At 45.1% G+C, this 57,671-nt stretch carries 47 protein-coding genes (1 of these 47 running past the window's edge); 16 read left to right on the plus strand and 31 right to left on the minus strand.

Annotation, left to right across the window (positions count from 1 at the left end; all coding sequences use genetic code 11):
- Window positions 1-996: TRAP transporter large permease subunit (locus IBX48_RS00515; RefSeq protein ID WP_296829443.1), on the plus strand; the 996-nt coding region annotated here is incomplete at its 5' end.
- Window positions 997-1,017: 21 nt separating this feature from the next.
- Complete coding sequence (gene chrA, locus IBX48_RS00520; RefSeq protein ID WP_296829447.1) at window positions 1,018-2,178, plus strand: chromate efflux transporter; 1,161 nt, start codon at window positions 1,018-1,020, stop codon at window positions 2,176-2,178.
- Window positions 2,179-2,255: 77 nt separating this feature from the next.
- On the opposite strand, the gene IBX48_RS00525 is transcribed toward chrA, so the two are convergent.
- Window positions 2,256-2,516: a DUF4282 domain-containing protein gene (locus tag IBX48_RS00525; RefSeq protein ID WP_296829450.1), complete on the minus strand. Its 261-nt coding sequence runs from the start codon at window positions 2,514-2,516 to the stop codon at window positions 2,256-2,258.
- 123 nt (window positions 2,517-2,639) lie between these two features.
- Window positions 2,640-3,557 carry a DMT family transporter gene (locus tag IBX48_RS00530; RefSeq protein ID WP_296829453.1) on the minus strand — a complete coding sequence of 306 codons (918 nt, stop codon included), beginning with the start codon at window positions 3,555-3,557 and terminating at the stop codon, window positions 2,640-2,642.
- A 155-nt stretch (window positions 3,558-3,712) separates the two neighbouring features.
- On the opposite strand from IBX48_RS00530, the gene IBX48_RS00535 reads away from it, so the two are divergent.
- The 3 genes from IBX48_RS00535 to IBX48_RS00545 all read left to right on the plus strand — a co-directional run bounded on the left by IBX48_RS00535 (window position 3,713) and on the right by IBX48_RS00545 (window position 8,252).
- Window positions 3,713-5,956 (plus strand): Orn/Lys/Arg decarboxylase N-terminal domain-containing protein, encoded by a 2,244-nt coding sequence (locus IBX48_RS00535; RefSeq protein ID WP_296829456.1) that lies wholly within the window; start codon window positions 3,713-3,715, stop codon window positions 5,954-5,956.
- 185 nt (window positions 5,957-6,141) lie between these two features.
- Window positions 6,142-7,563, plus strand: a complete 1,422-nt coding sequence (locus tag IBX48_RS00540; protein ID WP_296829460.1) for an ATP-binding protein — start codon at window positions 6,142-6,144, stop codon at window positions 7,561-7,563.
- Window positions 7,560-8,252: a response regulator gene (locus IBX48_RS00545; RefSeq protein ID WP_296829464.1), complete on the plus strand. Its 693-nt coding sequence runs from the start codon at window positions 7,560-7,562 to the stop codon at window positions 8,250-8,252. The genes IBX48_RS00540 and IBX48_RS00545 overlap by 4 nt, the downstream gene beginning before the upstream one ends.
- 25 nt (window positions 8,253-8,277) lie before the next feature.
- Here the strand turns inward: IBX48_RS00545 and IBX48_RS00550 are convergent, their stop codons facing one another.
- The 3 genes from IBX48_RS00550 to IBX48_RS00560 all read right to left on the minus strand — a co-directional run bounded on the left by IBX48_RS00550 (window position 8,278) and on the right by IBX48_RS00560 (window position 11,236).
- Window positions 8,278-9,489, minus strand: a complete 1,212-nt coding sequence (locus tag IBX48_RS00550) for a TIGR03862 family flavoprotein (protein ID WP_296829467.1) — start codon at window positions 9,487-9,489, stop codon at window positions 8,278-8,280.
- Between the two features lie 95 nt (window positions 9,490-9,584).
- A complete protein-coding gene (locus IBX48_RS00555) occupies window positions 9,585-10,607 on the minus strand; it encodes an MBL fold metallo-hydrolase (protein ID WP_296829470.1) in 1,023 nt (340 codons plus the stop codon).
- A 14-nt stretch (window positions 10,608-10,621) separates the two neighbouring features.
- Entirely contained in the window at window positions 10,622-11,236 is a 615-nt protein-coding gene (locus tag IBX48_RS00560; protein WP_296829473.1) for a TetR/AcrR family transcriptional regulator, read from the minus strand.
- 444 nt (window positions 11,237-11,680) lie between these two features.
- On the opposite strand from IBX48_RS00560, the gene IBX48_RS00565 reads away from it, so the two are divergent.
- A complete protein-coding gene (locus IBX48_RS00565; RefSeq protein WP_296829476.1) occupies window positions 11,681-13,489 on the plus strand; it encodes a DEAD/DEAH box helicase in 1,809 nt (602 codons plus the stop codon).
- A 101-nt stretch (window positions 13,490-13,590) separates the two neighbouring features.
- Here IBX48_RS00565 and IBX48_RS00570 read toward each other — a convergent pair whose 3' ends face one another.
- The 7 genes from IBX48_RS00570 to IBX48_RS00600 form a co-directional block, all read right to left on the minus strand.
- Entirely contained in the window at window positions 13,591-14,607 is a 1,017-nt protein-coding gene (locus tag IBX48_RS00570) for an LPP20 family lipoprotein (protein ID WP_296829480.1), read from the minus strand.
- A 68-nt stretch (window positions 14,608-14,675) separates the two neighbouring features.
- On the minus strand, window positions 14,676-15,914 hold the full coding sequence (locus tag IBX48_RS00575; protein ID WP_296829483.1) for a hypothetical protein: 1,239 nt from the start codon (window positions 15,912-15,914) through the stop codon (window positions 14,676-14,678).
- A 29-nt stretch (window positions 15,915-15,943) separates the two neighbouring features.
- Window positions 15,944-16,888 (minus strand): hypothetical protein, encoded by a 945-nt coding sequence (locus IBX48_RS00580; protein WP_296829486.1) that lies wholly within the window; start codon window positions 16,886-16,888, stop codon window positions 15,944-15,946.
- Window positions 16,889-17,209: 321 nt separating this feature from the next.
- On the minus strand, window positions 17,210-17,380 hold the full coding sequence (locus IBX48_RS00585; protein ID WP_296829490.1) for a hypothetical protein: 171 nt from the start codon (window positions 17,378-17,380) through the stop codon (window positions 17,210-17,212).
- An 85-nt stretch (window positions 17,381-17,465) separates the two neighbouring features.
- A complete protein-coding gene (locus tag IBX48_RS00590; RefSeq protein ID WP_296829494.1) occupies window positions 17,466-18,059 on the minus strand; it encodes an LPP20 family lipoprotein in 594 nt (197 codons plus the stop codon).
- Window positions 18,060-18,234: 175 nt separating this feature from the next.
- Window positions 18,235-19,236, minus strand: a complete 1,002-nt coding sequence (locus tag IBX48_RS00595; protein ID WP_296829497.1) for a 2-hydroxyacid dehydrogenase — start codon at window positions 19,234-19,236, stop codon at window positions 18,235-18,237.
- A 24-nt stretch (window positions 19,237-19,260) separates the two neighbouring features.
- On the minus strand, window positions 19,261-20,364 hold the full coding sequence (locus tag IBX48_RS00600; protein WP_296829500.1) for a TRAP transporter substrate-binding protein: 1,104 nt from the start codon (window positions 20,362-20,364) through the stop codon (window positions 19,261-19,263).
- A gap of 320 nt (window positions 20,365-20,684) precedes the next feature.
- Between IBX48_RS00600 and IBX48_RS00605 the strand changes: the two genes are divergently transcribed.
- The 10 genes from IBX48_RS00605 (at window position 20,685) to hisI (ending at window position 30,897) form a co-directional block, all read left to right on the plus strand.
- On the plus strand, window positions 20,685-22,373 hold the full coding sequence (locus IBX48_RS00605; protein WP_296829503.1) for an EAL domain-containing protein: 1,689 nt from the start codon (window positions 20,685-20,687) through the stop codon (window positions 22,371-22,373).
- A gap of 97 nt (window positions 22,374-22,470) precedes the next feature.
- Window positions 22,471-23,175 carry a DUF3581 domain-containing protein gene (locus IBX48_RS00610; protein WP_296829506.1) on the plus strand — a complete coding sequence of 235 codons (705 nt, stop codon included), beginning with the start codon at window positions 22,471-22,473 and terminating at the stop codon, window positions 23,173-23,175.
- A 219-nt stretch (window positions 23,176-23,394) separates the two neighbouring features.
- Window positions 23,395-26,226, plus strand: a complete 2,832-nt coding sequence (locus IBX48_RS00615; protein ID WP_296829509.1) for a monovalent cation/H+ antiporter subunit A — start codon at window positions 23,395-23,397, stop codon at window positions 26,224-26,226.
- Window positions 26,226-26,612, plus strand: a complete 387-nt coding sequence (locus IBX48_RS00620) for a Na+/H+ antiporter subunit C (protein WP_296829512.1) — start codon at window positions 26,226-26,228, stop codon at window positions 26,610-26,612. The genes IBX48_RS00615 and IBX48_RS00620 overlap by 1 nt, the downstream gene beginning before the upstream one ends.
- The gene (locus IBX48_RS00625; RefSeq protein WP_296829515.1) at window positions 26,609-28,132 is read left to right on the plus strand and encodes a monovalent cation/H+ antiporter subunit D; all 1,524 of its coding nucleotides are present in this window, start codon (window positions 26,609-26,611) and stop codon (window positions 28,130-28,132) included. The genes IBX48_RS00620 and IBX48_RS00625 overlap by 4 nt, the downstream gene beginning before the upstream one ends.
- Window positions 28,132-28,626, plus strand: coding sequence for a Na+/H+ antiporter subunit E (locus tag IBX48_RS00630; protein WP_296829670.1), 495 nt, complete (start codon window positions 28,132-28,134; stop codon window positions 28,624-28,626). Before IBX48_RS00625 ends, IBX48_RS00630 begins: the two co-directional genes overlap by 1 nt.
- On the plus strand, window positions 28,620-28,889 hold the full coding sequence (locus tag IBX48_RS00635) for a K+/H+ antiporter subunit F (protein ID WP_296829518.1): 270 nt from the start codon (window positions 28,620-28,622) through the stop codon (window positions 28,887-28,889). The genes IBX48_RS00630 and IBX48_RS00635 overlap by 7 nt, the downstream gene beginning before the upstream one ends.
- A 10-nt stretch (window positions 28,890-28,899) precedes the next feature.
- Window positions 28,900-29,229 carry a Na+/H+ antiporter subunit G gene (locus tag IBX48_RS00640; protein ID WP_296829520.1) on the plus strand — a complete coding sequence of 110 codons (330 nt, stop codon included), beginning with the start codon at window positions 28,900-28,902 and terminating at the stop codon, window positions 29,227-29,229.
- Window positions 29,230-29,348: 119 nt separating this feature from the next.
- Complete coding sequence (locus IBX48_RS00645; protein ID WP_296829522.1) at window positions 29,349-30,431, plus strand: 3'-5' exonuclease; 1,083 nt, start codon at window positions 29,349-29,351, stop codon at window positions 30,429-30,431.
- 16 nt (window positions 30,432-30,447) lie between these two features.
- Window positions 30,448-30,897, plus strand: a complete 450-nt coding sequence (gene hisI / locus IBX48_RS00650; RefSeq protein WP_296829525.1) for a phosphoribosyl-AMP cyclohydrolase — start codon at window positions 30,448-30,450, stop codon at window positions 30,895-30,897.
- 31 nt (window positions 30,898-30,928) lie between these two features.
- Here the strand turns inward: hisI and IBX48_RS00655 are convergent, their stop codons facing one another.
- From IBX48_RS00655 to IBX48_RS00745, 19 genes are all read right to left on the minus strand, one after another.
- Window positions 30,929-31,489 (minus strand): Hsp20/alpha crystallin family protein, encoded by a 561-nt coding sequence (locus tag IBX48_RS00655; RefSeq protein WP_296829528.1) that lies wholly within the window; start codon window positions 31,487-31,489, stop codon window positions 30,929-30,931.
- A gap of 114 nt (window positions 31,490-31,603) precedes the next feature.
- A complete protein-coding gene (locus tag IBX48_RS00660) occupies window positions 31,604-31,861 on the minus strand; it encodes a hypothetical protein (RefSeq protein ID WP_296829532.1) in 258 nt (85 codons plus the stop codon).
- A gap of 5 nt (window positions 31,862-31,866) precedes the next feature.
- The gene (locus IBX48_RS00665; protein WP_296829535.1) at window positions 31,867-33,162 is read right to left on the minus strand and encodes an McrC family protein; all 1,296 of its coding nucleotides are present in this window, start codon (window positions 33,160-33,162) and stop codon (window positions 31,867-31,869) included.
- Complete coding sequence (locus IBX48_RS00670; protein ID WP_296829538.1) at window positions 33,163-34,950, minus strand: AAA family ATPase; 1,788 nt, start codon at window positions 34,948-34,950, stop codon at window positions 33,163-33,165. It lies immediately after the preceding gene.
- A gap of 142 nt (window positions 34,951-35,092) precedes the next feature.
- Window positions 35,093-37,357 (minus strand): VWA domain-containing protein, encoded by a 2,265-nt coding sequence (locus tag IBX48_RS00675; protein ID WP_296829541.1) that lies wholly within the window; start codon window positions 37,355-37,357, stop codon window positions 35,093-35,095.
- A 13-nt stretch (window positions 37,358-37,370) separates the two neighbouring features.
- Complete coding sequence (locus tag IBX48_RS00680) at window positions 37,371-38,171, minus strand: CbbQ/NirQ/NorQ/GpvN family protein (protein ID WP_296829544.1); 801 nt, start codon at window positions 38,169-38,171, stop codon at window positions 37,371-37,373.
- Window positions 38,172-38,328: 157 nt separating this feature from the next.
- Window positions 38,329-39,708, minus strand: coding sequence for a ribulose-bisphosphate carboxylase (locus tag IBX48_RS00685; RefSeq protein WP_296829547.1), 1,380 nt, complete (start codon window positions 39,706-39,708; stop codon window positions 38,329-38,331).
- Between the two features lie 154 nt (window positions 39,709-39,862).
- Entirely contained in the window at window positions 39,863-40,810 is a 948-nt protein-coding gene (locus tag IBX48_RS00690) for a LysR family transcriptional regulator (RefSeq protein WP_296829550.1), read from the minus strand.
- A 97-nt stretch (window positions 40,811-40,907) separates the two neighbouring features.
- A complete protein-coding gene (gene fba / locus IBX48_RS00695) occupies window positions 40,908-41,972 on the minus strand; it encodes a class II fructose-bisphosphate aldolase (RefSeq protein WP_296829553.1) in 1,065 nt (354 codons plus the stop codon).
- A 114-nt stretch (window positions 41,973-42,086) separates the two neighbouring features.
- On the minus strand, window positions 42,087-43,526 hold the full coding sequence (gene pyk / locus IBX48_RS00700) for a pyruvate kinase (protein WP_296829556.1): 1,440 nt from the start codon (window positions 43,524-43,526) through the stop codon (window positions 42,087-42,089).
- 202 nt (window positions 43,527-43,728) lie between these two features.
- Entirely contained in the window at window positions 43,729-44,910 is a 1,182-nt protein-coding gene (locus IBX48_RS00705) for a phosphoglycerate kinase (protein ID WP_296829559.1), read from the minus strand.
- Between the two features lie 10 nt (window positions 44,911-44,920).
- Window positions 44,921-45,919: a type I glyceraldehyde-3-phosphate dehydrogenase gene (gene gap / locus IBX48_RS00710; RefSeq protein ID WP_296829562.1), complete on the minus strand. Its 999-nt coding sequence runs from the start codon at window positions 45,917-45,919 to the stop codon at window positions 44,921-44,923.
- Between the two features lie 99 nt (window positions 45,920-46,018).
- On the minus strand, window positions 46,019-48,010 hold the full coding sequence (gene tkt / locus IBX48_RS00715; protein ID WP_296829565.1) for a transketolase: 1,992 nt from the start codon (window positions 48,008-48,010) through the stop codon (window positions 46,019-46,021).
- 209 nt (window positions 48,011-48,219) lie between these two features.
- Window positions 48,220-51,336 (minus strand): efflux RND transporter permease subunit, encoded by a 3,117-nt coding sequence (locus tag IBX48_RS00720; RefSeq protein WP_296829569.1) that lies wholly within the window; start codon window positions 51,334-51,336, stop codon window positions 48,220-48,222.
- On the minus strand, window positions 51,333-52,592 hold the full coding sequence (locus IBX48_RS00725) for a secretion protein HlyD (protein ID WP_296829572.1): 1,260 nt from the start codon (window positions 52,590-52,592) through the stop codon (window positions 51,333-51,335). The genes IBX48_RS00720 and IBX48_RS00725 overlap by 4 nt, the downstream gene beginning before the upstream one ends.
- An 84-nt stretch (window positions 52,593-52,676) precedes the next feature.
- Window positions 52,677-53,576 (minus strand): cation diffusion facilitator family transporter, encoded by a 900-nt coding sequence (locus IBX48_RS00730; RefSeq protein ID WP_296829574.1) that lies wholly within the window; start codon window positions 53,574-53,576, stop codon window positions 52,677-52,679.
- Window positions 53,569-54,828 carry a multifunctional CCA addition/repair protein gene (locus IBX48_RS00735; RefSeq protein ID WP_296829577.1) on the minus strand — a complete coding sequence of 420 codons (1,260 nt, stop codon included), beginning with the start codon at window positions 54,826-54,828 and terminating at the stop codon, window positions 53,569-53,571. Before IBX48_RS00735 ends, IBX48_RS00730 begins: the two co-directional genes overlap by 8 nt.
- 2 nt (window positions 54,829-54,830) lie before the next feature.
- Complete coding sequence (locus IBX48_RS00740) at window positions 54,831-55,805, minus strand: NAD(P)H-binding protein (protein ID WP_296829582.1); 975 nt, start codon at window positions 55,803-55,805, stop codon at window positions 54,831-54,833.
- A 124-nt stretch (window positions 55,806-55,929) separates the two neighbouring features.
- Window positions 55,930-57,671: the 3' portion of an EAL domain-containing protein gene (locus IBX48_RS00745; protein ID WP_296829587.1), read on the minus strand. 793 nt of this gene lie beyond the right edge of the window; the window shows 1,742 of its 2,535 coding nt (coding positions 794-2,535); its start codon lies off the right edge, out of view; the stop codon is at window positions 55,930-55,932.

Raw genomic sequence — 57,671 nt, forward strand, 5'->3', positions numbered from 1 at the left:
TTGTTAGCGCTGCCCACTTTACTCAAACAAGGTTATTGCCCACGCCTTGCCAGCGGCACGATTTGCGCCTCAGGCACACTTGGCCAAATCATCCCACCGTCGATTGTTTTGATTTTATTGGCGGATGTGCTGTCCAACGCCTATCAACAAGCCCAGTTACAGCAAGGCAATTTTGCCCCCGAAACCCTATCGGTGGGGGATTTATTTGCCGGTGCCATCCTACCAGGCCTGGTGCTGGTCGGGCTTTATATCCTTTACATGATTGGCGTGGCGATTTTTCAACCGCATCGTGTGCCGGCGTTTAAAACCGAACATACCGGTTTAAACAGCGGCTTAATTGGACGAGTTATACAAAGTTTATTGCCGCCGATTGGTCTGATTGTTTTGGTGCTGGGTTCAATCATTGGTGGCATTGCGACCCCAACCGAAGCGGGGGCGTTAGGTGCATTAGGTGCGTTACTGTTGGCTTTGGCAAAAGGTCAACTCAGCCTAAACACCTTAAAATCGGTGATGCTCAGCAGTTTAAAAATCACCAGTATGATCTTTTTAATCTTTATTGGCGCCGCCTTCTTTTCGCTAGTATTCCGTGGTTTGGGTGGCGATGATTTAGTACACGATTTACTCGGCGAGTTACCCGGGGGGTTATTCACCGCGATGCTGATTGTGATGGTGATGTTATTTGTGCTGGGTTTCTTTTTAGACTTTATCGAAATCACCTATGTGGTGGTGCCGATTGTCGCACCGATTTTATTTATCCTAGGGGCTGACCCCATTTGGCTGGGCATTATGATTGCGATTAACCTACAGACCGCGTTTTTAACGCCGCCGTTTGGGTTTGCGTTATTTTATTTACGCGGTGTCGCCAGCCAGGCCAGTCTGAAAACCATTGATATGTATCGCGGTGTTTGGCCTTATATATTAATTCAACTCTTTTTGCTTGGCCTGCTGGCGTTTTGGCCGAGTTTAAGCACCTGGCTGCCGAGCTTGTTATCTTAAAATTTCACCCAAGGAAAGCCGATGTTTTGGATATTTTTACGCTTAGGTCTAACCTCGTTTGGCGGGCCGATGGCCCATATTGGTTTTTTCCGCCAGGAGTTTGTCGAAAAACGCGCTTGGTTTAGCGACAGCCAATTTGCCCAGTGGATCGCGTTATGCCACGCCTTGCCCGGGCCTTCGAGCTCACAACTGGGTTTTCTAATCGGTTATCAACGTGGTGGCTGGCCGGGTGCTTTGGCGGCCTTTTTGGGTTTTACCTTGCCGTCAGCTTTAATCATGAGTGGTCTGGCCTATGGTTGGTTTGCCTACCACCAGGCCTGGTCGGCATTAATTCCGGCCTTATTAATTGTCGCGGCTGCGGTGATTATTCAGGCCACTTGGGGCATGGCGAAACAGTTTTGTAGACGTGCCGAATGGGTATTAACCGCGATCAGTAGCGCATTCGTATTACTGGCCTTTCCCAGCGTCTGGACACCGATTTTATTATTGCTTGGTTTGGCGTTACTCGGCCAATGGCTAAAAACAGACGCCCCCGCATCCACACTGAGTTTGCAACGCTCGCCCAGTCGTCGACTCGCGTTAACCCTACTGGTCGCACCCTTGGGTTTATTAATCCTACTACCAGGCCTGGTGCTTTTTCTGCCAGAACTGGCCTTGTTTGATAGTCTGTATCGCGCCGGGGCACTGGTATTTGGCGGCGGTCATGTTGTGTTGCCTTATTTACAAATCGAACTGGTACAACCAGGCCTGGTGACGGAGTCGGCTTTTTTAAGCGGTTATGCATTTGCACAAACCTTACCCGGGCCCATGTTTAGTTTTGCAACCTATTTAGGCACACTTACGCAAGGCTGGCTGGGCGCCATTATCGCCACAATAGCGATTTTTTTAGCCGGTTTGGCTTGGATTATTGGCGTATTGCCGTTTTATCAACAGCTCATTACTCGCTCAAGTTTTCAGGCGGGATTAGTTGCGATTCAAGCTGGGGTGGTGGGGTTTCTCATCGCGGCCTTAATTAACCCGATTTTACCGCACGCAATTGTGAGTTTGCCAAGCTTGGGGTTATTAGGTTTAAACCTGTTATTACTCTGGCGATTTAAGGTTTCGGCGATTGTATTGATCTTATTGAATTTGAGTGTGGTGGTTTTCGCCGAATGGCTAGCACCAGGCCTGGTGATTGGTTAAGAGGTTGTGTTTTAGCCACATTTAGCCGCCGGTTTTTGATAACCAGAGCGGCCAGGCTCAGACTTAATTTAGTCCTTTTAATCGCCTTTTTCTGCAATTTTTTTCAAGTTTTCGTGAATTTTAAACAACACAATTAATAACTCACACCAAATTCTTGCAAATACCCCACCAAACACAATAATCGCCAAACCGGTAAAAAAGCTGCCTAAGGTCACGCCGTAATAACCCGACATTGCACCTAAACCAGACACCAGTGCAATCGCAAGTAATAGCCAATACACAAACGTAATGATCTTTGGGGTTAACATCGAATCAAACATTAAAATCGGCTTTAACATGGTCTCTATCCTTTCATTATTTAATAAAATTCACCTAGGTGAATTAGCCCCCCATTGTTTGGCAAAACGCGGATTAAGTACAATCAAATTGTTTTATCAATGGATTGGGCGCCTCGATTGTGTTTAAGGCTGTTTCGATGAAGTTTTGCGCTTGATGGTGAGCACCCCCACACCGATCATAACTAAGGTAAAACCGATTAGGTGCGACAGGGTAAAAGGTTCGGCCAGAATCCAGACGGCTAATGCAATCGTAAACACCGGCCCTAAACTGCCGATGATGCCAGTTTGTGCTGGGCCTAAGCGGGCGATAGCTTCAGAAATCATAAAGCTGGGGATAACCGTACTGAAAATCGCCAGCAAAAAAGTCCAAAGTAGAATCTGTGGATTCAGCTCAAATTCTGTCCAATTCATGGTTACACCAAAAAATACCACCACCCAAACACAAGCCGCCAACATCGCCCAACTGGTAAACCATAAACTGCCGACTTGAGCGATGATCGCGCGGCTAAACAACACATAAAACGCGAAACTAAAGGCCGCTAACGCTACTAATAACGTGCCTTTGGCTACGCCATCCCCCGCCAAACTGGCTTCTTGCGCGTAAATCAGCCATATGCCGATATAAGACAAGGTTAAAGCTAAAATGATTTTACGCGTTAAAGGTTGCTTAAAAAACAACGCCCCTAAAATCGCCACCATAATCGGATAGGTGAATAACGTCAGGCGTTCAAGCTGTGCCGAAATCAACTCCAACCCCATCAAATCCAGCCATGACGACACAAAATAGCCCATAAACCCTAGCCCGATCAACGCCAACCAAGTACGCGCTGGAATTTGCGCACCTTTTTGCGGGTAACGTTGCCACAAAGCCCAGGCGATCAGTGCATACACCGGTATCGCCATGAGCATTCTGAGCAGCATCACGCCATCCGCATCCGAACCGGCTTGGTAAGCGAGTTTGATCAAAATGGATTTAACTGAAAACAGTAAAGTGCCGACCACCGCTAAGCCAAATCCGATCCAAAAATAGCCTCGTGTCACAGTGTCTAATCCTGCTGCCAAAAAGCCCATTATAGTAACAAGCCAACACAATGCATGACAGATGCAAAACTTTCGTTTTATTTAGACGCGGGTTTTGTATAATGCAGGGTCAAAGTTGGTTTATTTTAGATGCTGTAACAAGGACATTATCCCTTATGAAATTTCGTTTCCCGGTCGTCATTATTGATGAAGATTTTCGCTCAGAAAATGCCTCGGGCACAGGCGTGCGTGCGCTGGCTGAAGCCATTGAAAAAGAAGGCATGGAAACCTTAGGGGTCACCAGTTTTAATGACACGGCGATGATTGCCCAACAGCAAAACCGTGCTTCTTGTTTTATTCTATCGATCGACGACGACGAGTTTGCCGATGAAGCGCATAAAGATGACGCGATTGAAAAGCTGCGTTTATTCGTCGGCGAAATTCGCCATCGCAACGCCGACATTCCAATCTTTTTATATGGCGAAACTCGCACTTCTCGCCACATACCGAATGATGTATTGAAAGAACTACACGGCTTTATTCACATGTTTGAAGATACGCCTGAGTTTGTCGCGCGCCATATTATTCGCGAAGCACGTGTGTATCTGAAAGGTTTAGCACCGCCCTTTTTCCGTGCGCTCACCGCTTATGCCGCTGATGGCTCCTATTCTTGGCATTGCCCAGGACACTCCGGCGGTGTGGCTTTCTTGAAAAGCCCAGTCGGGCAAATGTTTCATCAGTTTTTTGGCGAAAACATGTTGCGCGCCGACGTGTGTAACGCGGTAGATGAACTGGGTCAGCTATTAGACCATACCGGTGCGGTCGCCGACTCAGAACAAAACGCGGCGCGTATTTTTGGCGCCGACCACTTGTTTTTTGTAACAAATGGTACCTCAACCTCAAACAAAATTGTTTGGCACGCCAACGTCGCGGATGACGATATTGTGGTGGTCGATCGTAACTGTCATAAATCAGTTTTACACTCCATTATTATGACCGGTGCCGTGCCGGTTTTCTTAATGCCAACCCGCAACCATTACGGCATCATTGGCCCAATCCCGGAATCGGAGTTCCATCCTGAGACCATTAAAAAGAAAATTCAAGCCAATCCTTTGGTGGTCGATCCAACCGCAAAACCACAAATGTTGACGCTGACTCAAAGCACCTATGATGGCATCTTGTATAACGTAGACACTATCAAGAAAACGCTGGGTGAATACGTTGAAAACCTGCATTTCGATGAAGCTTGGTTGCCGCATGCAACATTCCACCGCTTCTATGAAGGCATGCATGCCATTGGTCGCGACACCAACCGCTCTGAAGGTCCGATGGTTTATGCTTGCCAATCCACGCATAAATTATTGGCGGGCTTAAGCCAGGCCAGTCAAATTTTGGTTCAGGAATCACCAAAACGTTTATTGGATCGTGGGCGTTTTAATGAAGCTTATTTAATGCACGTTTCCACCAGCCCGCAATATTCGATTATTGCCAGCTGCGATGTGGCCGCCGCTATGATGGAACCACCGGGCGGTACCGCTCTGGTGGAAGAGTCAATTGCCGAAGCGCTGGATTTCCGTCGTGCAATGCGCAAAGTTGACGAAGAATTTGGCGATTCATGGTGGTTTAAAGTTTGGGGGCCAGACGAACTCGCCGAAGAAGGCATGGGCGAACGTGATGCCTGGATTTTGCGAGCCAACGAACCTTGGCATGGTTTTGGTAACCTAGCCAAAAATTTCAACATGCTTGATCCAATTAAAGCGACGATTATTACACCAGGCCTGGCGGTAAATGGTGACTTCTCTGAAACCGGGATTCCAGCAGCGATTGTCACGCGTTATTTGTCGGAGCATGGTGTGATCATCGAAAAAACTGGCTTGTATTCGTTCTTTATCATGTTCACCATCGGTATTACTAAAGGCCGCTGGAACACCATGGTAACCGCCTTGCAACAGTTTAAAGATGATTATGATCGTAACGTGCCTTTGTGGCGTGTATTGCCCACTTTTATCGCCAAATACCCACGTTATGAACGCATTGGTTTAAAAGACCTGTCGGATGCAATCCACAATATGTACAAAGAAAACGATGTGGCGCGCTTAACCACCGAAATGTACACTTCGCACATGGAACCGGCGATGAAACCGGCCGATGCTTACGCGAAAATGGTACATAACAAAATTGAGCGCGTTGAAGTTGATGATTTAGAAGGACGCATTACCGCGATTCTACTAACGCCTTACCCACCGGGAATCCCATTGTTAATTCCGGGGGAACGCGTCAACCAAAAAATCATGGACTATTTGAAATTTGCACGTAACTTTAATGAAAAATTCCCTGGGTTCGAAACCGATATCCACGGACTGGTAAAAGAAGAAGTAGACGGCAAAATGGTCTATTCAATGGATTGCGTGAAAATTTAATTTCGCTTAAATCTAATCTTTTTGAGCCCGCTTTAGCGGGCTTTTTGCGCCTAAGTTCGTGGTTTTTTCATAATCTAATTGGCTGGCTTCTTTATAATACCTACTCGTAACTTGGTAGCCAGCTGAACAATAGCCGCCGACTTTAATCCTGTTTGCCTCAAACATCCTTACATGGAATCGCTTTAATGATTGTGAGCTTCAAAGTCAAACTCATCGCCCTGCTGCTTATTTTTGGGCTTTTTTTGATCGTCGGCACGATTGTCACGAATCACGCCATGCTCAAAAACAGCTTAATTGAGTATGTGGATAAGCGTGACCAACAGCATCTTGAGCGTATCAAAAAGAATATTCAATTTGTGATTGAGGAAAAATTTGAGTACGACCTAAGTATTATTGATGAAGTCACCTGGCGTAAAATTGTCAGCATTTCCAGCCGAGTCGACTTTACCGAAACTTTTGTGCCGGTTGATTTGTTTTTAAACTATCCCTATTCGGACTTTAAACAACGCCACCCGGACTTTACCGAAAAACGCCTTAGCTTAGTCGATACCAATAAAGACTGTCTATATGGCTTTCCGACCGAAGAAAACCGTAAATTCATTCCAATCGAAATTAATCAACAGATAGTGGGTTACATTGGCTACAGCCATCGCGCCGAACTGACCGAAGCCTTAGATATCCAGCTAGCGGAACGCCAACGGTCATTGCTAACTTACGGCGTATTCTTTCTGGTGTTATTGTCTGGCATATTATTAATGCCGTTTGGTCACTACTTCCTGCAACCGATTTTATCGGTCACCCAGGGTATGCGCGCGCTCACGGCAGGTAAGTTTAATACCCGTTTAAAAGTCAATCGGCGTGATGAGCTTGGGCAACTACAACAGGATTTTAACCACCTCGCGATCAGCCTAGAAAAAAACCAACAAAGTCGTAACCAATGGATTGCCGATATTTCACATGAGTTACGCACACCTCTAACCATTATTCGCGGCGACATTGAGGCCTTAAAAGATGGCATTCGCCCCCTTAATGCTGACAGTTTAGATAACTTATACAGCGAAGCCATCCACCTAAATCGTTTAGTCGAGGATCTTTATCAAATTACGTTAAATGACGTGGGTGGCTTACGTTATCAAATGCAGCCGCTTGAATTTGGCTTACTGGTTAAACAATCAATTGAACCCTTCATCAGCCTGGCACGCGAAAAAGGCATTAAGCTTGAGACCTACCTGCCAGTTTCCGAGATAAAATTCCGTGGTGATGCCGACCGTTTACAGCAAATGCTGACCAACTTAATCAGTAACAGCCTGGCTTATACCGATGCACCAGGCCTGGTAAAACTCCGTTTAAAAACCAATAAAAACAATTTAAATTTGGATATTGAAGATTCGGCACCAGGTGTACCGGATGACGCGCTGCCGCATTTATTTGACCGATTCTTCCGAGGCGAAGCCTCACGCAATCGTCGTTATGGCGGCGCTGGCATCGGCTTGGCCTTGGTGGAACAAATTGTACAAGCGCATCAAGGTACAATAGACTGTCAACACAGCCCGCTAGGCGGCTTACTTATTTCTATCCAACTACCCTTGGAGGCGTTTCCTAAATGAACATCCTAATTGTTGAAGACGAACAACGTATTGCCGATTTGTTAATGGATTATGCTAAGGCCGCAGGTTACCAAGCCTCGCACTTAAACACCGGGGTTAACGCGGTCGAAACTATTCGCAACACCCAACCCGACTTAGTCTTGTTAGATATTATGTTGCCGGGCGTAGATGGCTTGGATATTTGTAAAGGGGTGCGCAAAACCTCGCAAGTGCCGATCATTATGGTGAGTGCGCGGGTGGAAGAATTGGATCGTATTTTAGGCTTAGAAATCGGTGCCGATGATTACATTTGCAAACCTTTCAGCCCGCGTGAAGTCATGGCGCGCGTTAAAGCCGTTTTACGCCGCCACTACGAGACACAAACACCGACCGAATGGGTTTTGGATGAATCTCGCTCACAAGTTCAGTTTCAGCAAAAAAGTGTGGCGCTAACCTCGGTTGAGTTTGCTTTATTTCAAGTATTATTTGAACACCCGGGTCAGATTTTTTCGCGTTCCCAGTTGATGAATCGAATTTATCAAGATGGCCGTGTGGTATCGGATCGCACCGTCGACAGCCATATCAAAAAACTACGCCAAAAACTGCACCAGGCCTGGCCGGATACCGAAGTGATTCACTCGGTATATGGCATTGGCTATAAGTTTGAAATACTTGATGAACCCGAAACAGAGGTCGAGTTGGCTGAATGAAACGTCAGCACAAGCGCCATATTCCTTAAGCTAATTGCTTCACAATATGTTGTGCGACATAACGTGCTTGTGCCAACACGGCGGTGAGTAAATAACCACCGGTCGGTGCTTCCCAATCCAGCATTTCACCAATCGCATAACCACCAGGCCTGGTGGTTAGTTCACTAAACTCACTTAAGCTCTCAAACGTTAACCCACCCGCGCTGCTAATCGCTTCACTGATCGGGCGGGCGGCGGTCAATTTTAATTCAAAATGCTTTAGGGTATGGGCAACTTTTTGCATATCTTGCGCTGCGTTAGCATCCAACCTTTCGCGCAATAAATTAATCCGCATTGCATCCAAACCGGCCCGTTTTAACTGGTTAGACCAAGACATTTTGGCGCGCGGTTTATTTAGGCGCTGCCTAAGCTTATCTAGCGACACATCTGGCATTAAATCCAAATAAGCTTCGACTTGCCCCTGCTTCAATAAACTATCTCGCATTGGCGCTGATAAGGCATAAATCAAACTGCCTTCAATACCGGCTTGCGTAATCAAACACTCGCCTTTTTGATGCCAAACACGCCCCTGATAATCGGTTAGATTTAATGCCACCGACTTTAAAGGTTGACCGGCAAATTTATCTTGAAATATCGCCGACCAAGCTAAATCAAAGCCACAGTTGGCGGGTAATAGTGGTGTTATATGATCCGGTTCAAAATACTTAACCCACTGCCCGTCCGACCCCAAATGCGGCCAACTTGCACCCCCTAACGCGAGGATGACTTGATCTGCTTCAATGTTTTTTTGGCCTTCAAGGGTTTGAAACACAAGCGCGCCATCATTTGACCAGCCTTGCCAATGGTGACGCATGGCAAACTGCACACCTTGCTCGCGCAAACGCTGCAACCATTTACGTAACAAAGGTGCGGCCTTCATATCCTGTGGATAAACCCGACCAGAGCTGCCCACAAAGGTATCTATACCAAAACTTTGCACCCAATTACGAATATCATTCGGGCCAAAATTTTTAATCCAAGGTTCAATTTGCGCTCGCCGAGTCCCATAAGCCGCCATAAATTCATTCATAGGTTTGGTATGGGTAATATTCAGTCCACCCCGACCGGCCTGCAAAAACTTACGCCCGACCGACGGCATCGCATCATAAACCGTGACCACCAGGCCTGGTTGTTTCGACAAGACTTCGGCGGCCATCAAGCCGCCCGGTCCGGCACCGATAATGGCGATCTGTTTCATCTAAATAATTCCAGCTATTGATTAGAGGCATTATAACGAAAAAGCCCCAGACTTAAGCTGGGGCTTTTTGAATCAAGCAAATACTTAACTTAGGTTTAGCGCGTCAATTCATTATAAATATGACGCGAATTGGCCTGCCAAGTCTGATCAAATACTGGACGATCCTTGTAAGCCGACTGATCGATTCTTTCGGCATCGACCAGATCACCACCAGATTCAATTACCTTTTTAACTTCGGTTTGCAACCAAACCAAGTAATCGTAAGTATCGCGTTTAACTGTCGCCATATCGGTTGGGCCACCATGGCCCGGAACAATAATGGTGCCTTCTGGTGTAAAGTCCATAAAGGTTTCAAACGACTTCACCCACTTAAAGGTGTCGGTGTAATTAAACAGCGCCAACATACGGGTGTTGTAGGCCAAATCACCCGGGAAAATGACATTGCGTGATGGAACGTAAACCGCAGTCGAACCTGGAGTATGGCCCGGACCAAAGTAATGTAACGAGACTTTCTCGCCACCGCCGACATCAATTTCCATCTCCTCATCAAAGATTGTGTATTCTTCAGAAATATTGTGTGCACCTTGAGTGTACTGAAACCCAACCGCATCCGACCAACGCTGTTTGATAATATCCCAACTTGCACTAAAGTCAGCATAAGCTTGTCGGTTAGAGTAGAAGTTGCGCACCCCCATGTCATACCAATAACTCGCCCCTAAATGTGCATGACCTTGGTGGTTTTCAACTGCCACCCATTTCACCGGCTTATTGGTGTGTTTTTTAATTTGCTCATGCAAGGCTTTCGCTAAAGCGGGGTTAGCACCACCATTAAACACAAATACGCCATCTTCAAAAATCATAAAGCTCAGGTTGTTGTTCAAACCATAGTTGGATGGGTTATGCCAAATCAAGCTGCCTACCACCGTATATACACCTTCGGTGACTTTAACCGCTTCTGGTATATAAGCTCTTGGCCCCAAATAACCCGCCGCTTTTTCGGCACGCGTTAACTGTTCACGATAATGATCCATCCCTTTGGTTAACGGGTCTTGAGATGCATTAGCCCAACGGCTGCCCAGTAGTGCCGCGGCACCAAATATAAAATGACGTCTATTCATGGTATCTTCCTTTTTTATTTTTTAACGTTAAGTTTTGTCGGATTTTCAATCGCTCGCCAAGCCGAGTCGGTCAACTCGTCCAAATAAGCCATCAATGGTCTTTCCAGCAACCCATCCAGATGGAGTTGCACCATCCTTAACACACCGCCAAACGCCAGTGACGCGGCCACCATGCCATCCATTTTGCGCAGTTCCTGTGAGTCGATGCCTTGCTGAACAATATCCCTTAAAATCATAAAGGGTTTAGATGAGCAGATGTGGGAAGAATTCGGCAAATAATCTTTATGGCGTGCATAGAGTATAAAGCTCATCACCTCAGGATAGTCAAGGCTAAATTGCATCATCCAAACCACTAAAGCACGATAACGGGCTTGTGCGCTAGAATGGGGCTCTATAATGGCAATCTCTTGCTGGTAAAGCTCTTCAATCAAACGCTCCATCAAACTATTTGCCAAGCCCTGCTTGTCACCAAAGTGTTTATAAATCGTGCCTGTGCTCACACCCGAGTGTTTAACTAAGTCAGGAATACTTGTATTGAAATAGCCTTTTTCTACGAACAGATACAACGCACTGGTTAAAACCTTGGTTTTAAGCGGTGACGACGCATCGACATGGAAAAAGTTTTGCATATTCTGCACCAACCCAAACAACTAGAATGAACTTTCATTCTAGTTGTTCCGATCTAACAATAACAGTCCTATTTAATGCAAAAATTATGAATAATGTTTTTATTCTCAGCCTTCAGGCGAATCCTACTTAGTCAAATAAATTAAAAGAGGATTTGTATAAAATTTACTAATGGCATATAATTGCCTGGCTTTACCTCATGCTCTCTCATTAGTGACGACTTATTTTCACTGTCTTGTTTTGTACAAGCGGTTTGATTTCGCTAGACCTGAGAGCCGTACGGAGCTCGGGATCATTTTTTTGGCACTTTCGCCATCTTCGTGACTTATTACCTGTTAAGCAATATATTGGCTATTCGCTTTTTATTCGACAGGATTTTTATCGCCCATCATCTCCGTGGAATTGAGTGTTAGCGTATTTAATTAACGCACATTAAGGAATCCACTATGAGCGACACATCTAGCACAGACATCACTTTTGAGAGTTTTAATCTCGACCCAATGGTTTTAAAAGGCCTAAAAGACATCGGTTATGAGGTTCCCTCTCCGATTCAGGCTCAAGCCATACCACCGATTTTAGAAGGCCGCGACATTTTGGGCATGGCGCAAACCGGTACCGGTAAAACCGCCGCGTTTGCTTTGCCTTTATTGTCACGAGTTGACGTAAAAAACACCAACCCACAAATTTTAGTTTTAGCGCCGACGCGCGAATTGGCGATCCAGGTGGCTGAAGCCTTTCAAGGTTTTGCACATCACATCAAAGGCTTTCACGTATTGCCTATTTATGGCGGTCAAGAATATGGCGGTCAAATCCGCGCCTTAAAACGCGGTGCGCAAGTCGTAGTTGGTACGCCAGGTCGCGTTATGGACCACATGCGTAAAGGCACCTTAAAGCTTGATCAACTTCAAGCGATGGTACTAGATGAAGCCGACGAAATGCTACGTATGGGCTTTATTGATGACGTGGAATGGGTGTTAGAACAAACGCCACAAGATCGTCAGATTGCGCTGTTCTCAGCGACCATGCCAAAAGAAGTTCACAAAATTGCGTCAAAGCATTTGAACAACCCGGTAGAAGTTATTATTAAGCAGAAAGCCAATACGGCTTCACTGATTACCCAGTCTTATTGGTTAGTTAGTGGTTTACATAAATTAGATGCGTTAACTCGTATTCTTGAAGCGACCACGTTCGATGGCATGATTATTTTCGTGCGTACCAAAACGGCGACGGTTGAGTTGGCGGAAAAATTAGAAGCACGTGGTTATTCAGCGGCCGCTTTGAATGGCGACATCGCTCAGAACCAACGTGAACGTATTGTTGATCAGTTGAAAAAAGGCAAAATCGATATCTTAATCGCCACCGATGTGGTCGCACGTGGTTTGGATGTTGAACGTATTACCCACGTTATTAACTACGACATTCCTTATGACACCGAAAGTTATGTTCACCGTATCGGTCGTACCGGTCGTGCGGGTCGTGAAGGTAATGCCATTTTATTTGTGGCACCACGCGAACGTCGTTTGTTGCAGCAAATTGAGCGCGCCACCAATAAAAAAATCGACATGCTGGAATTACCAAGCACCGAAACGATCAACGATCAACGCGTTGAAAAATTCAAATCTCGCATTACTGACGCCTTGGAGCAAGAAGGCTTGGAGTTCTATCACAAAATGATCGAAGACATGCAGCAAGCGTCAAATGTGCCGGCCTTAGAGATTGCCGCTGCCTTGGCTAAACTGTTGCAGGGCGACACGCCTTTCTTCTTAGACGACAAGCCTGTGCGTCAAAACTTCCGTGATGATGACCGTGGCTCGCGTGACTTTGGCCGTGATCGTCCAAGTCGTGGTAGAAACGACCGTGGTTCAGAACGCGGTTCGGATCGTCCAGAACGTGCGCCACGTCGCCCACGTACCGATGGTCCACCGGAGTCTGGCATGAAACGTTACCGCTTAGACGTTGGGTTTGCGAACGGCGTTAAGCCAGGCAATATTATTGGCGCGATTGCGAACGAAGGCGGAATTGAAGGTTCATCGATTCGTCAATTGAATATTCAGGACACTTTCAGTTTGGTCGATTTGCCAAGCAACTTATCAAAAGAGCAGTTAGCGACCTTGAAGAAAACCTGGATTTGCGGTCAGCCAAGTGGCTTATCAGAAGTTAACGAAAGTGGTGGTTCAGCATCGGCTGGTGCACCACGTCCAAAACTAAGTCGTAAACCTGGCACAAGCGCACCACGTAAACCACGTCGTACTTAATCGTCTAGCTTAACCAGATAGATTAAATTTGGCATAAAAAAAGCCCAACCACCAGGCCTGGTGGTTGGGCTTTTTTTATGGGTTCGATAAATATCTTGAGCTTACTGGCCGCTTAAAAACTCAATAATGCTTTTACCTTGCATCAAACGGCTATAAGCCGTGGTGTCACGAATCGCCGCTTGTTCACTTTCTGATGACACGCCGCGGGCTTTCATATTGACGGTCGAAACGGTTCGATTGTTAACGTCTGTGACCGTAATCTGGCTATCACGATTCACCATTTTTAAACTCGCAATACGCGCATCAGTGGTTCTGACCGACATAGGGCTAGTTTGCGTACTGAGCTGTATCCGTACATTCGCCCCCGTATTAGATAATTTATAATTTTCCGTCGTTAATTGCTGTTCAATCAACTGAGCTAAGGCCTGCGAATTTTGGTCGGCTTGAATCGAAAACACCGCCGCTTGTTGTTGCTGGCTCATATGCACATACAAGGTTTGATTTAAGCTAATGACGGCATCCGGCTTATAAGTTGGCTGCAAAACCTGCATCACACTTAATGTTGACATAAGTTCCGCTGACTGTTGCATGATCGTGGGTTTATTCTTTAACTGTTCAAACAAACTGGTTTGTTTATAAAGCTCAAAGTCATGGCGTAACTGAGATTGCGCTTGATTCAATTTGTTTTGATAGCTCTGAATCAAGGCTTGACGATTAACGCTCACCACTACTTCAACTTGACCGGCATTTCGCTGTTGATCCAACAAACTCACACCGACAAAATCAATGGCTTTGGTCTGGGTTAACACTCGGTTTCTAAAGTCTTGCTCAACCTGCTCATCGCCGTCACGCATAGTGACAGATAAGTTGGTTTCGGTTTGGGATTGAACCGAAACCGAAATCCGTGTTGCAATCCGCGCTAACGCATCTTGTTGCGCGGATTGCTCCGATTCACCAAAACCTTGCGCATAAAAATGCGCTTGGTTGTCCGGCGGCACCATCAGCTCGGGCTTGGGTTGCGCAGTTTGACTTGCTGAACTGGGTGGTTTGCTTGGACTCGACGCACAGCCGACCAACCCGAATAACACAACCAAACTTATTAAACTATTTTTAACCATAAGACGTCTTTCTCACTTAATTTATTCAACGCTTTTAAAAAAAGCAATGGCTCAGAAACCACACGCTGTTATTTTGTAGCCTGCATTTTTTTCTGACTGGCATCCGCTTCAATAATCACATCTACCACTTTGGCATATTTATTGGCTAACGAATATTGTTTCACTATGTAATAACTGCCCATACCGATGGAAGGTAACAAATAAATTACGTTTTCAGTTAAACGCACAATCCGCTCCCCCATTAAATCCCGCTTATCGACTGGCACCAAAGCGGTTGAAACCGCCAAACTCACCAGTTCTTTGTCAAAGTTTTGAAAACTATTACGGCCGATTAATGAAGCCACCGATAAGCTATAAAGCACACCCGCTTGCATAGCGCTGGACTTTATATCATCCAACACCCGTTTAATATTTTGCGCTAACATCACACGATCTTCGGACAAGTTAATGTCACTTTTAAGCGCAACTAACGCCGAATCCAATAACAGAAAATGAATTTCTTGCTTTTGATCGGCTTGCTGTTCGGCCTGTTTAATTTGCACATCCAATACCGCGATTTGCTCATTTATTTGCTGAACGTCACTCACGCTCAAAGGGCGTAAAGAACCGGTATAGTTGGGTTTGTTTGTGGCTTTATTGTCTTCGAGGCGTTTTTCGAGATAGGCTTTATCTTTTTTTAAGTACGCCGCCTCATCAATTGCGGTTTGCATTTGCTGGTGCGAGTCGACTAAGTCTTTTTGATAGTTAACAGGCATCAACGAGGTGAGGCCTGCAAATAGGTTCGGATGCATTGTTGCTTGCGCCGCTTCTATTTGAATCGGGGTTTTGTCTTCGGCATCGACAAACTCAAGAAATTGATCCAGCCTAGGCGAATACTTAAGTACATTTGGCCAATTTTGCGCATCAGCGCCATAAAGTACCTGGATTTTTTGGTAAACCTCATAGGTCAGCGGCGAAATACCCGGTGCCATATAACCGCCCAACACGCGCATTTGATAGGGATCGGAATAATGCCGGGTGGCATACCAAGGGTCATTCGCGAGTGCTTGTCGGATGGCTTTGTAGTCTTGATCACTCATCTCATCCGTAATCGCTTGTGGCCATTTGGCGTCAGCTGAAATCGGCATGTTATTTAGAATATGATGATTGACTCGTAATACACCAGTGCCAACCGCAACTCGATTCGCGCTGGCTTCAACCGTTGGTACTTCGAGCAAGGCGGTCGCTCCCTCACCCAAAGTAGCACAACCGGCAGTCAACAACACGCCCACCACAAGTCCGCTTAAGCCCAAGTAACGTTTAATCATAAGCTCTCTTATTATTTTTTGGTTTGAGCTTAACGCATGAAAAACTGTTCATCGAGCTCTTGGTTAAGTTGTAAGTTACGTGTTCTTTGATCCTGGGTTAACACCAACAAACGGTAAAAATTATCAAACCGCGCTTTCGCCGAGGCAATAATGTCATTCTGGTTGCCACCTAATCGGAACGCTTGTTCGTATGCTTGTTTGGCATTGGCGCTAATATTTAAGTTTTCAGACCGACTGCCTTGGGCTTCATACAGCACCGCTAAGTTATAATAAAAATTCACGTCGCGCTTACCTTGATACTTAAGCATATCGTCAATCGCCGATTGAAAATTACCCTTCTCCGCAAAGCCGATCACATGCGATAAATCCGACGGCAGGCTAAGAAACTCTCTAAGTTGATTGGTTCGGGTAGGTGAAATATCCGTCACAAATTTTTTAACCGCCGTTTGGGTTAAGCTAGCCAATACCGTTTGCTTGCTTGGCAAACGATTGGGGTCACTTGAAAAGCGGAACTCTTGAGCATCGTAAACCTTAGCCAATACCGCATTCGAACCTTTTGACAGGGTAAAAGTGACGCTTAGGTTGGCTTTGCGTTCGCCACCTTGTTCGCTATATTGGAAATCCATCACCTCCATATCCAACACCACGCTGGCCATATCGTAAATCGGGTGGATGCTGATAAAACGGGTTTCGGTAATCTGAACTTGGAGCTGATTTACCAAGTTGCGTGTCAGCAGATCCACCTCGTCATTAGCTGGTGGCTGAGTCGAAAAAGCTAAGTCGGGATTAATCGCAAAACTCAAATACACGCCTTCGGCGGTTTCACTGCCACTTTTAAGCTCTTCAATTTTACTCAGCTCAACCGGTGCAGTATAGGATGGCACCACAATCTTGGTATTTTGGGCACAGCCCGACATCAACAAAATCAAGCTTAATCCGATCAGACGTTGCATCGTTAAGTTGTTTCGTAACATTCTATTCTTCCCTTTTTCTGTTAGTTTAGGGCAAATACGGCTTACGGGCACCTCGATTAACCCAAGTCCGTTTTTAAAAATTTACGTCTACTTATGCTGACTCATTTTATTGTGTTGAGAGTAAGTTTAAGGGCTGCGAAACCCGTCATTCGCGGATCGCATCACGCCCTTTGGTATGAAAGGAGCCAAAACAAACAAAGCTTTGATTAAATTAAAACTGGCTTGTGTCCAAACCGAATGACTGAGTTCCGTTATCATCTGTTTCGGGGATATCGAACCCACGTTTAACAACCGCCAATCCTGCCAACATAAAATGATTGCCTATTCTTTAGTAACACGGTCCAGCTCTTTAAACGACTTATCCGATTCCGCTTTTTGCGCATCGGCTTTGGCCCGTTCAAGCTGCATACGTTCGGCTTCCGTCATCGCCATGTTGGCACAACCGCCAAGTACCAAAGCACTCAGCGTTAAAATTACAAGTTTAAACTTCATGTTTATTCTCACTTAAAAGTCAATTATTAAGGGATCGTATGATGAAAAAAGCCTCGATTTTTCGAGGCTTTTTGTAGATCCCTAATTACATAGGTTCTTTTGCAATTTCGGCTGACATTTCATCAAACGACTTTTGCGCTTGGAACTGCTGCCACAAGGCTTGATCGTTTTTCATGCTGGTGTTAACCGATTGTTGAATGATTTTCTGCGCATTTTCTTTATCAATCCCCATCAACACAAAATAACGCCCATCTGGCGCTTGCAGTGAACGGTAGATTTTTGAACCATATAATTCTTGGTTCGCCACCGTACGCAAAGTAGAACTCGCGGCTGCATCGACGGTTTCCGCATCGCCTACGCCAGTTGTGCCTAAATAGCTTTTCACCATTTTTTGCGCGCTGACTTGCACCTGCTCAGCTAACCGACCACGTGCATCGGCGGCGGCTTGATCACGCATAAACGAAATACCGGCTCTAGAAGGTTCGGTTACGCCGACAGCTGAGATTTCAACACCCGGTACGGGTTCATCACAAATCCAGCCAGGTGCGGGGGTTGAGGTTCCAGGGAAGGTGCAATCCGGCACAGCCGTTTGAACTGGCTCAGGTTTAACATCCTTGCCACCACAGGCCGCCAATAAGCCAACCATCGATAAAACCGGGATTAATTTAATTAAATTCATTCACTCTCTCCTTTAACAAGATTTGCATACAGCCAAGCATTCGACTGCTTTAATTTCCAGATTATATTAATTCAACCATCAAAAAAACGTAAGTACTTATTTGGTCACCTCGATTAAGTAAGCCCTGCCCGAACCGACTTAATTGAGGTGCCCAAGTTTTATAAGCGCGCTAGGCTTACTTGATATTGTGAAGACTTACTTCATTCTTAAGGGCTTCGGAGCGCTTAAAGGCTAATAAGTTTTCAATCGTAGTTTTAGCGATTTCTGCCAAAGCTTCTTGAGTAAAGTAGGCTTGGTGGCCGGTAACGAGTACATTTGGAAAGGTCATCAGGCGTTCAAAGTTATCGTCCAAAATAATATCATTCGAGTGATCTTCAAAAAACAGCGGCCCTTCTTCCTCATACACATCCAGCCCAACATACCCGATTTTGCGCGTTTTTAGGGCATTAATCAGCGCTTTGGTATGGATCAAGGCGCCGCGCCCAGTATTAATAATCATCACGCCATCGTGCATTTTTTCAATACTGGCCTGGTTAACCAGGCCGTGGGTATCTTTGGTTAAAGGACAATGCAAAGAAATTATATGTGACTCTTCGTAAAGCTGATCCAATGGAACCTGCTCAAAACCTTGTTCTTTACAGGTTTTACACAAATAGGGGTCATACACTAGAATGTGGCAGCCAAAGGCTTTCATGCGTTCAGCGACCAATAAACCAATTTTTCCAGCGCCGATAATGCCGACGGTTTTGCCAAAAAAGTCAAATCCCAACAAGCCGTTTAAAGCGAAATTGCCTTCACGTACTCGGTTATAGGACTTATAGAGTTTTCGACTTAAAGCCAGCATTAAACCAATCGTATGTTCGGCCACCGCATAAGGCGAGTAGGCTGGCACACGGACGATCTTAATACCCAGTGTTTCAGCCGCTTGCAAATCAACATTATTAAACCCTGCACAGCGCAAAGCGACAATTTTGCAGCCGCCATTAACCAAAATTTCTAGGGTCGCTTCGGTTAGCTCGTCATTCACAAATGCGCTTACCGCTTCAAAGCCTTGCGCATAATGCGCGGTCGCGACATTCAACGGCACTTCAAAATATTGCAGGGTTAACTCTGGCACTTCGTAATGACGAAAAGATTCTTTGTCATAAGGTTTACTGCTAAATACCGCGACTTTCATAAGCCACCCCTGTGTTGTGAAAAATTATAAATCGCGTAAATCTAAAAATGATTTTAACGAGTGTTTGGTCCAGGGTGCGACTTGATCACGAAATGCCTTTTGCGATGCCCATACTTTTTTTGCCAACGGATCCCGATTCGCCGCCGCTTCAACCACTTCGATTGAGGCCTGCTTTAACGCAAGCAACACCTCTGGTGGAAATTGACGTAACTGAACCTGATGTTCTTCGACCAGGGTATTAAGCGCTTGTTGATTACGTGCGGTGTATTCGGACAGCATATTCAAATTGGCGACTTTCATTGCGTTACGCACAATGCTCTGTAAATCTTTAGGCAAATCATTAAAAGCTTGTTCATTAATCATGCATTCCAGCGCCGAACCGGGCTCTTGCCAACCGGGCGAATAATAATAGGTCGCCACCCGGTGAAAGCCAAAAGCTAAATCGTTATAAGGCCCGACAAACTCGACCGCGTCAATCAAACCGGTTTGCATGGCTTGAAACAATTCATTACCGGGTAAATTAACGGGTACCGCATCAACTTTCGCATAAACTTCAGCACCTAAACCCGGCATACGAATTTTGAGGCCTTTTAAATCAGCTAGGCTGTTAATTTCACGATTAAACCAGCCGCCCATTTGAGTGCCGGTATTACCGGCTGGATTGGGAATTAAACCAAACGGTTTATAAGCTTCTTCCCATAGTTCTAACCCGCCGCCGTTATAAAACCAGCTGTTCATTTCTTCGGCGGTTAACCCCATTGGCACCACGGTGAAAAAATCAGCACTGGGCAACTTGCCTTTCCAGTAATAAGCCGTAGCATGACCAAGTTCAGCACGACCTTGTGAAACCGCGTCAAACACTTCAAAAGGCCCCACCATTTCACCCGCACCATAGACACTAATTTGAATACGTCCACCAGACATTTCATTAATCAAGCTAGCTAGCTGATTAGCACCCGTGCCTAAACCTGGAAAGTTTTTCGGCCAGGCTGTCACCATTTTCCACTTAAATACGCGATCATCTTTACTCACTACCGAATCCGATTCGGACTGACAACCCACCAGGCCTGGTAAGGTCGCGGTGGCGGCCAAAGCGGTTAAACCGCCTAATAACTGGCGTCTTCGCATGCTGCTTTCTCCTCAATTTGAATAACGCCCATTATAGACAAAGTCGAGCTGTAAAATAAAAAACACCTTTAGCCAATGCATAATGGCCTGCTTATTAAGTTTACTTAAGGGCACCTCGATTAACCCCTGATTCATTCTGGCCGACTATGACCTAATTTCACATGTATTCGTTTTATTGCAATCGCAAAAAATACTAAATTCAATTAAATAGACGTATTAACAATCCTCTATCGAATATAGACCCATAAACAAATTTTGGGAAATTAAGGATATATTTAGGCTTCCTTTTGATAATTTTGGTCTGCATAATAGCGCACATTATGCAAAAACAACTCGCACAACATTTATTCGACCACAGCCAACAGCTTATTTTGACACTGGATGATCAGGACTACATCAAATCTATCAATCCGTTTGCCTGCGAATTGCTTGGACAAACAGAAGATCAATTATTAGGTCAAAACTGGGTTGAACGTTATGTGCCAGTGGATGAGCAAGCCGACTTAACGCGTCACCTTGAAGAAGTCAAAACCCTTCAGCTCACGCATGTAACCTACCACCACCATGTGCTAGATCATGCAGGACACTTGCACGCGTTTAATTGGCATCATGGTTTTTTACACAACGAGCAAGATCAGACCTCATTGGCTTGTTTAGGTCAGGATGTCACGGAGCTCGAAGACACCCAAAAACGCCTGAGTTATTTAAAAGACTACGACAAACTCACCCAATTGCCCAAAATGGACTTGTTCAAAGAAATGTTTGAGCACGCCATGCATATGGCAAAACGTTATCAGCATAAACTGGCGTTATTTTTTATTGATATCGACAGCCTAAAAATCATTAATGATCGCTATGGCCACCATATCGGTGACGAGTTAATTCAACATGCCGCACGTTGCTTAAACAGCTTGACCGAGGATAACCATACTTTAGCGAGTTTTGGTGGCGACGAATTTGTATTGTTGGTTGAAAAAGCCGATATGCAGCAAATATTTAAACACTGCGAAGCTATCAACACATTATTTGTTAACCCTTTTGAGACCCAGGTTGGCGAAATGATGATGTCTTGCAGCATGGGCATCAGCCTTTACCCGGAAGATGGCACCGATTGTAATACGTTACTACAGCATGCCGATATCGCCAAAAACCGTGCCAAACAAGATGGTAAAAACCAATTCCACTTTTATCGCAGTGGCATGGATGCCGAAATCAGCCAAACCCATATGATGGAAATGGAGCTTAAAAAAGCCATTTTTCATAACGAATTTGAACTCTATTTCCAACCACAAATCGACAACCACGATCAACACCTCGTAGGCTGTGAAGCACTGATTCGTTGGAACAATCCCTTATTGGGTTCGGTATCGCCGGCGGAATTTATTCCGTTTGCCGAAACTTCAAATTTAATCGTGCCGATCGGTGAATGGGTATTAACCAATGCAATTGAACAACATTTGGCTTGGCAAGAACAAAGCTACACCATTCCGGTCAGCATCAACGTGTCCCCCAAACAACTGGAGCACAGTAGCTTTATCGAGTTGGTGATGAGCTTACCTACTCGTTACCCAGCGCTCGATTTGACCCAAATCGAACTCGAAATCACCGAAACCTCAATGGTTAAAAACCCGGAAGCGACGTTTGAATTATTAAAACGCATTACTTCACTGGGCATTAAAATTGCGATTGATGATTTTGGCACCGGCTATTCGTCATTTGCCAGTTTAAAACGTGGCATGTTTAATAAGGTCAAAATTGATCGGTCATTTGTCACCGAGTTGCACTTAGATTCTGAAGATGCCGTGATTGTGACCGCGATTATTCGGATGGCCGAAACCCTGGGCCTGAGCATTATTGCGGAAGGCGTCGAACACCTAGAGCAAACCCATATTTTAACCCAGCTGGGTTGCCGCCATATTCAAGGATTTTTATATGGCAAACCCATGCCGGCTGAGAACATGATCGGATTTATGCAAACCGACTTTCCTCTCGCCAATCGACCGGTTTGAGCGTTTTAAATTGAGCTCAACTAACCGCTTAACTCGTGACTCTCTACCGAATTTTCAGTATGATAGCGCTTCCATTAACTTAACCCACTGAGTTGTTATGTATTTAGATTCATTTCACACAAGCCAAGGTCAATCCATCACCATCACCCCCGAGCAGGGCAGTCAATTTGCCAAGCAAGTTTCGGACGACTTCAACCCGCTGCATAACCCCGACTCTAAACGTTTTTGTGTACCGGGCGATTTATTGTTTGCATTAGTGTTGGCGCATTATGGGCTGTCTAAAAGTATGGTGTTTAAGTACACCGGCATGGTGGGCAAAGGCGTGGTGTTGAATTTCCTAGATACCCAAGCGGCTCAGTTTGCTATCGCCGATACCAACGACAAACCCTACTTAGAAGTCACGCGCGATGGCGATACCAGCCATAATATGAGCTTAATCGAAGCCTTTTCGCGTGCGTATGTCGCGTTTTCTGGCCACAGCTTTCCGCATATTCTAGTGCCGCTCATGCAACAAAAAAATGTCATGATCAACCCCGACAAACCCATGGTCATTTACGAAAGCATGGCGTTTGGATTTGACGACTTAAGTGCGGAACATCCAAGCTTAGAACTTACGAATAGTTCACTGGATGTCAATGGAAAACGCGGTTTAGTGCGCATGGAATTTGATATTTGTGAATCAGGTGTACGTGTCGGATCAGGCTACAAAACCATGGTTTTAAGTGGTTTGCGCGAATTCGATCAAGATCAAATTAATACACTTATACAACTATACCAACAGACAAAAACCAATCATCGCTAATAATTTAAGTCACCAGGCCTGGTGCTTGCCCTTTCTTTTTTGCGTTTGAGCTACTTAACGCTTGCAAACCCCATAGCCCTAGCGGGGTTGCAAGCGATGCTCTAAAGGTTTTAACCGCCCTCCAGCCAACCACAATTATTGACAATACAGGCAGTCGTGGTAAGCTTTGCCACTTATAAATCCAGTTTATTACTACGCCTTTAAATAGTTAGGAACCCCATGAGTTTAGTTGCTTTTAACCTCCCAATCGTAGCCCTGCTTCCTTTTTTCGGTGCGATTTTGGCGGCTTGGTCTTCCAAGCTAAATCGTGCGGCCTCTGCTTGGACAGCAGCGGGCATTACTGTGCTGTCCATGGCTTTTTTAGCCCCCGCCTTTTCCATCCCCTTTAACGGCGAGACCTTAATTCAAAGTTGGGCCTGGATGCCGGCCATTGGGGTGGATTTTGCCTTTCGATTAGATGGCCTCGCGCTGTTATTTGCGATGCTTATTTTGGTCATCGGCCTATTAATCATAGTGTATGCCCGCTATTACTTGTCTGCCAAGGATTCAATGGGGCGTTTCTTTGCTTATCTACTGATGTTTATGGGCTCAATGCTGGGGATTGTGTTATCCGAAAACATGATTCAGCTGGTGGTGTTTTGGGAGCTCACCTCCCTCACGTCCTTCTTATTAATCAGCTATTGGCAGCACCGCCAAGACGCGCGCCAAGGTGCACGTATGGCGTTAGCCATTACCGGCGCGGGCGGCCTAGCTTTATTAGGTGGCGTATTGATACTCGGCCACATCGTTGGCAGCTATAACTTAACCGACGTGCTGGCGGCGGGTGATTTAATTCGTGCTCACGAACTCTATGTTCCGGCATTAGTATTGATTTTATTAGGTGTTTTTACAAAGTCCGCTCAATTCCCATTCCACTTTTGGTTACCTCACGCAATGGCCGCGCCGACACCGGTTTCGGCTTATTTGCATTCGGCCACCATGGTAAAAGCTGGTATTTTCTTATTAGCCCGTTTTTTTCCAGCCTTATCTGGCACGCCAGAATGGATGTGGTTAGTCGGCGGCGCTGGTATGATTACCTTTGTGATTGGGGCTTATACCGCGTTATTCAAACACGATTTAAAAGGTCTGCTAGCTTACTCCACAATCAGTCATTTAGGTTTAATCACCTTGTTATTTGGGTTTGGCACCCATATGGCAGCGGTCGCAGCCATCTTCCACATCATTAACCACGCAACCTTTAAAGCTTCTTTATTCATGGTCGCAGGCATCATTGATCATGAAACCGGTACGCGTGATATGCGTAAACTTAACGGCCTGCTCAAATATATGCCACACACCGCCGTGTTGGCTATGATCGCAGCCGCAGCGATGGCCGGCGTGCCGTTATTAAACGGGTTCTTAAGTAAAGAAATGTTCTTTGAACAAGCCATCACAGCTTCTCATGCCTCCACGCTGGCTTGGTTTATCCCGATTATTGTCACCATTGCGGCTATTTTCTCAGTCGCTTATTCGTTGCGTTTTATTCACGACGTATTCTTTAATGGTGAACCGGTTGATCTTCCGAAAACGCCGCATGAACCACCGCGTTTTATGAAAATTCCGGTCGACTTACTAGTCATCGTTTGTTTAGCGGTGGGGATTATCCCGATGTTTACGGTCGCACCGATCTTAGCGGTAGCGGTAGCCGGAACCCTTCAAACCACGCCGCCGGAATATAGCTTAGCGATTTGGCATGGCTTCAACTTACCCTTGATGATGAGTTTATTAGCGCTAGCCTTAGGGGTGGGGGTCTACTCTATGCGTGAACGTTTGCATGTTTGGCACGAACGTTTTATCGCTCGCATTGATGCACGTGCTATATACAACGCCGTGCTGCTAGCTACCTTACGTTTTTCAGTGCGTTTAACTCGTGCGTTTGATAAAGGCTCACTCCAGCACGCTGCGGTTTGGGTTATTGGCACCGCCTTGGTAGCCGGACTGATTGGCTTTTTATCGATGCCGGCCGCCTTGTTAGGTGAACGTGAAGGCCTGCCTTTGGATGCCGTCACCTTCCTCGCGGCGGTAGCGCTAATGATCGCCACTTATTTAACTGTACACTGGCGCGAAAAACGCTTAACGGCACTGATTGCTATCGGCGTGGTGGGCTTAATTGTCTCGTTAGGTTTTGTTAAGTTTTCGGCTCCTGATCTGGCCCTTACACAACTTTCGGTAGAAGTGGTGACAATCGTTTTATTATTGCTTGCACTTTACTTTTTGCCGCAATCCAGCCCCAAAGAAATCGGTCGAGTACGTTTAAGTCGTGACATTGTCATTTCAGTTTTAGCTGGGGTAGGTGTCACTTTGTTTACCATGGCGGTGTTGAGTCGTGAATTCGATCCAATTTCAACTTACTTCTTAGAAAATGCCAAACCGGGCGGCGGCGGTACCAATGTCGTTAACGTCATTTTAGTGGATTTCCGTGGCATTGATACACTTGGTGAAATCGTCGTATTAGCCTTAGCCGGCTTGGGTATTTATGCCATGCTCGAAGGCATGAAACTGCCCGCACCGAGTAAAGATATTCATGGCCGCCAGTGGAACTTGGATAATCATCCCATGATTATGCAAACCTTAACGCGCTTGTTATTACCGTTAATGTTAATGGTCGCGGTGTATATATTCCTTCGCGGTCACAACCTACCGGGCGGTGGCTTTATTGCTGGCTTGATCGCGGCGGTCGCGTTGATTGTTCAGTATCTAGCTAACGGCATTGAATGGACGAGTGATCGCTTAAAAGCCGACATGCATTGGGTGATTGGCTTTGGCTTATTGGCCGCCACCGGCACCGGCTTAGTCGCCATAGGTTTAGGCTTCCCATTCTTAACCTCCACCTTTACTTATTTAACTTGGCCGGTGGTCGGTAAATTTGAAGTCGCCAGTGCCATCGCCTTTGATATTGGGGTGTTTTTAGTCGTCGTCGGCGCGACCGTGATGAGTTTGGTGCAACTCGGTAAACTCAGCTACGCTTCGCATCATAATGACGACCACAAAACCCAACAGGAGACAAAATAATGGAATGGTTAATGGCAATTGTAATCGGCGTGATGACGAGCGCTGGTGTGTATTTAACCTTACGCGCACGAACTTTTCCTGTAGTTTTAGGTTTAACTTTATTGGCTTATGCCGTTAACGTATTTTTGTTTGTCATGGGCCGTTTAACCATTGGCCAACCTGCGGTGATTGATGCCGCTGCGACGGGCTATGCGGATCCGTTACCGCAAGCCTTAGTGCTTACCGCAATTGTGATTGCGTTTGGTATGACGGCGTTCTTGATCGTACTTGCTCTTAAAGCACGCGGTGAAATGGGGAACGACCACGTTGATGGATTGCACCTTGCCGATGATGAACGTTTGGTCGAACAAACACCCAGCCAAACTAGCCAGGAGACCAAGCTATGATGCAACTTACCGCTTGGGCTATTTTATTGCCGCTTATCGCCGGATTTTTACTGTTATTTGCACGTATAGGCGGTTTGCGCCTACAACGCTCGCTCAACCTATTGGTTGTGCTGGGTCTTGTATTTATAAGTTTCGAATTAGTCAAGCTGTCACTAACGGGCGTGCATCAGGTCTATTTATCCGGTAACTGGATTGCACCCTTCGGGATTGTATTTGTACTGGATCAACTTTCTGCATTGATGTTACTGATTACAGCTTTACTGGCTTTGGGTGCACTTTGGTATGCGATAGCCACTAAATATGATCAAAAAGGTTCGCATTTTCATGTGCTGTTCCAATTGCAGCTGTTTGGCTTAAATGGCGCGTTTTTAACCGGTGACCTATTTAACTTATTCGTATTTTTCGAGGTGTTACTGCTCGCGTCTTACGGGCTACTTCTGCATGGTAATGGGCGTTTGCGCACCAAAGCTGGTTTGCATTATGTGGTGATTAATCTAATTGGCTCTACCTTATTCTTGTTTGCGGTCGGCGCACTTTATGGTGCACTGGGTACACTGAACATTGCCGATATGGCCGCCAAAATATCCATCGCACCCGCTGAAGACTTAGGTCTGATCGCAGCAGCGGGCTTATTGCTATTGGTGGTGTTTGGTGTCAAAGCCGCTATGTTCCCATTGTATTTATGGCTACCTAGCGCTTATTCTCATACCTCGGCGCCCGTTGCCGCTCTGTTTGCGATTATGACCAAGGTGGGGATTTACTCCATTATCCGTGTGCATGGCACCATTTTTGGCATCGAAGCCGGTGATCTCGCCAGTTTCTACACGCCCTGGGTGCTTGGCTTAGGTTTAATCACCTTATTGTTAGCCGCATTTGGGGTCATGGCTTCACGTGGTTTGCGTGAACAAGTGGCTTACCTAGTATTGGCCTCAGTGGCGACCTTGCTCATTGGGGTCGGCTTAAATAGTCCACAAGCCTTGGCCGCAACCCTATATTACTTAATGCATTCCACCTTAATTGCGGGGGGCATGTTCTTATTGGCGGATGTTATTTCGCGAGGGCGTGGCGTGCATGAAGACCGATATGAATCGGCACCGATTATGCCTAACGCCATCTTAATTGGTAGTGTATTTATGTTCGGTGCGGTCGCAATGACCGGTATGCCCCCGCTGTCAGGCTTTTTTGGTAAGGTCTTAATTCTGGCGGCGGCCTTGGATAATGTTTGGTTCTTTAGCGTATTGGGGGTCATTCTGGTTTCAAGCTTGCTGATGATTATTGCCATGGCGCGGGCTGGTTCACTTTTGTTTTACCGCACCCAACCGGTAAACGTGTTACCCGGCGAACCACTAAATCGCGCGGCCTTTAGTGCCGTGATTGGCTTATTGGCGGCCAGTCCAATTTTGGTGATTTTTGCCAATCCAATCACAGCTTATACCGAGTCGGTGGCCATACAGGTATTTGATAGCGCCACTTATATTGAAGCTGTTTTATCCACACCAGCGACACAGAAGGCTGAATGATGTTAAAAAAACTGTTTCCGCATCCTATCTTAATGTTGGTACTTTGGGCGACCTGGCTGTTACTGCATAACAGCCTTGCCCCCGGCCATATCGTATTAGGTTTTATTTTAGCGACCTTTATTCCCTGGCTAACCTCTGGTTTTTGGCCTGAAAAAATATGTCTACAAAAACCTCTCACATTGTTCAAATTTTTGGGCGTGGTATTGTGGGATATGCTGGTGGCGAACTTTACGGTGGCCAAACTCATTTTAGGTAAAAACGAGCATCTACAGCCTAGCTTCATCTGTATCGAGTTAGATATTACCAGCCCTGTTGGCATTAGTTTATTAGCCAATACTATTTCCTTAACTCCCGGCACAGTATCGTGTGACTTGTCGGCCGATCATCGTCAATTATTGGTACACGGCCTGCACATTAAAGATGCGCAGGCGACGATTAATGAAATCAAAAAGCGCTATGAAAAACCACTTATGGAGGTCTTTACATCATGCTAGCCACGGTTTTACCCATCGCGTTTGCGCTTGTCAGTTTAGCGTTCGTACTCAGCTTGGTTCGTTTTATCAAAGGGCCGGATCTACCGGATCGTATTCTGGCGTTAGACACGCTTTATATTAATGCGATTGCGTTGTTAATCTTGCTCGGTCTGTATTTGGGCAGCGCACTCTACTTTGAAGCTGCACTTTTAATTGCCGTAATGGGGTTTGTGGGCACCGTCGCCTTAAGCAAATACCTATTGCGCGGCGATATCATGGAATAAGGATACGAATATGTTGGAATGGATTTTGGCGTTACTGGTATTGATTGGTGCCTTTTTTACCCTAGTCGGCTCGATTGGTTTATATAAACTGCCCGACTTTTTTATGCGTTTACATGGCCCAACTAAAGCTACAACGTTGGGCGTGGGGGCTATTTTGTTGGCTTCGGCTTTGTATTTTACGTTTATTACCGAACAAACCAGTTTGCATGAAGTATTGGTGACCATATTCTTATTTATCACCGCACCGGTTAGTGCCCACCTGATGGCCAAAGCGGCCTTGCATATCAAGCTCAAACAAATCGAACGCACTCAAAACGTATCTGAAACTGAACGTTTCTAAATGCTTTTTCTAGCCACCACCAGGCCTGCTGGTGGCAGCTCATACTGCAAAAACTCCGACAAAAGCACCTCTTACTGATAAAATGTTGGTTTTTTACACTTAAGCTGAATCCCACCATTATGAGCCAGGCGCAACTGATTTTATTTGATAAACGTAACCAACCTTTAAAAGAATACATTGTCGCTGTCACAGCGTCAGATGGCCTAGACATCAAAGGGGTTCAGCTTGTTGCCTCTCCAGCCAAAGGCGAAAAAGCGCTACTTTCTGCCGGCCTGCGTATTCCGCCACTGGAGCAGTTTGATTACAACACCAAAAAAATCGCGCATACCGCGTTAGATCAGCTAATCATTTCTGAAGACGAAGTGATTAGCTGTGAAGAGTTTATTCAGCGCGCATCAGAAGATGAAGTCGTGCGTGCGGCTTTGACCCGCTCTATGAACAAAGCACAATTAGCGATTGAAGCCTTAATCAGTGAATTCACTCAATCCGAAGTGATTCCACTCATCAAAGAAAATCGCAACGACGCTTTATACAAACTCAAACAGCATGATAAAACTCTCAAAGGTAAACGTGTCTTGTGTTTGGACATTGAAGCGACTGATATTTCGACTAACCCTGAAGCCGATGTCATTCAAATTTCGATTTGCGATTTGGAAGGCCATGAAATCCTAAATCAGCTCATCAACCCGGGTTACGACATTCCCGAAAATGAAAAGCACAATATCTCAACCGAGATGGTGCAAGAAGCACCTTTGTTTGCGCAGTGTTGGGACGAGATTCATAAAGTGTTGCTTGAGGCCGACATCATTTTGGCCTACAGTACCGAAAGCGACTTTGCTTATTTGCAAAACTCCGCCAATAAAAAAATGTTGGAATTCGAACTCGACTACAACAAATGGTTAGATGTAGCCGAGTTCAGTAAAGAATTAGTGGGTGCGATGCGGTGGCATTCTGAACGTATGTATTGGTTCTGGAAAACACCTAAGCTCACCGTGGCTTACGAAAAAGTATTGGGCCAACCTTTCCCGGGTGATGCACACGATGCCTTGGCCGATGCACGTGCCACCGCTGAACTCATGCTAGCGATGCTAAAACTTGGGCGTAACTCGCAAATTAACGAGAAAAAACCGGTGGCAAACGAGAAAAAAGCCGTCAGCAATAATTTATTTGCACAAGCTTTTGCCAACGCGAAACGCAAATAACACAAAGGTTAAAACCATGTCGGACATCAACTTTTTAAATTTAGAACACGCCAAAAAAGGCGATCAGTTTGATTGGACGCAACTCAAAACTCATCTAAAGTTTGATGCCGATGGTTTAATGCCAGCGATTGCGCAACAGCATGATACAGGTGAAGTTTTAATGTTGGCGTATATGAACTTAGCCGCGCTAGAAGAAACCTTAAAAACCGGGCGTGTTTGTTATTGGTCGCGCTCGCGCCAAAGCTATTGGCGCAAAGGCGAAGCATCTGGCCAAATCCAAACACTAAAACAAGCACGTTTAGATTGTGATGGTGATACTTTGCTTTTACTAGTCGACCAAACTGGCCCGGCTTGTCATACTGGCCGCTCCAACTGTTTTTACAACGCAATTAAAGGTGACAAAGTCGAAATCCTAACCGATCCTTTAATTGACCCAGCCGAGCTTTATAAACACCATTCGCATTAAAAAAAGCCGTGTAATAACACGGCTTTTTTATTTAAGACTTAATTGGAATTTGTCGATGACCATTTTTTGGAGCTTGACCATCTCTTGGCAAGATCACCGTTAGTACCCCGTTTTTCATACTGGCTTCAATCTTCTCCAGCACCACATCATCCGGCAGATCTAAGGTACGTTGAAACTGGCCATAGCTGCGTTCAATTCGATAATAATGTTGATCCTTATCTTCTTTTTCTAAATGCTTTTCACCCTGAATAAACAAGGTCTGGCCATTCAGTTCAAGCTTAATATCCTCTTGCACCAGGCCTGGTGCTTCAAGCGAAACCGTATATTGCTTATCATCACTAGCCACATTCAAGTTAGGTCGAAAAGCCGCTTGATTATTGTCAGAAAACAACGCGTTTAAACGGCGAGTAAGCAAACCAAAACCACGAAAAGCCTCATCAAATAACCGATCCATTTCTCGATGTAGCTGCCAAATATCCGCCACCCCAGTTTGAGAAGGGTATTGTTCACGTTTCACCGGAACCGCCTGTTCAGAAGCATTTGGCTCTTCATGTTTAAACCAGTTCCAAGGATTAATTTTACTCAGTTCCATTTTGCACCCCATGAAATTAAGTGATTGAATATTAAAGGAATAGATCCCATCTACGCATTAAACTTATGTCTCACTTAATAACTTTTCAAGGGGAAAAATAGAATATTGGATCAACTAATTTGAATCGGTCGGACAGGTTGAACAACCTAAAGAACGTTTATTTACCAAACGCTGATAAACCAACACCACCAATAAAGTCGCTAACACGGTCAGCAAAATCAACGGCCAAAAAGCTGGAATCATCTCCCAACCAATCGCTAAGGTAATCTGGCTATGCGCATCCAGTTTTTCAACCAAATGCCAATTCATCAAGTGGCTATCCAAGTAAACCACCAACAACAAAACCGCTACCGCTAACATCACTAAACACATGGTTTCTACTCCAAAATTGATGACAACCAGGCCTGGTTGTTTTCTTCGTTCTCTAAATCAAACGGCAAAACTTGTAATGAGATAGTTTCGCTGAACTTGAACATATCTAAAGGTTGATTAAATGTCGCACAACACGGATAAATCAATACCAACCTACCCTGACCGTTTAACACTTTATGACCGTAAGCAAACAGCTGATACATATCCGACTGGGCGATGCCCGATTTAGCATCTTCTGAGCCATTTTCGTATGTTTGACTTTGGTTAATCAACTTCCACTTGGTATCCAAAACTGCAATTGGGCTTTTATCTCGGTAAAGCACCAAATCGGGTCTTAGTTGAAATACCTGCTTTTCGCCTTGAGTCGCTAAATAGTTTCGAGACATTTGAGTTTTAAGGTTATAGCCAATGGGCAAATTGCGCTGTATATGATGTGCTACGTAAGCCTCAAATAATTTATCCATCGGCAATAAAAATGAAATACCACTATGTTGATTGGCGGTTGCAAACGGACTGTATTGGCTTAAAATCAACTTCAACCAAGGTAATAACGGTTGATAGTAATGCATATCACGACTTGTTCGCCAAGCCTTAAAATCTTGCATTATGTGATGTGAAATTGGCACTTCGTCAAACGCAAAACGTAATTCGCGCGCGAGCTTCTGGTTAGGTAAATATTGACTCCATTTACTCACCAAAATTAGTGCTGAATGGATCAAGCGGTTTTCAGCTCGCTCATCACTAAACACATCATATTCGATGCAAAACTGGGTTTGTTTAGAAGGCGATTGGCGCAATTGACGTGCGGTTTGTAACTGACCTTTTAAAAAACGCTCTTGAGCCTCGATGCGCTGGTAATCCTTGCGAACGCCTTTACGCACCACCTGCGCCAAATCTTGCAGAAAGCGACCAATCAGCACTTCAGGCAAGGGTTGTTTGAGTCTATCAATTAAGGCATCGGTGGATTCAATAAAAGGCAAAACTTTGGCCGCAGCCAGCATTTTAAGTAAGCGTTTTCGACTCGCCACCAGGCCTGGTTTTTCAAGAGTTGGCTCGTGCTTTGGTAAGATTTCAATTTGCACACCATCTGGCGTTGCAATGACGCCAACATATCCATGAACCTTTAACGTATGCGCGTTAACAAAACTTAAGTAACGATGTACTTTATCTGCTGATTGAGCAATTTGAGACAAGTACAACCAGGCCTGGTGGTTGACTTCAATCTGGTCAAAACTGTTTTGCGCGTTATGATCGGCTCGAACAATTCGCCCCCATTCACGCACCACCAGATTATTTAACATTTAAAGGCCCTGATAAATTGCTTTGAAAACGTCCTCATCCAAACCATCAATTCCTGTTCGCTGGAATTTTTCAGTGGTGTTAGGCGCCTCCGTGTCAGTGAACAAATTATTAAATGTTTGGCGTTGGTAAAAATTATCCGCCGCCGCGCCCAGAACCCAACGGATTTTTTGCCAGTCGTCATAAAAGTATTCTTCCAGCAGCGGTAAGATTTTATTTTTAAACGCGTTACGTAAATCATCAAGGTTATTTAAATTCATTAAAAATGCATGGCCTAAAGTATGTTCGCGGTCATATAGAGCTTCAATGCGTTGATTCATTACATTTAGCATTTGACGAACATTAACACCGTCCAAATTCTCTGTCACCAGGTCTGATTGTGGCATCATTTCAATAAAATCAAACCGGCGGCGTAAGGCTGTATCCATTAATGCCAATGAGCGATCTGCGGTATTCATTGTGCCAATAATATAAAGATTGTTCGGAACCGAAAAAGGGGTTTTGGAATAAGGCAAAGTGACTTCAATCGCTTCAGGATTACCTGAACGTTTACTAGGCTCAATTAAAGTAATCAACTCACCCAAAATTCGTGAAATATTACCACGATTTATTTCATCGATAATGAGCACATGGGGCTTAGGCTTATCACTTGGTTCGTGTTTTGATAATAAACTCTGAAACCGATCAACATTTAGTGTGCCGGGTTTTAATTGATATATTGTCATCTGTGATAATGACTTATCAAAAATCCTATTAGCAGGTAAACTCGGTGAGAATGTTCTTAGCCATTTCACATTACGTTTCTGCTTAAATCCACTTCGACTGTCATCCTCTAGGAACTCATACTCACCAGTTACTTCTGCAATGGCTCTAAATTTACTATTCCCATCAGAGACCACAATTAAATCCCCTGTTTGCATAATATTTTTAAACACATTTACCGAAGTCACCGCATAGTTGTTGTTGTCCAATTTTTCGCCTAAGCTTTTAGACATTTTCTCGTGTATTTTTAATCGATTATCTAAACCAGAAAAGTCAAAATCATAACCCCATCCAAGTAAAACATAATCATTTTCCAAACATTCTTCGTAAATAAAGTCTTCGTCTTGCAGGGTATTACCCAAAGACATTTTCCAGACTTTTCGATTTGTAAGCGAAATGTTTTCAGATGTTGCGCTTTCTACTTTTGAGACAGCCGTCTGGCATATTTGCTTAAATATTCCATCCACAACTTCATAGCTAATTTTTTCGCCGTCTGTTTTTGCCTGAATACCTTCAACAAAATCTTCATAACTAAAGCTTTGGTGAAAGGTAACAAATTCGACTTGTCCAGGGTAAGCTTGTTTAAGCTCTTGAATTGAACGAGGCCTGGTGGTGGGTAAGCTTGATTCAAGAATACTCACAGCCAAATCAATGGTACTAAACGTTTTACCCGTACCAGGTGGGCCGTACAGAATTTTATTCAACGCCTTTTTATCATTAAGCGAACCGACATTTTGAGTAGCTTTGTAATATTGATAAAAATCCAAATATTGCCTTAAAGCAGCACTTAAGCGCCTATTGTCATGTTCCGCATTCCATCCAGCTAAATCACCACCTCTAACTAAGCGTTGATAAAAACTATCCAAAGTACCAATATTTTGTTCATCAAAGACATTTTGCTCTAGACCATTCTGTAACCTAAAATCAGCGTACTCTAAATCATTCCCATTTAAAGCCCTAAGATAAGAGGATACTGCACCAGCAGTTTGTAACTGTGTGCTTAACCACTCTCTAAATAATTCTTCCATAAAAACCCCTTTAGTTAACTGCATTCAGTTTACATAACCCGCCACTTAGATGGGAATGTTTACCCAGTAAAAAATGTAAATAACTACAATATAACTAAAGATTAATCCAACCACCAGGCCTGGTGGTCGGGGTTAACGAGGATTACTGCGTTAAGTTAATAAACAATTTGGGTAATTGTTCGGGTAGGCGCTCGACCTTTTCGATAATGGCGTAGTGGTTGCCGAAAATATCGGCTACGTATTCGTCGGCTTTGGGGTCCATGTTGATGCAGTAGGTGTAAATGCCTTGATTGGCTAATTCTGTGACCGCTTGTTTGCTGTCTTGAATCAGCATTTTTGGATCTTTAACATCAATATCGGCGGGTTCACCGTCAGTCAGAATCAGCATGAGTTTTTTATCGGTTTGTTGTGCCGATAAATAATGCGCCGCATGGCGCATCGCCGCACCCATTCTAGTTGAATAGCCCGCTTGCATCGCCGCAATGCGCGATTTAACCGGTTCTGACCAATGCTCGCTGTAGCCTTTGATGTGCTGATAACGCACTTCGTGACGTGTGTCTGAACTAAAGCCAGCAATCGCAAACGGATCGCCTAATTGCTCAACCGCCCACGCCAATAAGGCCAAAGCTTCTTGGCTGAGTTCGAGCAGGGTTTGATTTGTGCCCGCAACTCGTTGATTTAAAGACTCGGACATATCTACCAGCAACATCACTGAAATGGAGCGGCCATCTGGTGTATGGCTGGTGTTTATACGTGGGTCGGGTTGTGATCCGCTTTTGTAGTCGATGAGTGAACGAATCGCGACATCCAAATCCAGCTCGTCACCTTCTTCTTGAAAACGCACCCGCACTTTATTTTGTGGTTTGAGCATTTCGATCACACGTTTGAGCTGTTTCACCAGGCCGGCATGTTTGGCGAGCAAACTATCAATTTTGTTGGCGTCGCCAGCTGGGTGCAAACGTTCGTAAACCGTAGTCCATTCAGGACGATAACTTTCGCTAATGTAGTCCCATTCATCGTAATGACGTGGCGGCAGGCCGCCATCAAGGTCAACTTCGCGGTCTTGATCATCTGGCTGGTATTCGTTTTCGACCGTATCATCGGCTTCGTCACCTTCTTCGTGGAACACCCATAAATAGCGGTTGTCGTCACGATAGGAGATTTCAGTGTCGGTGAAATAGATATTCGGCAAACTGTCGGTTTGTTTACGGCTTTTAACAAAATAATGCGTTGCGAGATCACGCAGGTCTTCAATGCTGGAGTTTTCGCCCTTTTGCATGATCTGGTTAAACTTTTCAACCATTTCTTCGATTAATGCATCATTGGGTTTAAAGTCTGGATCTAGCAAAGCACGCGATAAACGAGTTGAACGGTAACGCAAACAGGACTCTTGACTATCATCGCAACTACCTTCAACCGGAATCGGGTGCAAACCCAAAAACAGTTTTTTCAAACCCGGAAAACGCGCAATAGCGAGTGAGTCCACGCGACAATCTTCAAACAGTTCAAGAAATAATTGCACTTGCGGTGCCATATTGTCGCCGTTGGTGGGTTTTGACCAGGTGTAATGCGCCATCATATGCATCAGCATGGCGCGATAACGATCTAAACCTGACACGCCATTTAACTCGTCGTACATATCCGGCACACGCATGGCGTCGTCTTCAATATAGGGAATCGGTTTTTTGATTTGGTCAAATGCGGTCGAAAAACTCACAAACAGTCGATCTTGATCCCAAAGCGCGCTTTGCAACATATCCAGCTGACGTTCGACATCTTTAAACACTACCCCGTGGCGTTCGCGTTGCATGATGTTTTTAGAGTCCGCTGATTGCAGTGCAAAATATTCAGCTTGTTGATCCGGAAAGTGTTGGTAGTTACGAATACCGTAATCCATCCAACGACCTAGTCCGTCTAAAGTCAATTTACCCACTAAAAACGGCACTTGATCCAGCATCGGAATCAGGCCTTTGCTTTCATACATCGACTGGTGTCCGTGAATTACGGTTTGAGTGCGGTCAATAAAGTCATCCAGCATCGCCAGATATACGTTGAGCTGTTCAACCTGATCAATTCGACGGTTTAGTGAGGCGAGACTTTGCAAAAAAGGCACGATGGCTTTGCTGTTTGGGCTGCGTGCCAGTTTATAAGCATAGTCGGCCACCGCACTGAGCGAGGCTTCGCCCAGATGGCTGGCAATGCTGGGCATCTCATCTAAATAAATGATAGCCGGTTCGGCACCTCGTCCCATTTTACAAAGTAGTTGGGCTTTTTCTAGATAGGTGTTTAAGCCGGTTTCCGACAAACATTCCCGAGCCAGTGCCACACATTGGGGGAAAATTTGCTGAACCTGCTCAAAGCCACAATTGAGTTGCTTGCGGTAGGTTTCAAGTAATTCTTGCGTCATGTTTTTCACGGAATTAAGCAAAAACCATATTAATGGCGTTATCCAAGGTTTCGCGAATATCCGCGTCATCGGTAATCGGACGAACCAATGCCATACGACAGGCATCTTGCTTCTCAACACCCTGTGCAATCAAGGTGGCGGCGTACACCATCAAACGTGTGGAAATACCTTCATCCAAACCGTGACCTTTTAGTTTACGGGCGGCTTCACCAATTTGAACCAATTTTTTCGCGACTTCCAACTCCACGCCAGATTCTTTGACCAGAATCTCAGCTTCGACATAAGCCGGCGCATAATCAAAATCTAACGCGCAAAAACGTTGCTTAGTTGACTGTTTTAAGTCCTTCATCAAACTTTGATAGCCCGGGTTATAGGAAATCACCAATTGAAAATCTGGGTGTGCTTTAACCAACTCGCCTTTTTTGTCGAGTGACAATTCACGACGGTGGTCGGTTAGCGCATGAATAACCACCATGGTATCTTGGCGTGCTTCGACCACTTCATCCAGATAACAAATCGCACCATGACGTGCCGCCAGTGTTAAAGGCCCGTCTACCCAACGTGTGCCACTTGAATCTAATAAAAAACGACCGACTAAATCTGAAGCGGTAATGTCTTCGTTACATGAAACGGTGATTAAAGGTTTGCCAAGTTTCCAGGCCATGTGTTCAATAAAACGCGATTTACCACAACCTGTTGGGCCTTTAACCATCACCGGCAGACGCGCATTGTAAGCGGCTTGGTATAACGAAACCTCGTTGCTCTGTGCTTGGTAAAACGGTTCTTTTTCGATGTTATATTGGCTAATATCCATGACCTGACCTTTTAAAATACGATGAAGTTACTTTTAATAAAGCACCAGGCCTGGTGGTTTATTAAAAGTAACCTAACTATGATTAACACTGAAATTGTCGATAGGTAAAAAAACCCCTGCTAATTGGCAAGGGTTTTATCTGCTAAATAAGCATTACTTATTTATGAACGCCTAACTTTTCTCTCCAACCTGGATAGATTTTGTCAGCGTCAGCTGGGAAGGACTCAAACGCACGTGCGAATTCTTGGTGATCTTTCGCGAATTCAATTGGGTCAGCTCCTTGCTGCCAACACTCATAAGCCTGGCGTAAAGAGATCGCACCGGCGGCTGGGCTGTCGATGTGACCATAAGAACCACCACCAGAGGTGTTGATAACGTTGCCGTGACCTAAGTTTGCGAAGAAACCAGGTAGACGTAGCGCGTTCATACCACCAGAGATGATTGGTGTAGTTGGCTTCATGCCGTTCCACTTCTGGTAGAAGAATGGCCCTTGACACTCATCACGCTCGATCATGTATGCAATGTTTTTGTCTTCATTGCCGCCTTCCATTTTACCGAAGCCCATCGTACCCACGTGGATACCTGACGCCCCTTGTAAACGGGAGATTTTAGACAATACAAATGCGGTATAACCACGATTAGCAGAAGGCGATGTGATCGCACCATGACCCGCACGGTGGTAATGTAAGTACTGTGAAGGATAATTACGACGTGCGGTTGTGATCATGCCTGGACCACCCACATAACCGTCAACTAGGAATGCAACGTTCTGTGCAAACTCACCAAACGCTTCTAGGATGTAATCGGCACGGTAAAGCATTTCGTAATGATCATCTGCAGTGATGTTTGCAGAGAACAATTTAGCTTGACCGGTTTCGTCTTGTGCACGTTTCATCGCATCAACAACTAAAGGCATAACTTTTTTCATTGGCGCGAAAACTTGGTTACCTTGTGGTTCATCATTTTTGATGAAGTCGCCACCCAACCAGAACTGGTAGGCTGCATTAGCAAATGGTTCTGGGCGTAAGCCCAATTTTGGCTTGATGATCGTACCGGCGATGTAACCACCGTTTTTGTAATCACGGCCAAGAATACGCCACATATCAGAAATGTCTTTTGCAGGGCCGTCAAACAAATGCAACTTAGTTTCTGGAACCCAGAAATCTACCATCTGTAGGTTTTTAACGTCGCCCATACCTTGGTTGTTACCAATCGCCAAGGTTAGGAAAGAAACCAACATGGTTTTGCCATCTGTCGCGTTACGGTCAAACAGATCGAATGGATAAGCGATTTTAATCACATGATTGGCTTCGTCGATTTCATAAACCAAAGCATCCACGCCTTTAGTGAAATCATCTGTCGTACAAACTTCAACGTTGGTGCCAGTTGAAGATTCCGCCGCAATGTGTGCCGCGACTTCTAAATAACCATAACCTGCGACCTGCTCCATGTTATAAGCCACCAAAATATGGTTTTGACCTGCAATTAGGTCTTCTTCTTTCAAACTCAAGTCCGCATAACGATTTGACTGATCCATTTAACTTACCTCAATAATAGACGGATAACCGTCTTTAACTATTTGTTATTGATAAAAACCAATAACCCCAAAATCTTTAAGGCCAGTTTATAGGAACTAAGAATTTATACAAATCAATATATTAAATGAGAATGATAGATTTTTATCTATACCTTTACTGTAGAAGGCTTTCAATTTTCTTTGTTAGGCTATTTACTTCAAGTTTTAACAACTCAATTAACTTCTGTGCCGCAACTGAATGCAGCTTGCCTTTTGATGAAACAAGATACCACTGGCGACGAATCGGAAATCCTTCAACATTCAAAATGACAATTTCTCCCTGTTCAACATAATTTATAACGGTGGCAAGTGAGGCCACCGTGATACCCAGGTTTTGCATCAATCCTAAACGAACCACTTCGTTACCACCCAAAATCATCTTGATGTTGGGTGTGAAACTTTGTTTTTGAAAGGCATTTTCTACTTGGGCTCGTTTACCGGATCCTTTTTCACGCATTAAAATTGGAATATTGGTCAGCTCATCTAATTTAATTTTTGATTTTTTAGCTAAGGGATGGGACTTGTGTGCGACAAAAGCCAATGGATTCGGAGCCAACTTTTCGGAGTCTACATTCAAACCCTCTGGCGGCTCTCCGAGTATATAAAAGTCGTCTTCATTTTTTTGTATTCGATCGAGTAATTGCTCCTTGTTTCCGACAGTCATCGCTATTTTAACTTCTGGATATCGTTCGACATACTCTTGTATCACTTTAGGTATAAAATATTGTGCCGAAGAAACCACAGAAAATTTAACTCGCCCACCTGAAAAACCTTTTTGATTTTTAATTCGATCTTCCGCGAACACTAGTTTTTCAAGTATGTCTTTAGCCGCTTCATAAAGTATTTCACCCGCTTGAGTTAAAAATACTTTCCGGCCAATCAGTTCAAATAACTGGACTTCAAGTGCATCGGCCATTTTTTTAACCTGCATTGAAACCGTTGGTTGAGTAAGGTGCAATTCTTCTGCCGCTCGCGTAAAACTTTTATGTCTTGCGATCGCCTCAAATACTTGAAGCTGACGAATGGTTGCATGTCGAATTAATTGATAAGGCTTATCTGCCACTTTAATCACCAGGCCTGGTTGTGTTTGTAGGAACTATTAAAACAAAAAAACCCAGGACAAGCCCGGGTTTTCAAGATATAAGATTTCGTTTTAAATCTTATTTTACGATTTGGTTCAATGAACCCGCCGCGTAACGTGCTTGCATTTCTTCTAGGCCAATCGCTTTGATCTTAGAACCATGACCTGCACAACCAAAGGCTTCGAAGCGGGCTTTACAGATTTCCATCATCGCATCTTCAGCCGCTTTGTAAAATTTACGCGGATCGAAGTTTGATGTATTTTCGGCTAGGTGCTTACGAATCGCACCGGTAGAAGCCATACGTAAGTCGGTATCTATGTTTACTTTACGCACGCCGTACTTGATACCTTCAACAATGGCTTCAACTGGTACACCGTAAGTTTGACCCATATCACCACCATAATTGTTGATGATAGTTAGCCATTCTTCAGGAACAGAAGATGAACCATGCATCACAAGGTGAGTGGTTGGGATACGCTCGTGGATCTTTTTGATCTGGTCGATTTTCAATACGTCATCAGATGGCTTAGAAGTAAACTTGTAAGCGCCGTGTGACGTACCTACCGCTACCGCTAAACAGTCAACATTGGTGTCTTTTACAAACTGAGCCGCTTCTTCTGGATCAGTCAACAAAGCTGAGTGATCTAGCTTCTCGTCAGAACCATGACCGTCTTCTTCACCCATCATGCCTGTTTCTAGTGAACCTAAGCAACCTAGCTCACCTTCAACCGATACACCACCCGCGTGAGCGATTTTAACCACTTCTGCTGTAATGCCTGCGTTGTATTCATAAGATGCTGGGGTTTTCATATCAGACATCAAAGAACCGTCCATCATTACCGAAGTAAAGCCAGACTGGATTGCACGTAAACAAACGCCTACGTCTGAACCGTGATCCTGGTGCATAACCACCGGAACGTTCGGGAACATTTCAACGGCACCCTGTACTAGGTGACGCAACATAGGTTCACCTGCATACTTACGTGCGCCAGCTGAACCTTGTAGGATAACAGGTGAGTCAACTGCGGCCGCAGCACGCATAATTGCACGAACCTGTTCCATGTTGTTTACGTTAAACGCTGGCATACCGAACTGATGTTCTGCTGCGTAGTCCATTAATTCACGAAGTGTAATCATCGCCATCTGCGAAACTCCTTTATTGGTTTCAAAAAAATTCTTAGCCCGTGGGCACTTATTCTGTCTGTTTCATAACCCATGCCAGCCTTTAGCTAACAACGGGTTATTTTCCCTTATAATTCAAGGGACTTTTACGATCTCTAATCGATTAGTTCCGCCCATAGTGCCGCGTTGTTCGCCACGAGTCAAGATGACTAAATCACCTTCTTGCACAATGCCAAACTTTTTAAGCTGAGCCAACACGTTTTGTTGAATTTCTTCATCATTTAAACCGGTGTAATCAACCATTGATGGATAAACACCACGATACATACACACTTTACGACGTGTGCTTAAGTGCGGTGTTAGTGCAAAAATTGGAATACCGGAACTAATACGAGACATCAATAAAGGTGTATTACCCGATTCTGTTAAAGCCGCAATACACTTAACATTAAAGTGGTTAGCGGCATACATGGTCGCCATTGCTATAGTTTCATCAACGGCATTGAAATAGTCTTCAATTCGGTGCATCGAGTGCCGCGTAGAACGCGATTTTTCGGCTTCATGACAAATGCGCCCCATGGTTTCAATAACCTGAGAGGGGAAACGACCAGTCGCCGTTTCACCAGACAACATGACCGCATCTGAACCGTCCATTACGGCGTTAGCCACATCAAATACTTCGGCACGTGTCGGAATCGCATTTTCAATCATGGTTTCCATCATCTGAGTCGCGGTAATTGTGACGCGGTTTAATTGACGAGCACGTTTGATAATTTTCTTTTGCAAGGCTGGTAGTTGCGCATCACCCACTTCTACACCCAAGTCACCACGTGCAATCATCACGACGTCTGAGGCCAATATAATGCCATCTAAAGTTTCATCATCCGCTACCGCTTCGGCACGTTCTATCTTGGATACGATACTGCAATGTAAACCGGCTTGAGCGGCTAAGGTACGGCAATATTCAACGTCTTCGGCAGAGCGTGGGAAAGACAACGCCAAGTAGTCTGCGTCTATTTTGGCGGCCGTTAGGATATCTTCTTTATCTTTTTCTGTTAAGGCACTAGCGGATAAACCACCACCCATTAAGTTGATGCCTTTATTATTAGATAAAGTACCGCCAACTGTTACCGTACATTCCACACGCTCACCAACCACTTGGTTAACCTGCATCACAATACGACCGTCATCTAACAATAATAAATCACCTGCCTTAACGTCATAAGGCAGGTTTTTATAGGTTAAACCAACCTCTTGCTGATTGCCCGCTTCATTACCTACTGCATTATCTAAGGCAAATTGAGCACCATCTTCAAGCTCAATTGGTCCATTTTTAAATTTAGCGATTCGAATCTTCGGACCTTGAAGGTCAACCAACACAGCGACTTCGCGATTTAATTTAGCCGCGGCTTCACGAATCCAGTTAGCTCGATCAATATGATCCTCTGCCGACCCGTGTGACATATTAATACGTACAACATCTACACCTGCTTTAATAATGCGCTCGATTTCGCCAGGACGATCCGTCGCAGGGCCAAGTGTAGCAACAATTTTTGTTCTTCTCATAGAAACCATTTAAATTACTTTTCCTTTCTTAAAAGGGCTTATGCTCAGTAAGATGGCTCGCAAAATAAACTGTTACCCCTAATCGGGGAATAGACACATCCGGCCTAAACAGCAATTCACTTCCCGAGACACCCTGTTACTTCCATAAGCCAATTCTTTATAAATGCGCACCAAACCTAGGATCACCAGGCCTGGTGCTTGATAAACCCGCTTATTTAGCGGCGCGTTTTTCCAGCATATCAACCGCTGGTAGTTTTTTGCCTTCCAAAAACTCTAGGAAAGCACCACCGCCTGTTGAAATATAAGATACTTGATCTTCAATACCATACTTATCAATCGCCGCTAAAGTGTCACCACCGCCCGCAATTGAAAAGGCCTTTGATTCAGCAATCGCTTTAGAGATGGTTTTAGTGCCTTCTCCAAATTGATCAAACTCAAATACACCCACCGGCCCATTCCAAACAACCGTACCGGCGTTTTTAATGATTTCAGCCAATTCAGCGGCTGTTTTCGGCCCAATATCAAAAATCATGTCGTCATCAGACACTTCAGACACATCTTTGGTTTCAGCCGCGGCGGTTTCAGAAAACTCTTTACCGGTTACCACATCTTGCGCTAGAGGAATCGAAGCACCACGACCGTTCATGATCTCGTTAAGCTTGTTCGCGGTTGGAACCAAATCGTCTTCACAAAGAGATTTACCCACATTATGCCCAGCCGCTTTGATGAAGGTGTTGGCAATACCGCCACCTACGACCAACTGATCTACAACCGTAGATAAAGATTCTAAAACCGTCAATTTAGTCGATACTTTAGAACCACCGACAATCGCCACTAATGGACGTGCTGGCTCTTTCAATGCTTTTGTTAATGCGTCTAGTTCTTCCGTTAACAACAAACCGGCACAAGCGACAGGTGCATATACACCCGCGCCATGGGTAGAACCCTGTGCACGATGAGCGGTACCAAAGGCATCCATTACATACACGTCACATAATGCCGCGTACTGCTTAGATAACTCTTCAGTGTTTTTCTTCTCACCGACGTTAAAACGTACGTTTTCAAGAAGAACTAACTCGCCTTCAGCGACATCAAAACCACCATTTAGGTAGTCTTTGATTAAACGGACGTCTTTACCCAGCTTTTCAGATAGGTTAGCTGCAACCGGAGCCAAAGAGTTTTCTTCAGAGAAAACCCCTTCTTCTGGACGACCAAGGTGTGACATAACCATCACCTTAGCGCCAGCTTTCATCGCCGATTCAAACGTTTTCATTGACGCACGAATACGTGCATCAGATGTTACTTTACCGCCTTTAACTGGAACGTTAAGGTCAGCACGAATTAATACGCGCTTACCCTTAAGATCCAAATCGGCCATTCGAATAAAAGACATAGCTTTCCCCTTACTTACCAACGTGCTCAACAACACGCATCATGTTGCAAGTATAGCCATACTCGTTATCGTACCAAGCCACCACTTTTACAAAGGTGCTGTCTAGTGCAATACCAGCGCCTGCATCAAAAATTGATGGGTGGCTGTTACCACGGAAATCAGTCGAAACCACGGCTTCTTCGGTATAACCTAGAACACCTTTCATTTCGCCTTCAGAAGCTTTTTTCATCGCCGCACAAATTTGCTCGTAAGTCGCTTCTTTGTTTAGTTCAACTGTTAAGTCAACGACTGAAACATCAGAAGTAGGTACACGGAAAGCCATACCAGTCAACTTACCGTTAAGCGCTGGCAATACTTTACCAACCGCTTTAGCCGCACCGGTTGAAGATGGGATGATGTTTTCCAAAATACCACGACCACCGCGCCAATCTTTTTGTGATGGACCGTCAACCGTTTTTTGAGTTGCTGTTGCTGCGTGAACAGTGGTCATCAAACCACGTTTGATACCAAAGTTGTCGTTTAATACTTTAGCAACTGGCGCTAAACCGTTAGTTGTACAAGAGGCGGCAGACACAATGGTCTGACCTTTGTATTCGTTGTGGTTAACACCGTAAACAAACATAGGCGTGTGATCTTTTGATGGCGCAGACTGAACTACTTTTTTCGCACCCGCTTGAATGTGTGCCTGGCAAGATTCTTCGGTTAAGAAGAAACCGGTACATTCGATAACCAAATCAACGCCCGCTTCATCCCACTTCAAGTTAGCTGGGTCACGCTCAGCGGTTAGACGGATTTTTTTACCGTTAACAATCATGTTGTTTCCATCTACTGAAACATCACCATCGAAGTTGCCGTGTACTGAGTCGTACTTCAACATATAGGCTAAATAGTCAGGGTCTAACAAATCGTTAATGGCTACGATTTCGATACCTGGGAAATCTTTAGCCGCGGCACGGAATGCCATACGACCGATACGGCCGAAACCATTGATACCAACTTTAATTGACATAGCTTTCTCCTAATTGATGAGGTGTTTAAAACGCCTGTTTTAAACACAACAAACTCGCCAGAAAACTGGCGAGTTAAACTTTAAAAATAAAACTTTTGATTAAGCGATTATTGCTTCAGCTTTTGCGACAACGTTTTCAACGGTGAAACCAAACTCTTTAAATAGCTCACCGGCTGGCGCAGACTCACCGAAGGTGTCGATGCCGACAACATCGCCCTCTAGGCCAACATACTTACGCCAAAAATCCGTTACACCCGCTTCTACTGCCAAGCGTGGTACACCTGGAATCAAGACCGAATCTTTGTAAGCTTGGTCTTGCATATCAAACATATCTGGACAAGGCATAGATACAACACGTACTTTTTTGCCTTTCGCTGTAATAGCGTCAGCCGCCTTAACAGCAAGCTCAACTTCAGAACCTGTTGCGATAATGATCAATTGCGCACCAGCTGCATCTTTAAGGACATAGCCGCCTTTCTCAATCATTTTAACTTGCTCAGGAGTACGCTCCATTGGCGCTAAGTTCTGACGCGAGAATACTAAGGCTGTTGGTGCATTACTGCGCATCATCGCTACTTTCCAAGACACCGCTGACTCAATGGCATCACAACCACGCCAGGTTTGGAAATTTGGAATCATACGCATGGTCGCAATTTGTTCAACTGGCTGATGCGTTGGACCATCTTCACCTAGACCGATTGAATCATGGGTGTAAACATAGATGGTGCCGATTTTCATCAACGCTGACATACGCAATGCATTGCGCATGAATTCCATGAACATTAAGAAAGTCGCGCCATAAACTTTAAACCCGCCATGTAGAACCATACCGTTCATCATGTGTGCCATACCAAACTCACGCACACCCCAAGAGATGTAGTTACCGTCGGCGTTGTTTTTGTTTACTTTAACCGTGCCTGACCAGTTGGTTAGGTTTGAACCGGTTAAGTCCGCTGAACCACCAAACATTTCTGGCAATAATGGCCCCATAGCTTCAATTGCATTTTGCGATGCTTTACGTGACGCAATGTTTGGCATTTCCGCTTGAGTTTTAGCAATGAACTTATCCATTTCAACTTCAAAGTTCGCTGGCAACTCACCCGACATACGACGTTTGAATTCTTTTGCTAAATCAGGATAGTTTTTCGCATAGTCTTCAAACAATGTATTCCACTCAGCTTCTTCATCCGCTCCTTTCTTGGTGTGATCCCATCCATCATAGATATCTTGTGGGATAACGAACGGCTCGTGCTTCCAACCTAGGTTTTCACGGGTTAGCGCGATTTCTTGATCACCTAATGGTGCACCGTGACAGTCGTGTGTACCGCAAAGGTTTGGCGAACCGAAGCCGATCGTGGTTTTAGTACAAATTAAAGTTGGCTTGTCTTGGATAGACTTAGCTTCATGGATAGCGGCATCAATGGCATCGGCATTGTGACCATCTACACCACGGATAACGTGCCAGCCATAAGACTCGAAACGACCCGCAACATCTTGCTCCATCCACTCATCAATGTGACCGTCAATTGAGATATTGTTGTCATCCCAGAAAGCGACCAACTTACCAAGACCTAACGCACCCGCCATGGCACAAGATTCGTGTGACAAACCTTCCATCAAACAACCATCGCCCATAAAGGCATAAGTATGGTGGTTTACAATTGCGTGTCCTGGACGGTTAAACTGCGCCGCTAACGTGCGTTCTGCAATCGCCATACCTACTGCGTTAGTAATGCCTTGGCCTAATGGCCCCGTGGTGGTTTCGATACCATCCGCATAACCATACTCTGGGTGACCAGCGGTTTTGGCATGCAACTGACGGAACTGTTTGATATCTTCCATACCCAAGTCAAAACCAGTTAAATGCAGTAGAGAGTAGATCAGCATTGAGCCATGACCATTTGACAATACAAAACGGTCACGATCTGCCCATTTGGCATTTTTTGGGTTGTATTTCATGTGGCCATTCCACAGTACTTCTGCAATATCAGCCATGCCCATAGGCGCGCCTGGGTGACCTGACTTGGCTTTTTGTACGGCATCCATACTTAACGCACGAATTGCGTTAGCTAAATCTCTACGAGTTGGCATATCAACGTCCTCAATTTTGAAAAAAATTCGGGTGTTCTAGAAGTTTCGGCGTTGCACACAGCCTTATCCAGAATAAACTTAATCTGCTATTCTCGCTTAAAAACAAGAATTCTTCAACAAAAATGCGAATCTTGCAAAAAGATTGCATGTCTTTTTTAGGCCAATAAAACTCGAATCACGCCCAACTGACGGGGCTTTAGTAGCGCCTTTTAATTCGCTCGAAGCGTTTGAATTTTATAAGAAATTTTTGTGCTTGCACTCTCATATAGTGATAACAAAGCCGGAATCACCAGCAAAATAAGCACGGTGGCAAACATTAAACCAAATGCAATCGAAATCGCCATCGGAATCAAAAACTGCGCTTGTAATGAGGTTTCAAACAGCAATGGTGTCAGTCCGGCAATGGTGGTTAAAGACGTCACCAATACCGCCCTTAAGCGTTGTACCGAGGCTTCTTCAAGGGCCTCATTTACATTCAGACCTTCTTCACGCAAACGTTTATAAAAACTCACTAAAATAATTGAGTTGTTCACCACAATGCCCGCCAGTCCGAAAAAGCCGAACATGGACAAGATGGTCAAACTCACCCCCATAACATAATGACCTAGAATCGCGCCAATTAAACCCAGCGGAATCGCCATCATCACAATTAGCGGCCAGCCATAAGACTCAAACACCCAAGCTAAAATTAAATAAATCAAAGCCATACCAATAAATAAACCCAGCATCATGTCGCCAAAAGTTTTTTGCTGATTTTTGGCCGTGCCTTCCAAGCTATAACGCACGCCATATTCCTGCATAATCTGGGGGAGCACATCCTGCTCCAAGTCAGCCAGAATTCGATTTGCGCTGTTTAGGCTCCGATCCACATCGCCCAGCACAGTTACGGCTAGTTTGCCGTTAAAATGTCGCATCACATCAAAACCTTGCTGGGTTTGCCAGCTCACGATATTGCCCAACGGCACGCGCTCGCCAGATGGGCTGATCAGTTGCTTGGCATTCAATACCGCGAGCTGCTCTTGCTGATTACGAGGCAACATAACCCTAACTTCAATTTCGTCTTCACCCAGTGTATAAATTTGCGAAAGTTGGCCAGAAAAAGCCGAACTCAGTTGCGCGCCCACCGATTGATAAGAAAAACCCATGGCTTGCGCGATCGGTGTCAGTTTAAACACCATTTGCTCGCGCCCATAAGGTAAATCATCCGACAAACCACTGACTCCTTCAATGTCATCTAATACTTGCTGTAAGTCTAGCGAGGCCTGTTTGAGATTTTGCGGTGACCCGCCGGTAAATTGAATTTGAATATCGCGACCCGGTGGCCCACCTACTTGCGATACTACATTAAAATTTTCTAGCCCAGGCATCGGGTCGATTTTTGCCGTCCAGCTCCGAATAAACTCGGCATTACGCGTATGTCGGCGATCCGGATCGAGCAGCTCAACATTGATCGTGCCATACACCGCACCCGATGAACCCGATCCTTGGTTATAAGCCACCACCGCGGTTTGAATAATACCGGGCTCCAGTTCTTGCTCGGTTTGTCGTAGAGCGGTATAAACCTGATCAACAAACTGCGCGGTAACCGTTTCCGGGGTGCCGGATACAAATTGAATCGAAGCATTAATTTTGTCGGCTTCAGGTGAGGGGAAAAACGTAAACCCCATACGCCCACCGGCGATCAATCCAATTGTTACCACAATCAAGCCTAATGCCATTGCCAGCACCGTGGCACGGCTTTGCAGTACCCAACGAATCACTTGGCGAAACTGAACCTGTCTAAAATGGTTAAACGCATTATCCCAACGCTCACGCAGCTGGTTGGTTTTCAAGGGTTTGCCATGCCGTAACCCAAAACGTAAATGCCCAGGAAGCACTAAGAAACACTGAATCAATGAGACCAAAATAACCGATACAATCACCATCGGAATCGCAAATAAAATCGCACCGATTTCCGCGCCAATCATCATCAAGGGTAAAAAGGCCGCAATGGTGGTCAGAGAGGAGGCCATGACTGGCGTAAACATTCGGTGCGCGCCGCCTTCAGCGGCTTCGGCCGATGACTCGCCTTGTTCATAGTGGGTCAAGGTGTCTTCCCCCACTACTATCGCATCATCGACAATGATCCCCAGTGCCATTATCAAGGCAAACAAACTCATCATATTAATGCTGCCGCCGGCTAAATAAAGCACCATTAAGGTTGTCATAAACGAGACCGGAATCCCCAACGCCACCCAAAAAGCGACTCGGCCATTTAAGAAAACATACAAAATGAGCAATACCAAAACTAAACCGCCCAAACCATTATTAACTAATAACATGATGCGTTCTTTGACCAGTGACCAGGTTTCATCATAAACCCTAAGATCAATGCCTGCAGGCAAACTCGGCTCCACTTCCGCCAACCAGTCTTGCATAATCCGCGAAGACACCAAAGTATCGCCCGATTCAGCACGTTGCAACGCCATCTCAATCGCGGGACGACCTTCAACCACCAAATAGCTGGCATCGCGAACCGGCCTTAAAGTGACTTCAGCCAACTCACCCAGCTCAAGATACTCAGTATCACCGACACGTAATGGCAATTCTCGAAAGCCTTGTTCGCTGCGACGCTGTTCAATCGCACGCAAATCTCTCGCGGTGTCTTGATCGCCAAACCGACCCGCTGGCACATCTTGACTCAGCTTATTTATTTGGCTCGCGATTTGATCAAAGTTTAGGTCATACTGCGCCATGGAAGCCATGCTCATCTCAATCGCCATTTCTTCTAATGGGCGACCGCGAAACTCGATTTTGTCGATACCCATATCTAACAATGCACGTTCGTAGTCTCGCACCAAATAACGTAAGCGATCTTCTTCACCCTGCTGCCCCATTACCAGCACTTTCGCTACTGGCTCGTAACGGATAATACGCTCAACAACGGGGGTTTGAATATCCTGAGGTAGGTTGCGCAATTCAGATACACGCTGGCGCACTTGATCCACCGCTTCAATCATATCGGTGCCTTCAACATATTTGAGCGTCACCACAGACACTCCCAATGATGAAGTTGAGGTCATTTCATCCAGGTTTTCAACATTACGCAATACACGCTCGATTGGATCGGTGACGCTTTTTTCGACATCTTGCGCATTTGCGCCCGGCCACACCACCCGAACCTGAGCATAATCAAGATTAAAGCTAGGGAAAAATTGTACATTTAACTTCATTAACGCCACGATCCCTAACAGAATCATTAAAGCCATCAATAAGTTAGACGCGACTTTATGGCGGACAAAAACGCCTATCAGCCCATAAGAAGTGGGTTTGCTCGTCGGTTTCATCGACGGCCTCGCGTTCCATTAAAGGTTTGCGGCGTCACCAATAACCCAGAAATCGCGTTAGGTAAATGCGTGACACTTAATTGGTCACCTTCCACTAACTCGCCTTCAATTAAAGCCCAACGTACATTATCCAATTCAACTTCGCCCACAACGGAAACAGCGCGTGCCACCAGCCGATCCTGTTCCACAACATAAACACGGTCACTACTATATAACGCACTGTAAGGCACCGCAAAACCCTGTCGTAAAATTGGCATTTCCAGCACAATTTCTAACACATCTCCTGGACGCAAATGGCGTAGCTCGGCTGGCACTTGAAAGAAGCTATCCAAACCTGAACTGGTCGCTTCGCCAGCCAAGCGTACTAACGGCAAAGCGGTTTGTTCACCCGTCGCCCGATACCAGGCCTGGATGGGCTGATTTTGATCTAAGGCTTGCTGAATTTTTAAGCGTGTTTTAGCTGGTAACTTAGCGCGTAACTCCAGTGAATCCAGCGGGTAATATTCAACTAATAAGCTATTAGCATTGACTTGGTCACCCTCTGCTACCGCTACCTGAAGCACTCGACCCGCGACTTTGGCTTTGACATGTGAACGCTCTACGTTCAGTTTCGTGCGGTTAAGATTGGCAAAAGATCGATCTAAACGTGCTTGAAGTTGTTTTAGCTTAACCGTTTGCTGATCGACGATTAAACGTGCGTTCATCAAGGCTAACGCTTGTCGTGCTAACGCGTCACGCGCTTGATCCACACTTGATTCAGCGGCTAAGTCGCGCGCAACTAACTGTTGATTTCTGGCCAGGTCGGATTGTTTGATTTTATATAACGCTTGCTCTTGCTCCAAGCGTTTACGTTCGGTCTTTTGGGCTTGCTGTTCGGCATCAAAAGCCGCCTGCGCTTCATCAAATTCAGCTTGTGCGGTTTGTAAGGTCAGATTGACCTCTAACGGGTTAAGTTGTAATAACGTATCGCCTGCCATAAACAAGGCGCCTTCTTTGAAAGGCAAACGTTTGACTTCTGCGGATAAAGGCGCCACGAGTTTGATACGCTGATTCGATTCGACCCGAGCGTATAAGGTATGATGCGGATTCCAATCTTGCTGGCTCAAACTCATGACCTCGACTCCCCAAGCGCGCTCGCTGATTTCAGTAGCGGGGGCTTGGGGTTTGGTCGCTTTCAAATATTGAAATACGGCGATCGACAACAACATAATCAACAACGGCCAAAGCCAAACTTTGATTTTATGCGACACTGACATTGGGATTCCTTTGCTTAAAAGCAATAGATGAACAACGTTAAATCAACACCGCAGAACCATCACATAAACCACCAGGCCTGGTGGTTATGAGCTTCCCCATTGATGATGCTCTGGATCCGAACGTAAACTCACTGGTTCTTGATGAATCAATACATCGGCTTGTGGAAACGCCTCTTGAATCCGCTCAGTGACCTCTTCCGCAATGCGGTGTGCTTTCACTAAAGGCATTCGATCATCTAACTCTAAATCCACTTGAATAAACATATTCGGCCCGGATCGATAGGTACGCAAGTCATTAAAGCCTTCCACGTCTCGATGAGACAAAATAATTTTCTGAATTTTCTCACGCATTGCACTCGGCAATTCAATGTCTAACAATTGATTAGCCGATTCTTTAGCCAGCTTTAAGGCACTCCAACCGATAAATACCGCAATAAATATCGCTAATACCGCATCGACCCACTCAAACCGCCACAAAGTCACGATTAAACCGACCGCCACCAAAGCATTGGCGGCAATATCGGTTATGTAATGTAGCGAGTCGGACTTAATCGCAGTGGACTGAGTTTGACGAACCACATAACGCTGAAACAATACCAGGGCACTAGTTAACAGCATCGAAAATACCATAATCCAAATACCAAGCGCTACCTGCTGAATACTTTCCGGATTAATTAAACGACCTATCGCATACACCAGCAAATAAAAAGCTGAACCGGCGATAAAAACACTTTGCGCCAAAGCGGCTAAAGGCTCGGCTTTGCCATGCCCAAAACGGTGTTCAGAGTCGGCGGGCACTTGAGCCAAACGCACCGCAAATAAAATCATCACCGAGGCCACCACATCCAAAGCTGAGTCCAGTAACGAAGCCAAAATACTCACCGAACCGGTCAGCCACCAACCAGCAAATTTAACCACAATCAGGGTTAAAGCTACACTAACTGACGCGTAAGTGGCTAAGCGCGTTAAACGTCGACTATCCACGGGACTCCACCGAGTTTTTAGTGCTGATTAAATGGGTTTTGTAATTATCGAGCCTTGCTAAACGTTGCTGATCAATCGCCTGACCCATTTTTTCTCCCATTAAGCCACTATCGGCTAAGGCTTTCGCATCCACTTGACGACAAGCCTCAAGCGCGCCAAGCCAGAAAGCTTTTTGCTTATATTCTTCCGTTTCAAAACCCAAACGTCCGTGGTGATCGGCTTCACACACGGTTAATAATTGTTCAAAACGCTCCGGTTGACGCATCGCGTCACAGCCTTTGATAACTTTAAGCATATCTTTTGGCGCCATATCTAAGCCACCGCGATGAATCCAGCCATGCCACTCGGTAGCACGTAACGCCAATTGGAGAGTCGACTTAGGAACTGGATAAATTTGTGCCCAGCGACTAATTAATGATGTGCCGGCTTGCTCATGCCCCGGGTGTTTAGGCCAAAAACTAGCGTGCGTTAAGCTTTTGCCTAAATCATGCACCAAGGCCGCAAAGCGAATATCTAACGAATTCGATAATTTGGCCGCCGCATCCAATACCATCATAGTATGCGTACCGGCATCGCCTTCCGGGTGTTGTACCGGTGATTGCGGCACCTCAAACATTTTATCTAATTCAGGAAATAACACACTTAACGCACCGACTTCACGCAGACACTCAAAAAATAAGCGGGGACGTTTGGTTAACAAAGCTTTGGATACTTCCAGCCAAACTCGATCAGGTACTAAATCATCCAATTCACCTTGAGCCGACATTTCGCACAACAAAACTCGCGTTTCATCGGCCAATTGAAAATCGAAATCCGCTAATTGTGCCCGGAAACGAGCCACTCTTAACACCCTCAACGGATCTTCGGTAAAAGCCGGCGATACATGACGTAATACACGAGCGTGAACATCTTGCTCGCCACCGTAAGGATCAATCAAACGACCGGACTGAGTCATCGCCATCGCGTTAATCGTCAAATCCCGGCGCATTAAGTCTTCTTCGAGCGTGACTTCTGGCGAGGCATTAACTTCAAACCCATGGTAACCATGACCCGATTTACGCTCGGTACGGGCTAGTGCATATTCTTCCTGGGTTTCTGGGTGTAAAAATACCGGAAAATCGACACCGACTTGCTTACAACCCAACGCCAACATTTTTTCAGGCGTAGCACCCACCACTACCCAGTCACGATCCTGAACAGGAATATGCAACATCCCATCCCTGACCGCTCCGCCAACTAGGTAGACTTGCATGTTTACTTAAACTCGCTTGAATTACGCCCAGCATGTTCACGAAAAAACTCATAACGTTGACGAATTTTATGCGGAACGATGTAACTTGATAATATACTTTCGATACTAGCTGGTTCAAATCCAAATTGACGTGAAAAATCCTGCTGGCTAACCAGGTCAACCGCCAACTGTTTTTGCTGATAGGCATCTACTGTTTTGAAAGGCGCTAACCAGCCCAACCACAACATAAATTTTGCGTTCGCTTGGCACATAGGCAGCAATTTAGCCGATTCCAACCCCATAAAGCCACTCACCCATTCGGCCAAGTCCATTAACGTCATACGTTCTTCACCGGCCAGCTCAATTTTGGCATTAAAACAACTAGGGGTTTTAATCGCTACAACCAACGCTTGGGCAAAATCTTTAACCCAAAGTGGCTGAACTTGTTTTTCTGCGTTTGGAAGCATCATAAAAGTAGAACGTTCTAACTGCGCTTTGTATAGCCGCGTGGTGTTATCACCCTCACCAATTAGTAAGCCGGCTCGTAAAATGGAGGTTTTGCTGAAAGCCATGTTGTGAATAATGCTATCGGCTTCACCTAATACCCGCAACCAGTTAGATTTAGCTTGAGTTGCATTGGCACCGATTTGCGACAACTGAATTAAACGAGCCAAGCCGACCTGCTCGGCGGCTTTTTTGATGGCTTGGGTAACACTAACGAAATCGGCTTCTTCAACGGTTTCTGAACGATTACTTTGGTCTGCTAATAAATTAATGACCGTATCGTGACCTTTAAACAAAGATACTAATGCATCTACACTTTGTTTTTCAACACTCACCAACCGAACACCAGGAATTAAAGCTAACTCGCGATAACGCTCAACCCGACGCACCGCCACACTAACCTCATAGCCAGCCGCCGTTAAAGCCGAAATGGCCGCACGGCCTACAAAGCCCGCACCGCCTAACACACATACTTTTTTTCCCAACTTCATCATTCAATATTCTCTCTTATGTTCTGAACGGCCGAATTATTCAGCGTTAATCTATTCGAATAGGACGAAAGCACGCAATATTAAGGAAAAGTTCTAAACCGGTCAAGCAGCTCAGTCCGCTCAACCCTTAGGTTAGACTCTTTTGATAAAGCCGCATGAAGTCATCGGCGGGTATCGCCTGACTGACAAGAAAACCCTGATATAGGTCACAGTCATGTTGCATTAAATAAGCCAGTTGATCGGTATTTTCAACGCCTTCTGCCAACACACATAAGCCAAGCGCATGCCCCATGGTAATAATTGCATTAACAATTTGTTGACCGTTTTGCTCGTGACTTAAGTCAGCCACAAAACTCTGATCAATCTTAATCACATCTAACGCAAAGCGTTTTAAGTAAGATAATGAAGAATAACCCGTGCCAAAATCATCCAAGGCCAAAGTCAAACCTAGCTGGCGCAGCTTTATTAGTGTTTCATCTATGTGCGAGACTTCTTGCATCAACGCACTTTCCGTTAACTCCAGTTCTAAATAACGCGCTGGAAACCCTGTTTCATCCAAAATCTTTTTAATTAATTTATCCACACCGCCATGGCGTAATTGCTGCGCCGATACATTAACCGCTAGACGAAATGGCGGATAACCTTGCGCCAACCAAGCCTGGCCTTGTGTACAGACCTCTCGCAATACCCATTCACCTATTTCCTGAATCAAACCGGTTTCTTCCGCCATGGGAATAAAGTTTAGCGGCGAAATAAAACCTTTCTCGGGATCAAGCCAACGAATTAAAGCTTCCGCTCCAACAATGTGATTGGATTTCAAATCGACTTGTGGCTGATAATAAACCTTCAAGTGTTTTTTAAAGATCGCCTGTTTTAACTGAAGCTCTTGACGCACACGCTGACGTGCGAGCTCGGTTAACTCGTCGTTATAAAAGGCAAAACTGCCTTTACCATCAGCTTTTGCGCGATAAAGCGCGGCATCGGCATTTTGCAATAAGGCATCGGCATTTTGCCCATGATCCGGAAACACGCTGATCCCCATCGTTACACCCACCCTAACTTCGGCACCTTGGGTTAACTGAAGCGGCTGACTGATATTTTGCGCAATGCGATGCGCCAACACTTCAGCGGATTTGGTATTAGGTAAATCCTCAATCAACACCGCAAACTCATCGCCCCCCATTCGGGCGAGGGTATTCATTTGACCAAGTTGATCGGACAACCGAGAGGCTAACGCGGCTAATAACTCATCGCCAACAGCGTGACCGTAACTGTCATTTACGTCTTTAAACCGATCTAAATCGAGCATAATCAGTGCCATCTTTTTATGCTCACGCTTAGCGTGTTTTATTTGATGACTTAGACGTGTCATAAACAACACTCGATTAGGCAAGCCAGTTATATGATCGTAATGAGATACATAATCAATCAACGCATCTTTCTCAGCCGCTCGGGTTTCTATTTCGAATTTGTGTGCCATCAACTCACGACGCCAAATCATCCAGAGCATCAACATTAAAGCAACCATGGCTAAACTGGAAATTAAAGTAACCCAACCTACTAGCTCTCGCAAAGGATCTCTTGCTTGACCTTGCGTCATTTGGGTAAACACAGTCCAGTTAGCATTCTGAATGTCAGTATAGCCAAACACCATTTTTTCATCATCACACGTTTTAATAACCGAGCCCAAATCTGAAACACCTTGAACTTGCAACAACCAAGATGAATGCATACAACTAAACTCGACAACTGCACGCCCAGCCTCATCCAGGCCCAAAAACTTTGGTGTATTACCCTCCTGAACGACTAAATACGACATTGCCCCATCTGGTGCAGCTGACCAGTGCTGCAATGCTTTTAATAAAATGT

Origin of the sequence: Thiomicrospira sp., from assembly GCF_014859555.1 — a bacterium.
Taxonomy (GTDB): domain Bacteria; phylum Pseudomonadota; class Gammaproteobacteria; order Thiomicrospirales; family Thiomicrospiraceae; genus Thiomicrospira.

What these genes read in the sequence shown, in the direction of transcription:
- IBX48_RS00590 (WP_296829494.1), bottom strand. Translation starts at nt 18,059, where the DNA reads ATGAATTTAATTAAATTAATCCCGGTTTTATCGATGGTTGGCTTATTG.
- IBX48_RS00600 (WP_296829500.1), bottom strand. Translation starts at nt 20,364, where the DNA reads ATGCGAAGACGCCAGTTATTAGGCGGTTTAACCGCTTTGGCCGCCACC.
- IBX48_RS00535 (WP_296829456.1), top strand. Translation starts at nt 3,713, where the DNA reads ATGAAATTTCGTTTCCCGGTCGTCATTATTGATGAAGATTTTCGCTCA.
- IBX48_RS00670 (WP_296829538.1), bottom strand. Translation starts at nt 34,950, where the DNA reads ATGGAAGAATTATTTAGAGAGTGGTTAAGCACACAGTTACAAACTGCT.
- IBX48_RS00560 (WP_296829473.1), bottom strand. Translation starts at nt 11,236, where the DNA reads ATGCAAAACTTTTTCCATGTCGATGCGTCGTCACCGCTTAAAACCAAG.
- gap (WP_296829562.1), bottom strand. Translation starts at nt 45,919, where the DNA reads ATGTCAATTAAAGTTGGTATCAATGGTTTCGGCCGTATCGGTCGTATG.
- IBX48_RS00685 (WP_296829547.1), bottom strand. Translation starts at nt 39,708, where the DNA reads ATGGATCAGTCAAATCGTTATGCGGACTTGAGTTTGAAAGAAGAAGAC.
- IBX48_RS00655 (WP_296829528.1), bottom strand. Translation starts at nt 31,489, where the DNA reads ATGGAACTGAGTAAAATTAATCCTTGGAACTGGTTTAAACATGAAGAG.
- IBX48_RS00570 (WP_296829480.1), bottom strand. Translation starts at nt 14,607, where the DNA reads ATGGTTAAAAATAGTTTAATAAGTTTGGTTGTGTTATTCGGGTTGGTC.
- IBX48_RS00740 (WP_296829582.1), bottom strand. Translation starts at nt 55,805, where the DNA reads ATGATGAAGTTGGGAAAAAAAGTATGTGTGTTAGGCGGTGCGGGCTTT.
- pyk (WP_296829556.1), bottom strand. Translation starts at nt 43,526, where the DNA reads ATGGTTTCTATGAGAAGAACAAAAATTGTTGCTACACTTGGCCCTGCG.
- IBX48_RS00615 (WP_296829509.1), top strand. Translation starts at nt 23,395, where the DNA reads ATGAGTTTAGTTGCTTTTAACCTCCCAATCGTAGCCCTGCTTCCTTTT.
- IBX48_RS00540 (WP_296829460.1), top strand. Translation starts at nt 6,142, where the DNA reads ATGATTGTGAGCTTCAAAGTCAAACTCATCGCCCTGCTGCTTATTTTT.
- chrA (WP_296829447.1), top strand. Translation starts at nt 1,018, where the DNA reads ATGTTTTGGATATTTTTACGCTTAGGTCTAACCTCGTTTGGCGGGCCG.
- IBX48_RS00545 (WP_296829464.1), top strand. Translation starts at nt 7,560, where the DNA reads ATGAACATCCTAATTGTTGAAGACGAACAACGTATTGCCGATTTGTTA.
- IBX48_RS00585 (WP_296829490.1), bottom strand. Translation starts at nt 17,380, where the DNA reads ATGAAGTTTAAACTTGTAATTTTAACGCTGAGTGCTTTGGTACTTGGC.
- IBX48_RS00550 (WP_296829467.1), bottom strand. Translation starts at nt 9,489, where the DNA reads ATGAAACAGATCGCCATTATCGGTGCCGGACCGGGCGGCTTGATGGCC.
- IBX48_RS00630 (WP_296829670.1), top strand. Translation starts at nt 28,132, where the DNA reads ATGTTAAAAAAACTGTTTCCGCATCCTATCTTAATGTTGGTACTTTGG.
- IBX48_RS00735 (WP_296829577.1), bottom strand. Translation starts at nt 54,828, where the DNA reads ATGCAAGTCTACCTAGTTGGCGGAGCGGTCAGGGATGGGATGTTGCAT.
- IBX48_RS00605 (WP_296829503.1), top strand. Translation starts at nt 20,685, where the DNA reads ATGCAAAAACAACTCGCACAACATTTATTCGACCACAGCCAACAGCTT.
- tkt (WP_296829565.1), bottom strand. Translation starts at nt 48,010, where the DNA reads ATGCCAACTCGTAGAGATTTAGCTAACGCAATTCGTGCGTTAAGTATG.
- IBX48_RS00645 (WP_296829522.1), top strand. Translation starts at nt 29,349, where the DNA reads ATGAGCCAGGCGCAACTGATTTTATTTGATAAACGTAACCAACCTTTA.
- IBX48_RS00555 (WP_296829470.1), bottom strand. Translation starts at nt 10,607, where the DNA reads ATGAATAGACGTCATTTTATATTTGGTGCCGCGGCACTACTGGGCAGC.
- IBX48_RS00620 (WP_296829512.1), top strand. Translation starts at nt 26,226, where the DNA reads ATGGAATGGTTAATGGCAATTGTAATCGGCGTGATGACGAGCGCTGGT.
- IBX48_RS00635 (WP_296829518.1), top strand. Translation starts at nt 28,620, where the DNA reads ATGCTAGCCACGGTTTTACCCATCGCGTTTGCGCTTGTCAGTTTAGCG.
- IBX48_RS00665 (WP_296829535.1), bottom strand. Translation starts at nt 33,162, where the DNA reads ATGTTAAATAATCTGGTGGTGCGTGAATGGGGGCGAATTGTTCGAGCC.
- IBX48_RS00565 (WP_296829476.1), top strand. Translation starts at nt 11,681, where the DNA reads ATGAGCGACACATCTAGCACAGACATCACTTTTGAGAGTTTTAATCTC.
- IBX48_RS00660 (WP_296829532.1), bottom strand. Translation starts at nt 31,861, where the DNA reads ATGTGTTTAGTGATGTTAGCGGTAGCGGTTTTGTTGTTGGTGGTTTAC.
- IBX48_RS00725 (WP_296829572.1), bottom strand. Translation starts at nt 52,592, where the DNA reads ATGTCAGTGTCGCATAAAATCAAAGTTTGGCTTTGGCCGTTGTTGATT.
- IBX48_RS00610 (WP_296829506.1), top strand. Translation starts at nt 22,471, where the DNA reads ATGTATTTAGATTCATTTCACACAAGCCAAGGTCAATCCATCACCATC.
- IBX48_RS00525 (WP_296829450.1), bottom strand. Translation starts at nt 2,516, where the DNA reads ATGTTAAAGCCGATTTTAATGTTTGATTCGATGTTAACCCCAAAGATC.
- IBX48_RS00580 (WP_296829486.1), bottom strand. Translation starts at nt 16,888, where the DNA reads ATGTTACGAAACAACTTAACGATGCAACGTCTGATCGGATTAAGCTTG.
- IBX48_RS00640 (WP_296829520.1), top strand. Translation starts at nt 28,900, where the DNA reads ATGTTGGAATGGATTTTGGCGTTACTGGTATTGATTGGTGCCTTTTTT.
- IBX48_RS00680 (WP_296829544.1), bottom strand. Translation starts at nt 38,171, where the DNA reads ATGGATATTAGCCAATATAACATCGAAAAAGAACCGTTTTACCAAGCA.
- IBX48_RS00720 (WP_296829569.1), bottom strand. Translation starts at nt 51,336, where the DNA reads ATGAAACCGACGAGCAAACCCACTTCTTATGGGCTGATAGGCGTTTTT.
- fba (WP_296829553.1), bottom strand. Translation starts at nt 41,972, where the DNA reads ATGGCGATGATTACACTTCGTGAATTAATGGACTACGCAGCAGAACAT.
- hisI (WP_296829525.1), top strand. Translation starts at nt 30,448, where the DNA reads ATGTCGGACATCAACTTTTTAAATTTAGAACACGCCAAAAAAGGCGAT.
- IBX48_RS00595 (WP_296829497.1), bottom strand. Translation starts at nt 19,236, where the DNA reads ATGAAAGTCGCGGTATTTAGCAGTAAACCTTATGACAAAGAATCTTTT.
- IBX48_RS00575 (WP_296829483.1), bottom strand. Translation starts at nt 15,914, where the DNA reads ATGATTAAACGTTACTTGGGCTTAAGCGGACTTGTGGTGGGCGTGTTG.
- IBX48_RS00625 (WP_296829515.1), top strand. Translation starts at nt 26,609, where the DNA reads ATGATGCAACTTACCGCTTGGGCTATTTTATTGCCGCTTATCGCCGGA.
- IBX48_RS00705 (WP_296829559.1), bottom strand. Translation starts at nt 44,910, where the DNA reads ATGTCTTTTATTCGAATGGCCGATTTGGATCTTAAGGGTAAGCGCGTA.
- IBX48_RS00675 (WP_296829541.1), bottom strand. Translation starts at nt 37,357, where the DNA reads ATGACGCAAGAATTACTTGAAACCTACCGCAAGCAACTCAATTGTGGC.